62 protein-coding genes (1 of these 62 running past the window's edge) are annotated in these 54937 nt (G+C 62.6%); 44 read left to right on the top strand and 18 right to left on the bottom strand.

The features are described 5' to 3' along the window. Positions 1-433: 433 nt before the first annotated feature. The 8 genes from AC3A4H_RS17565 to AC3A4H_RS17530 all read right to left on the bottom strand — a co-directional run bounded on the left by AC3A4H_RS17565 (position 434) and on the right by AC3A4H_RS17530 (position 9182). On the bottom strand, positions 434-1183 hold the full coding sequence (locus AC3A4H_RS17565; RefSeq protein ID WP_487767841.1) for a helix-turn-helix domain-containing protein: 750 nt from the start codon (positions 1181-1183) through the stop codon (positions 434-436). Between the two features lie 135 nt (positions 1184-1318). Continuing rightward, on the bottom strand, positions 1319-2224 hold the full coding sequence (locus tag AC3A4H_RS17560; RefSeq protein WP_487767840.1) for a carbohydrate kinase family protein: 906 nt from the start codon (positions 2222-2224) through the stop codon (positions 1319-1321). Positions 2225-2230: 6 nt separating this feature from the next. Next, the gene (locus tag AC3A4H_RS17555) at positions 2231-3475 is read right to left on the bottom strand and encodes a Gfo/Idh/MocA family protein (RefSeq protein WP_487767839.1); all 1245 of its coding nucleotides are present in this window, start codon (positions 3473-3475) and stop codon (positions 2231-2233) included. A gap of 13 nt (positions 3476-3488) precedes the next feature. Continuing rightward, positions 3489-4505 (bottom strand): LacI family DNA-binding transcriptional regulator, encoded by a 1017-nt coding sequence (locus AC3A4H_RS17550; protein WP_487767838.1) that lies wholly within the window; start codon positions 4503-4505, stop codon positions 3489-3491. 1 nt (position 4506) lies between these two features. Further along, positions 4507-5499 (bottom strand): ABC transporter permease, encoded by a 993-nt coding sequence (locus tag AC3A4H_RS17545; RefSeq protein WP_487767837.1) that lies wholly within the window; start codon positions 5497-5499, stop codon positions 4507-4509. Beyond that, entirely contained in the window at positions 5496-6485 is a 990-nt protein-coding gene (locus AC3A4H_RS17540; protein WP_487767836.1) for an ABC transporter permease, read from the bottom strand. The genes AC3A4H_RS17545 and AC3A4H_RS17540 overlap by 4 nt, the downstream gene beginning before the upstream one ends. Next, entirely contained in the window at positions 6485-7987 is a 1503-nt protein-coding gene (locus AC3A4H_RS17535) for a sugar ABC transporter ATP-binding protein (protein ID WP_487767835.1), read from the bottom strand. Before AC3A4H_RS17535 ends, AC3A4H_RS17540 begins: the two co-directional genes overlap by 1 nt. Before the next feature lie 169 nt (positions 7988-8156). Further along, on the bottom strand, positions 8157-9182 hold the full coding sequence (locus AC3A4H_RS17530) for a substrate-binding domain-containing protein (RefSeq protein ID WP_487767834.1): 1026 nt from the start codon (positions 9180-9182) through the stop codon (positions 8157-8159). A 510-nt stretch (positions 9183-9692) separates the two neighbouring features. Here AC3A4H_RS17530 and AC3A4H_RS17525 point away from each other — a divergent pair. Both AC3A4H_RS17525 and AC3A4H_RS17520 read left to right on the top strand, forming a co-directional pair. Continuing rightward, on the top strand, positions 9693-10403 hold the full coding sequence (locus AC3A4H_RS17525) for a helix-turn-helix transcriptional regulator (RefSeq protein ID WP_487767833.1): 711 nt from the start codon (positions 9693-9695) through the stop codon (positions 10401-10403). After that, positions 10400-11170, top strand: coding sequence for a LuxR C-terminal-related transcriptional regulator (locus AC3A4H_RS17520; protein WP_487767832.1), 771 nt, complete (start codon positions 10400-10402; stop codon positions 11168-11170). The genes AC3A4H_RS17525 and AC3A4H_RS17520 overlap by 4 nt, the downstream gene beginning before the upstream one ends. A gap of 21 nt (positions 11171-11191) precedes the next feature. Here the strand turns inward: AC3A4H_RS17520 and AC3A4H_RS17515 are convergent, their stop codons facing one another. From AC3A4H_RS17515 to motA, 6 genes are read right to left on the bottom strand one after another with little or no spacing between them, the layout of a single operon-like run. Then, positions 11192-11629: a hypothetical protein gene (locus AC3A4H_RS17515; protein ID WP_487767831.1), complete on the bottom strand. Its 438-nt coding sequence runs from the start codon at positions 11627-11629 to the stop codon at positions 11192-11194. Beyond that, complete coding sequence (gene flhB / locus AC3A4H_RS17510) at positions 11626-12708, bottom strand: flagellar biosynthesis protein FlhB (protein ID WP_487767830.1); 1083 nt, start codon at positions 12706-12708, stop codon at positions 11626-11628. Before flhB ends, AC3A4H_RS17515 begins: the two co-directional genes overlap by 4 nt. Positions 12709-12730: 22 nt before the next feature. Beyond that, a complete protein-coding gene (locus tag AC3A4H_RS17505) occupies positions 12731-13738 on the bottom strand; it encodes a FliG C-terminal domain-containing protein (RefSeq protein ID WP_487767829.1) in 1008 nt (335 codons plus the stop codon). Between the two features lie 43 nt (positions 13739-13781). Continuing rightward, complete coding sequence (fliN, locus tag AC3A4H_RS17500; RefSeq protein ID WP_348780962.1) at positions 13782-14171, bottom strand: flagellar motor switch protein FliN; 390 nt, start codon at positions 14169-14171, stop codon at positions 13782-13784. A 40-nt stretch (positions 14172-14211) separates the two neighbouring features. Beyond that, the gene (locus AC3A4H_RS17495; RefSeq protein WP_487767828.1) at positions 14212-15144 is read right to left on the bottom strand and encodes a FliM/FliN family flagellar motor switch protein; all 933 of its coding nucleotides are present in this window, start codon (positions 15142-15144) and stop codon (positions 14212-14214) included. Positions 15145-15172: 28 nt separating this feature from the next. Continuing rightward, the gene (motA, locus tag AC3A4H_RS17490; protein ID WP_348780960.1) at positions 15173-16051 is read right to left on the bottom strand and encodes a flagellar motor stator protein MotA; all 879 of its coding nucleotides are present in this window, start codon (positions 16049-16051) and stop codon (positions 15173-15175) included. Between the two features lie 192 nt (positions 16052-16243). Here motA and AC3A4H_RS17485 point away from each other — a divergent pair, with 192 nt between their 5' ends. The 36 genes from AC3A4H_RS17485 to AC3A4H_RS17310 all read left to right on the top strand — a co-directional run bounded on the left by AC3A4H_RS17485 (position 16244) and on the right by AC3A4H_RS17310 (position 45666). After that, entirely contained in the window at positions 16244-17365 is a 1122-nt protein-coding gene (locus AC3A4H_RS17485; RefSeq protein ID WP_487767827.1) for a DUF1217 domain-containing protein, read from the top strand. A gap of 10 nt (positions 17366-17375) precedes the next feature. Beyond that, positions 17376-18098: a flagellar basal-body rod protein FlgF gene (flgF, locus tag AC3A4H_RS17480; protein ID WP_487767826.1), complete on the top strand. Its 723-nt coding sequence runs from the start codon at positions 17376-17378 to the stop codon at positions 18096-18098. Between the two features lie 12 nt (positions 18099-18110). Beyond that, positions 18111-19517, top strand: a complete 1407-nt coding sequence (gene fliI / locus AC3A4H_RS17475; protein ID WP_487767825.1) for a flagellar protein export ATPase FliI — start codon at positions 18111-18113, stop codon at positions 19515-19517. Then, positions 19504-20133, top strand: a complete 630-nt coding sequence (locus tag AC3A4H_RS17470) for a hypothetical protein (protein WP_487767824.1) — start codon at positions 19504-19506, stop codon at positions 20131-20133. Before fliI ends, AC3A4H_RS17470 begins: the two co-directional genes overlap by 14 nt. Before the next feature lie 59 nt (positions 20134-20192). Further along, positions 20193-20573, top strand: coding sequence for a flagellar basal body rod protein FlgB (gene flgB / locus AC3A4H_RS17465; RefSeq protein WP_348780955.1), 381 nt, complete (start codon positions 20193-20195; stop codon positions 20571-20573). Positions 20574-20577: 4 nt separating this feature from the next. Continuing rightward, entirely contained in the window at positions 20578-20991 is a 414-nt protein-coding gene (flgC, locus tag AC3A4H_RS17460) for a flagellar basal body rod protein FlgC (RefSeq protein ID WP_348780954.1), read from the top strand. Positions 20992-20993: 2 nt separating this feature from the next. Then, positions 20994-21311 carry a flagellar hook-basal body complex protein FliE gene (gene fliE / locus AC3A4H_RS17455; RefSeq protein WP_487767823.1) on the top strand — a complete coding sequence of 106 codons (318 nt, stop codon included), beginning with the start codon at positions 20994-20996 and terminating at the stop codon, positions 21309-21311. 14 nt (positions 21312-21325) lie between these two features. Then, entirely contained in the window at positions 21326-22114 is a 789-nt protein-coding gene (gene flgG / locus AC3A4H_RS17450; protein WP_348780953.1) for a flagellar basal-body rod protein FlgG, read from the top strand. 6 nt (positions 22115-22120) lie between these two features. Next, positions 22121-22594 (top strand): flagellar basal body P-ring formation chaperone FlgA, encoded by a 474-nt coding sequence (gene flgA / locus AC3A4H_RS17445; protein WP_487767822.1) that lies wholly within the window; start codon positions 22121-22123, stop codon positions 22592-22594. 20 nt (positions 22595-22614) lie between these two features. Further along, positions 22615-23784: a flagellar basal body P-ring protein FlgI gene (locus AC3A4H_RS17440; protein ID WP_487767878.1), complete on the top strand. Its 1170-nt coding sequence runs from the start codon at positions 22615-22617 to the stop codon at positions 23782-23784. Positions 23785-23793: 9 nt separating this feature from the next. Further along, positions 23794-24333 (top strand): MotE family protein, encoded by a 540-nt coding sequence (locus tag AC3A4H_RS17435; protein ID WP_487767821.1) that lies wholly within the window; start codon positions 23794-23796, stop codon positions 24331-24333. After that, positions 24330-25031: a flagellar basal body L-ring protein FlgH gene (flgH, locus tag AC3A4H_RS17430; protein WP_487767820.1), complete on the top strand. Its 702-nt coding sequence runs from the start codon at positions 24330-24332 to the stop codon at positions 25029-25031. The genes AC3A4H_RS17435 and flgH overlap by 4 nt, the downstream gene beginning before the upstream one ends. A gap of 17 nt (positions 25032-25048) precedes the next feature. Further along, positions 25049-25525: a flagellar basal body-associated FliL family protein gene (locus tag AC3A4H_RS17425; RefSeq protein ID WP_487767819.1), complete on the top strand. Its 477-nt coding sequence runs from the start codon at positions 25049-25051 to the stop codon at positions 25523-25525. Further along, positions 25522-26253: a flagellar type III secretion system pore protein FliP gene (gene fliP, locus AC3A4H_RS17420; protein ID WP_348780947.1), complete on the top strand. Its 732-nt coding sequence runs from the start codon at positions 25522-25524 to the stop codon at positions 26251-26253. The genes AC3A4H_RS17425 and fliP overlap by 4 nt, the downstream gene beginning before the upstream one ends. Positions 26254-26419: 166 nt before the next feature. Continuing rightward, positions 26420-27196, top strand: coding sequence for a flagellin N-terminal helical domain-containing protein (locus AC3A4H_RS17415; protein WP_487767818.1), 777 nt, complete (start codon positions 26420-26422; stop codon positions 27194-27196). A 130-nt stretch (positions 27197-27326) separates the two neighbouring features. Then, positions 27327-28964 carry a flagellar basal-body MS-ring/collar protein FliF gene (fliF, locus tag AC3A4H_RS17410; protein WP_487767817.1) on the top strand — a complete coding sequence of 546 codons (1638 nt, stop codon included), beginning with the start codon at positions 27327-27329 and terminating at the stop codon, positions 28962-28964. Further along, positions 28964-29596 carry a hypothetical protein gene (locus AC3A4H_RS17405; protein ID WP_487767816.1) on the top strand — a complete coding sequence of 211 codons (633 nt, stop codon included), beginning with the start codon at positions 28964-28966 and terminating at the stop codon, positions 29594-29596. Before fliF ends, AC3A4H_RS17405 begins: the two co-directional genes overlap by 1 nt. Continuing rightward, positions 29593-30831, top strand: coding sequence for a MotB family protein (locus AC3A4H_RS17400; RefSeq protein ID WP_487767815.1), 1239 nt, complete (start codon positions 29593-29595; stop codon positions 30829-30831). Before AC3A4H_RS17405 ends, AC3A4H_RS17400 begins: the two co-directional genes overlap by 4 nt. After that, on the top strand, positions 30828-32129 hold the full coding sequence (locus AC3A4H_RS17395) for a chemotaxis protein MotC (RefSeq protein WP_487767814.1): 1302 nt from the start codon (positions 30828-30830) through the stop codon (positions 32127-32129). Before AC3A4H_RS17400 ends, AC3A4H_RS17395 begins: the two co-directional genes overlap by 4 nt. After that, positions 32126-33481, top strand: a complete 1356-nt coding sequence (locus tag AC3A4H_RS17390; RefSeq protein ID WP_487767813.1) for a flagellar hook-length control protein FliK — start codon at positions 32126-32128, stop codon at positions 33479-33481. The genes AC3A4H_RS17395 and AC3A4H_RS17390 overlap by 4 nt, the downstream gene beginning before the upstream one ends. After that, on the top strand, positions 33444-34007 hold the full coding sequence (locus AC3A4H_RS17385; protein WP_487767812.1) for a lytic transglycosylase domain-containing protein: 564 nt from the start codon (positions 33444-33446) through the stop codon (positions 34005-34007). The genes AC3A4H_RS17390 and AC3A4H_RS17385 overlap by 38 nt, the downstream gene beginning before the upstream one ends. Before the next feature lie 217 nt (positions 34008-34224). Continuing rightward, positions 34225-34893, top strand: coding sequence for a response regulator transcription factor (locus tag AC3A4H_RS17380; protein ID WP_348780939.1), 669 nt, complete (start codon positions 34225-34227; stop codon positions 34891-34893). Positions 34894-34995: 102 nt separating this feature from the next. Continuing rightward, positions 34996-36255, top strand: a complete 1260-nt coding sequence (locus tag AC3A4H_RS17375) for a flagellar hook protein FlgE (RefSeq protein ID WP_487767811.1) — start codon at positions 34996-34998, stop codon at positions 36253-36255. Positions 36256-36285: 30 nt separating this feature from the next. Then, positions 36286-37737 (top strand): flagellar hook-associated protein FlgK, encoded by a 1452-nt coding sequence (gene flgK / locus AC3A4H_RS17370; RefSeq protein ID WP_487767810.1) that lies wholly within the window; start codon positions 36286-36288, stop codon positions 37735-37737. Between the two features lie 4 nt (positions 37738-37741). Then, positions 37742-38788, top strand: coding sequence for a flagellar hook-associated family protein (locus AC3A4H_RS17365; protein WP_348780936.1), 1047 nt, complete (start codon positions 37742-37744; stop codon positions 38786-38788). Between the two features lie 11 nt (positions 38789-38799). Further along, entirely contained in the window at positions 38800-39147 is a 348-nt protein-coding gene (flaF, locus tag AC3A4H_RS17360; RefSeq protein ID WP_348780935.1) for a flagellar biosynthesis regulator FlaF, read from the top strand. Further along, positions 39144-39587, top strand: a complete 444-nt coding sequence (flbT, locus tag AC3A4H_RS17355) for a flagellar biosynthesis repressor FlbT (RefSeq protein ID WP_487767809.1) — start codon at positions 39144-39146, stop codon at positions 39585-39587. Before flaF ends, flbT begins: the two co-directional genes overlap by 4 nt. A 5-nt stretch (positions 39588-39592) precedes the next feature. Continuing rightward, positions 39593-39994, top strand: coding sequence for a flagellar hook assembly protein FlgD (flgD, locus tag AC3A4H_RS17350; protein WP_487767877.1), 402 nt, complete (start codon positions 39593-39595; stop codon positions 39992-39994). Beyond that, entirely contained in the window at positions 39991-40257 is a 267-nt protein-coding gene (fliQ, locus tag AC3A4H_RS17345) for a flagellar biosynthesis protein FliQ (protein WP_348780932.1), read from the top strand. The genes flgD and fliQ overlap by 4 nt, the downstream gene beginning before the upstream one ends. A gap of 200 nt (positions 40258-40457) precedes the next feature. Beyond that, a complete protein-coding gene (gene flhA / locus AC3A4H_RS17340) occupies positions 40458-42551 on the top strand; it encodes a flagellar biosynthesis protein FlhA (RefSeq protein ID WP_487767876.1) in 2094 nt (697 codons plus the stop codon). Beyond that, positions 42548-43300 (top strand): flagellar biosynthetic protein FliR, encoded by a 753-nt coding sequence (gene fliR / locus AC3A4H_RS17335; RefSeq protein WP_487767808.1) that lies wholly within the window; start codon positions 42548-42550, stop codon positions 43298-43300. The genes flhA and fliR overlap by 4 nt, the downstream gene beginning before the upstream one ends. Before the next feature lie 4 nt (positions 43301-43304). Next, positions 43305-43691, top strand: coding sequence for a hypothetical protein (locus AC3A4H_RS17330; RefSeq protein WP_487767807.1), 387 nt, complete (start codon positions 43305-43307; stop codon positions 43689-43691). Positions 43692-43779: 88 nt separating this feature from the next. Next, entirely contained in the window at positions 43780-44310 is a 531-nt protein-coding gene (locus tag AC3A4H_RS17325) for a rod-binding protein (RefSeq protein WP_348780929.1), read from the top strand. A gap of 20 nt (positions 44311-44330) precedes the next feature. Continuing rightward, a complete protein-coding gene (locus AC3A4H_RS17320; protein ID WP_487767806.1) occupies positions 44331-44750 on the top strand; it encodes a hypothetical protein in 420 nt (139 codons plus the stop codon). Further along, positions 44738-45250 carry a hypothetical protein gene (locus tag AC3A4H_RS17315; protein ID WP_487767805.1) on the top strand — a complete coding sequence of 171 codons (513 nt, stop codon included), beginning with the start codon at positions 44738-44740 and terminating at the stop codon, positions 45248-45250. Before AC3A4H_RS17320 ends, AC3A4H_RS17315 begins: the two co-directional genes overlap by 13 nt. A 134-nt stretch (positions 45251-45384) precedes the next feature. Continuing rightward, on the top strand, positions 45385-45666 hold the full coding sequence (locus tag AC3A4H_RS17310; RefSeq protein ID WP_487767804.1) for an SCP2 sterol-binding domain-containing protein: 282 nt from the start codon (positions 45385-45387) through the stop codon (positions 45664-45666). Between the two features lie 82 nt (positions 45667-45748). Here the strand turns inward: AC3A4H_RS17310 and AC3A4H_RS17305 are convergent, their stop codons facing one another. Together AC3A4H_RS17305 and odc2 are read right to left on the bottom strand one after the other, a co-directional pair. Next, entirely contained in the window at positions 45749-46330 is a 582-nt protein-coding gene (locus AC3A4H_RS17305) for a GNAT family N-acetyltransferase (protein WP_487767875.1), read from the bottom strand. Positions 46331-46534: 204 nt separating this feature from the next. Beyond that, on the bottom strand, positions 46535-47668 hold the full coding sequence (gene odc2 / locus AC3A4H_RS17300) for an ornithine/lysine decarboxylase (protein ID WP_487767803.1): 1134 nt from the start codon (positions 47666-47668) through the stop codon (positions 46535-46537). A gap of 542 nt (positions 47669-48210) precedes the next feature. Between odc2 and AC3A4H_RS17295 the strand changes: the two genes are divergently transcribed. From AC3A4H_RS17295 to AC3A4H_RS17280, 4 genes are all read left to right on the top strand, one after another. Then, complete coding sequence (locus AC3A4H_RS17295) at positions 48211-49407, top strand: amidase (RefSeq protein ID WP_487767802.1); 1197 nt, start codon at positions 48211-48213, stop codon at positions 49405-49407. Positions 49408-49411: 4 nt separating this feature from the next. After that, on the top strand, positions 49412-50311 hold the full coding sequence (locus AC3A4H_RS17290; RefSeq protein WP_487767801.1) for a LysR family transcriptional regulator: 900 nt from the start codon (positions 49412-49414) through the stop codon (positions 50309-50311). 70 nt (positions 50312-50381) lie between these two features. Further along, positions 50382-51047 carry a DUF1007 family protein gene (locus tag AC3A4H_RS17285; protein ID WP_487767874.1) on the top strand — a complete coding sequence of 222 codons (666 nt, stop codon included), beginning with the start codon at positions 50382-50384 and terminating at the stop codon, positions 51045-51047. Positions 51048-51051: 4 nt separating this feature from the next. Next, positions 51052-52101, top strand: coding sequence for a nickel/cobalt transporter (locus tag AC3A4H_RS17280; protein ID WP_487767800.1), 1050 nt, complete (start codon positions 51052-51054; stop codon positions 52099-52101). 144 nt (positions 52102-52245) lie between these two features. Here the strand turns inward: AC3A4H_RS17280 and AC3A4H_RS17275 are convergent, their stop codons facing one another. Next, a complete protein-coding gene (locus AC3A4H_RS17275; RefSeq protein ID WP_348780922.1) occupies positions 52246-52473 on the bottom strand; it encodes a hypothetical protein in 228 nt (75 codons plus the stop codon). Positions 52474-52517: 44 nt separating this feature from the next. Continuing rightward, on the bottom strand, positions 52518-52811 hold the full coding sequence (locus AC3A4H_RS17270; RefSeq protein WP_487767799.1) for a hypothetical protein: 294 nt from the start codon (positions 52809-52811) through the stop codon (positions 52518-52520). Positions 52812-53006: 195 nt separating this feature from the next. Here AC3A4H_RS17270 and AC3A4H_RS17265 point away from each other — a divergent pair, with 195 nt between their 5' ends. Both AC3A4H_RS17265 and AC3A4H_RS17260 read left to right on the top strand, forming a co-directional pair. Further along, complete coding sequence (locus AC3A4H_RS17265) at positions 53007-53723, top strand: response regulator (RefSeq protein ID WP_487767798.1); 717 nt, start codon at positions 53007-53009, stop codon at positions 53721-53723. Beyond that, a protein-coding gene (locus AC3A4H_RS17260) for an ATP-binding protein (RefSeq protein ID WP_487767797.1) crosses the window boundary here: on the top strand, positions 53720-54937 show its 5' portion. Its footprint extends 219 nt past the window's final position; the window shows 1218 of its 1437 coding nt (coding positions 1-1218); the start codon lies at positions 53720-53722; the stop codon falls past the right edge of the window. Before AC3A4H_RS17265 ends, AC3A4H_RS17260 begins: the two co-directional genes overlap by 4 nt.

The following is a 54937-nucleotide window of genomic DNA, read 5'->3' as shown; positions in this document are numbered from 1 at the left end:
CAGAAAACTAATTCACAGTGCGGAACCGCCGCGCCGCAGCTGACGCTGCCCCTCTCCTCCTCCGAGCCGGACATGCAAACATTCCCTGATTGATCCCGTTTCGGCAATCGCCAATTTGCCTATAAATAATATTTTTTGCACCGGAGTGTTGGTCCAGAGACCCCCCTGCCAAAACCTGCACGAGCGGGCTTGTCCGCATGCATGCTGAAAGAAGGCCAATGACCGGCGTGTCCAGCCAAGAGATGCATGGCCAGACCGGTCGGATGCTTCGATCCGCCGACGACAATGTGCAAAGGAAAAGGGCCTGCTGCCGAGTTCAAGGCAGCAGGCCCCCAAAATGGACGCTTACAGTGCTCGCCCCGGCGCCGGGCGGCGCGGCTTCATCAACATCGCCCGCTCATTAGCGGGACGCTGACAAGGCCAGAGCCGTAACTCAGTCGCTGCCGCTGCCTTGCGGGTAGGAAATGATCGACAGGTAGCGTATCGGCCGCTTGGTCAACTGTTCTGGCCCATGCGGCGCATCGGCATCGAAGAACAGGCTGTCGCCCGGCAACATGGTGTAGAGGTGGCTTCCGTGGCGGTACACGACTTCGCCTTCCAGCATGTAGAGGAACTCCATGCCGTCGTGCTGGAAGGTCGGAAACACGTCCGAATCCTCGCTCAGCGTAATGAGATAGGGCTCGACCACCACGCCGCTGGTGTTTGAGCCGACATGGCCCAGCAGCGTGTACTGGTGGCCGGCGCGCGTGCCGCGCCGCTCCACGTCGACACCCTCGCCCGCCTTGACGAAGACCGCGTTGCGCTCTTCCTCGAACCGGCGCAGGAAAGCCGTCAGCGGCACGCCGAGCGCGCGCGACAGCGATTGCAGCGTCGTCAGCGACGGCGACGTGTTCCCGTTCTCGATCTTCGACAGCATGCCCAACGAAATGTTGGTGGCGGCCGCCAGGTCTGCGACGGTAATGCCGAGCTTCTTGCGGAAGGCGCGAACCTCGCGCCCGATTGCCACTTCCAGCACGTTCTCGCGCGTGTCGCGCACGGCATGCGGATTCTGCTTCAAGACACGGGCTGCGGCCGGATCCTTGGCCGGACCCCTGCTATCAGGTTGCACCTTGCTTGCATTTGATTTGCGCGGCTCAGCCGCTTGTGTCGATGTCTTCGTCAACTCGCTCACCCCGCCGGCCATTTCACTGATGGTAAATATTTTTTTATTTTGGGTACGCGTTTACAAGGCGGATATCAACCCTTATCGGACCGAAAAGGTCCAGTTTCCGGGGAATTCACCCGGAAATGAACGCTGCCGAGGTCATGCGAGGTGAACTCAGGCGCTGTATCTGCGGGGGAACGTCGAGATCGCGAGCGAAGCCGCACGCACACCCCGCTCGAGAGCAGCCTGCAATCCATCGCCGCTGCTCAGGCCGTCCAGGAAGGCCGCATTGAATGTATCGCCGGCACCCACGGTGTCGATGACAGTGACCGGCGGGGCCTTTGCCGCCACGGTTACGCCGTCGCGCACGGCCGAAGCTCCTTCCGGGCCGTTCTTGATGACCAGCGTCTGGCCGGCAGCAAACCGCGCCGAAAGCGTGGCGATGGCTGCGTCGAGGTCCTCGCTCTCGCCCAGGCCCTTCACTTCCTCGGCGTTGAGAAGAGCATAGTCGACCAGGGCCAGCCATTCGAACGAGCGCTTCTTGTTGGCTTCAGTCCAGCCCTCCGGCGGCCAGCCCGGATCGATCGCCGTCTGCCAGCCCTGCTGCCTGAGAAGCCGCAGCAACTCGCTCGTCCCCTCCATCAGCGATGGCATGAGGAAGCCGCCGGAAATGCAGGCGAAGCTCGCTGCCGTCGGTGCTGGCGGAATATGGGGGAGCAAGTCTTCGAGCCGGGCATGGTGCAAATGGCCCGGCGCGGTGAAAAACACGCGATCGCCGCCCTTGTGGACGATGCCGACGCTGATGGTCGTGTCGGAATCGTCGATGACCCAGGTCGAGCAGGCCTCGTCAAAGCCGCCGGCAAGCCAGCTACCCATCGCGTCGTTGCCGACGCTGGCGAGCAGGCGATGGGCAATGCCCATGCCGCTCAGCGCCAGCGCGGTATTTCCAGCCGAACCGCCCGGCCGCATCTCGCTGCGTGGCACCACGATCTCGGTGCCGACTGCAGGCCAACCGTCGATCTCGCCCATGACGAGGTCAACATTGACATTTCCGAGAATAAGGAGCGGCGGTACGGACATGACTTCTTAGCTGATATGGCGTGCGACGACCGGCACGTAGTCTTCGAGTTCCGGTGCGGGGAAGTGCACCGTCTCGCCTATTTCGGCCGAGCGGTAAAGCCCCATCAGGATTTCCACAACGGCAAGCCCGTCGTCGAAAGTCTCAAGCGGCGTCTCGCCCTTGCGGAAGCACTCGGTCATGTGGCGGTTCTCGTCGGTGTAGCCGTAGACGCCCGCCTCGTCCTCCAGAACCGGCATCAGCCCCTGCTCGGCATTCTGCTTTTCGACGAGGTCCTCGCCCTCGGAGCCGGTAACCGCGCGCGACATGAAGATCTTCAGGCCGGTGTTGAGCGAGTTGAACTCCATCGCATATTCCGGCCCGAGCAGTTCGAGCTGGATGCGCAGGCCGGCCCCCACATAGGCCCACGAGGTCGTCGCCTCGATCATCAGCTCGTTGCCCTGCTCGTCTTCGAGCGACACGGTAGCGCGGGCAAAATCCTCGGACGGATGATTGCGGTAATCGACGCCGCTGCCATAGCGCTGCTTGAGCTGGTCGGCATAATGCGGTCGCGTCCATTTCAGATTGGCGACGGTGCCGTTGACCGATTTCACAGTCAGCGACTTGCGCGGCGCCCCCGGCTCGGTCAGCAGGTGGCGCGCCACTTCGACCGAGTGGCACATCATGTCGGACAGCACGCCGCCGCCCTGCTTGTCGCCCTGCCAGAACCAGGCTTCGTGCGGGCCGGAATGCTCTTCCGCCGCGCGCGCCAGATAAGGCCTTCCGGTGGTGGAAGCAGCGCGGCGCCAGACGATCTCCTTGCCGCGCAGCACCGGCGTGCAGAAGACCTGGTTTTCGAGATAGCCGTGGTTGAGCTTGGCATCGGTGGCCAGCCGCAGCATCTCGCGCGCCTCGGCCACGGTGCGGGCCAGCGGCTTCTCGCAGGCGACGGCAAAGACCTTGCTGCGGCCGGCGGTTACCTCGGCGTGCAGCGTGCGCATCACGTCGAGGCGCGTGTAGTTGGGCGAAAGTATCCAGACGGCGTCGACGCTCTCGTCGCGCAGCATGCTTTCCAGGCTGTCATGGCTCTTGCAGGAACCGAGGCCAAGTTCCGAGACCAGCTCGCAGAAGCGGGCGCGATTCTCGGCCTTGCGGCTATAGACGCCGACCACGTCGATGTTGCGCACGCCGACCATGGACTTCAGGTGGAACTGGGCGATGAACCCGGTGCCCACGAAGCCTACGCGCAGCCTGTCTTTCGGCAGATTGGTCATGGATGCCTTCCTTTCAATTGTCGGGTGTCTTGGCCGGGCCGGTCGACCCGCGGATCTTCAGCGTCGTCGGCATCTCGACGAGCGCTTCGACGCTGTCGTCGCCGTTCATAACCCTGAGCAGTTGCTTCATTGCCTGCTTGCCGATGTCGGCGCGCGGCTGGCTGACCGTGGTAAGCGGAGGGTAGAAGCATTCGCTGAGGAAAAGATCGTCAAACCCGACGACGGAGACATCCCCCGGCACCTCGAGCCCCAGCCGCCTGAGCTCGTTGATGGCGCCGAATGCCATCTCGTCATTGCCGACGAACAACGCCGTCGGCTTGTCGGGCCGCGAAAACAGCTGCCGGCAAAGCGTGGCGCCCGAGGCGATAGTGTAGTCACCGACCGGCTCGTAGCCTTCCGGCACGACAAGCCCGACCTCGGCCATGGCCTTGCGATAGCCTTCGCGGCGCAGCACGCTCATCACCTCGGGGATGGGTCCACAGATATGAGCGATCCTCTTGTGGCCGAGCGAGAGCAGGTGCCGCACAGCCTGGTGGGCTGCCGCCACGTTGTCGATTTGCACATGCGGCAGCGCGCAACCCTCGATGATTTCCAGCGCCACCACGATGGGCAGCCGCCCCGCATCGCGGGCGTGGCTCGACGGCAGTTTGCCGTTCATCAGGATCATGCCGTCGGCATGGCCGTCGCGCAGCATGTCGAAATATTCGAGCTCACGGTCGGGATGATTTTCCGTGTTGCCCATCAGCACGGAGTAACCCGCCTCGCGCGCGGTCGCCTCCACGCCCTTGAAGATTTCAAGATAGAACGGGTTGCTCACGTCGCGCACGACCAGCAGCACCGCCATGGATTTTTGGGTGCGCAGGTTGCGGGCACGGACATTGGGCCGATAATCCAGCGACTGCGCCGCCTCGCGGATGCGGCTCAGAGTCGGCTCGGCCACGAGACCGGAATCCGACAGCGCACGCGACACCGTTGCCGGGGAGACGCCGGCGCGCTGCGCAATGTCCTTGATCTTCGCCCGGCTGTTCACATCAGCCTCGCATGGCCCGGCCGCGGCCGTAGAACAGCATCAGCACCAGCAGCGTCGCGCCAAACACCATCTGCCGGCCGGATTCGTCGATGTGGATGGTGGTGAGGATGCTTTGCAGGATGACCAGCAGCACCGCGCCGGCCATGGTGCCAGTGTAGCCGCCCTTGCCGCCGGCAAGCGGCGTGCCGCCCAGCACCACGGCAATGATGGAAGGCAGCATGTATTGCTCGCCGACATTGGAGAAGGACGAGCCGGAATAGCCGAGCAGGCAGACGCCTGCGAGCGCGGCGAAAGCGCCCGAAAGCACGAACAGGCCGACGCGTATGGTCTTCACCGGCACACCGGCCATGAAGGCCGCCTGCTCGTTGGAGCCGACGGCATAGATGCGATAGCCGAACACGGTGCGCTTCAACAGGAATGCCATGAAGAGGCCGATGGCGATCCACAGCCAGATGATGCCGGGCAGGCCGAAGAGGAAAGGCTGCGTGACGAATTGCGACAGGCCAGGTGCGGCGCGACCTGACGGAATGCCGTTGCGGATGACGACCAGCAGCCCTTGCAGCACGCCCAGCATGCCGAGCGTCATCACCAGCGGCGGAATGCGCAGCAACGTCACGCCAAGCCCGTTGAACAGGCCGAAAAGCGCGCCGACGCCGACCGCGACCAGGATCGCCGGCAGGATGCCAGCGTCGGCCCCGTTCATCACATTGCCAGCGAGGATGGCAGCGAGCGAGACGATGCCGCCGACCGACAGGTCGATGCCTTCGCGCCCGCCGAGGATGACGAGGTTCTGGCCGGCCGCGACGATACCCATGACCGACGCGACGATCAGCAGGCGCAGGATCTGCTCGGCCGAGGCAAAACCCGGCGACAGTGCCTCGCCCAGCGCCAGCAGCGCCACGATAAGGATCAGCGCTACCACCAGCGGCCGCTTCAGGAATTCCATTGTTTTGGAAGGGGTGACGGTGGTGGAAACTGCGGCTTCGGTGCTCATGCGCGTGCCCCCCGGCTGACCAGGATGCCGGCCATCAGCGCGATCAGGATGGCGAGACCCTGCACGAGGTTCTGCCATTCGGACGGCGTGCCGACGAAGAAGACCAGCGAGTTGATGAGGCCGATGATCAGTGCTCCGATCAGCGAGCCGGTCACCGTTCCCGCCCCGCCCGAAAGCGCCGAGCCGCCAAGCACGACAGCGGCCACGCTGTAGAGGGTCATCTTGCCGCCGACCAGCGGATCGCCGCTTGCGGTGTCGCCGGTGATGCAGAGGGCTGCGAGGGCTGAGAACAATCCGCACAGCACGTAGCCCTTGATGCGGATCAGCGTCACTGGGAGGCCGCTCTGGAACGCCGCCATGGCGTCGTCGCCGACCGCCAGCATCTGCGTGGTCAGCCGCATGCGCGCAAGAACGCCGAGCACGATGGCGACAGCCGCCACCACGTAGAACACGAACGGAATGCCGAAATAGGTGCCGCCATAGGTCAGCCAATAGACCTCCGGCGCCGGCGTGCCCGCCACCGGCAGCACATAGAGCGCCAGCCCGGTGAAGAAGATGCTGGTGGCAAAGGTGGCGACGATCGCCTGCAGCCGCAGCCCCGCAATCATGATGCCGTTGACGATGCCGCAGGCGAGCCCGGTCAGGACGCCGAACAGGCAGGCGGCGATAACCGTCAGTCCGCCCCCTCCCCACTTCTCCATCAGCACGATGATGACGACGTTGACCAGCGAGACGATGCTGCCGACCGAAAGGTCGATGTCGCCGGCAAAGACGACATAGGTCTGCGCCACCGCGAGCAGCATCAGCGCCAGATAGGTGCTGATCAGTCCGGTGATGGAGCCGAAGCTGAGGCTCCGCGGCTCAAACAGCCCGTTGAGCAGGACCAGCGCGACGAGGATTGCCAGCGCCGGAACGAAGGGGAAGCGCTGCAGCACGTTCTTGAGCGGGCTGCCCTTCACCGCGGGAGAAATGAGAGACTGTTGCATCAGGCGGCCTCGTAGGCGGCGTGATAGAGATTGTAGCGCGTACGCTCCGCGCCGGTGAGTTCGCGCGTCACGGAACCGCTGTTGAAGACGAGGATACGGTCGGCATTGTTGAGCAGTTCGGCGTCCTCGGACGAATAAAGCACAATGCCCATGCCCTCTTCGGCCAGCCCGCGGATCAGCGCGAAGAGATCGGTCTTGGCCGCGAGGTCGATGCCCTTGGTCGGGTCGTCGAGCAGCAGCACATCCGGCCTGTCGATCAGCCAGCGCGCGATGACGACCTTTTGCTGGTTGCCGCCGGAGAGCGAGTTGATCGGCTGTTCGAGCCCGTGGAATTTTGTCTTGAGCGCCTGCAGCGGCTGCAACGCTCGCTCGCGCAGCGAACCCGGCCGCGCCAGCGCTAGCCGGTTGCGCAGGAAATGGATCGGGGTGACGTTCTCCAGGATCGGCCGGCCTTGGAGGATGCCGTCGCGGCTGCGGTCGCCCGAGACATAGGCGCAGCCATGGGCGATGGCTTCGCGCGGCGACCTCATCGCCTGTTGCTTTCCGTTGAGCGTGATTGTGCCGGCATGATGCGCCATAGCGCCGAAGATCGAGCGCATGACCGCCGACTGGCCCTGACCGTGCAACCCACCGAATCCTAGGATTTCGCCTTTCGCGACCTCGAAGCTGACATTGCGGAAGCCGGGCCCGCTCAATCCCGCGACCGAAAGCACGGACGAGCGCTGCGTTGCATGCGCCGGCGGCGCCACCGCTGGCGCGGCGAGATCGTCGCGCTCGCCCACCATCTGGCGGATGACCGAGGCTTGGTCGGTCTCGGAGATCTTCGACGTAGCGACCGTCTCACCGTCGCGGATCACCGTCACGCGGTCGCCAATGGCGAAAATCTCGTCCATGCGGTGCGAGATGAAGACGATGGCCCGGCCCTCCGCCTTCAGCCTGCGCAATATCTCGAAAAAGCGGTCCACCTGCGCCCGGTCCAGCGCCGAGGTCGGCTCGTCGAAGATGAGGATGGATGCTTCGGTCGCCAGCGCCTTCATGATCTCGACCAGCTGCCGCTGGTCCGCGCGCAGGGTTTGCACCGGCGCATCGGCCGCAAAGCCATCGCCGGCAACATCGGCGAAATCGGCGATGATATGTGCTGCCTTCTCTTCCAAAGCGGCACGATCGACGAACACGCCGCCCCGCACCGGCAGCGCCGGCAGGCAGATATTCTCGGCCACGGTGCGCCGGGCTGCGAGCGAAAGCTCCTGGTAGAAAATGCCGATGCCCAGCGCGCGGGCAGCCTGCGGCCCGGCAATGGCGACCGGCTTGCCGTCCAGCAGCACCTCGCCGGCATCCGGCTTCACGCTGCCGGCAACGATCTTGCACAGCGTGCTCTTGCCCGACCCGTTCGAGCCGATCAGCACATGGACTTCGCCCGGCAAAAGATGAAGATCGCCACGGCGCAGGGCGAGCGTCGCGCCATATGCCTTGCGCGCGCCACGTATCAGCAGCTCGGACATGTCGTCGGCTCCCATAGAGCGAGGTCAGCCGATGCAGCAGGACCTCGTCTCCGTGAATTGGCCATAGCGATCTGGATACGCCGGGCCGTCCTATCTTTCGCAGGCATTTGCGGCTTGCGGTGGCAAGAGCGCATTCCGGGTCTGCGGAACGCGCCCTTGCAGAAAGGTTTTACTTGAACAGGCTCTCGGCGTCTTCGATGGAAAGCTGGCTGGTGTAGGAGTAGTAACCCGGCTTGCCGTCGACAGCCTTGACCGCCTCATCGAGGTTCTTGTTGTCGATGAAGGGGATCGGCAGATACATGGCATTGCCGTACTGGCCAGCCGTTGCCGGCTCCTTCAGCTCCTTGCCCTGCAGCATCAGCACGGCGACGTTGAGGGCGCTGGCCATCACGCCGGGCGGGTTCACCGAAGCGCCGGAGTTCAGGCTGTCAGCCTTCCAGATGTCGATGAAGTCCTTGCGGATCTCGCCGGTGGCGGCGATCGACGACTGCTTGCCGGCGTCGATGATCGACTTCCAGGCGCCGGCAGCCATGCCGTCCTGCACCCAGACGCCACTGATGTCGGGATAGGTGGCAAGCAGGTTCTGCATCGCCTGCTGGCCCTGCGCCTGATCCCAGTTGGCGTTCACTTCGTTGACCAGCTTGATGTCAGGATAGTTGGCGAACACTTCCTTGTAGCCCGCCACGCGCATCTCGTTGGCCGGGTGGCCAGCCACGCCGTTGATGGCAACCACATTGCCCTTGCCGCCGAGCGTCTCGGCCAGCCACTTGGCGCCGGCCGCGCCCCAGGCCTTCTGGTCGATGCCGACATAGGTCGCGTCCTTCGACGACACCTCGGCGTCGGTGGAGATGACCAGAATGCCCTGCTGCTTGGCCTGCTTGAAGATCGGGTCGAAAGCCGTCGGGCTGTTCGGGTTGATGATGATGGCATTGACGCCCTGGCTCATGAAGTTGCGCACATGGGCGATCTGGCCGGGCACGTCGACATTGGCGCTCTGCACCACCACCTCGACATTGACGCCCTTCGCCTTCCAGGCCTCGGCAGCGGCCTTGGCCTCGTCGATCATCTGGGTGCGCCATTCGCTGCCGACCCAGCCATTGCTCAGGCCGATCTTGAAATCTTCCGCATGCGTGGAAAACACCGACACAGCCATGGCGGCAACGGTGGTCAAGGCGAGCGTAGTTAGCTTTTTCATGAGTTCCTCCCGGACTACTGATCCAAGGCGATATTATCTCGAATGAAATCGATTTCAATAGCCAATCATAAGCGAAAAAGGGCGCTTTGAGGGAGACGGCAGTGGCGCATCGTGGCAAGGGACCGAGCCGCCGCCCCTCCTCCCGCGGACACCTTCATCCACAGCCGCGATCGCGCCTGAGGCCGCCAAAATGCTGGCGCGGCGCGCCCCCGGTCACGAAAGTTAACACCAGGTTAATTTTCGGTTTGATGTTTGATTCCCGTGGGTTACAGTTGGTTCGAATCAGCTGATCCGCGAGATTCAGCGAGCCAATCGACCACCCCACCGCCGCCATTCTGCAGCGGAAAGGATGGGCGGAACGGGGCGCAACTCAAAGCGGTCGGCCGATTGCAAAGCACCCTTTCGGTGCGTGTTTTCGTATCAAGTGAAAGCGTTCTCAAGCTCGGTCGCGGCACAGCCAAGTCCGGGCATTTGGATTGATTCTGGCAAATTTCGAGCCGCCTTTTTGTAATGACAAGTATCGCCGCCAACCTTTCCGACATCGAGATCCCCGGCAACAGACCGGCGTCTCGCGGCGATCTGACTGCCTTTCTCATGGAAACCACGGAGGCGGTTGGCGCGGACAATTACATGCTGCTCGCCATCCAGCATGACCAGGACAAGAGCGACGCACAGATCATAGCGTCAAACTGGATCTACGATGCCGTTCAGCTCACCGGACAGAAGGTCATCGCCTGCCTGGCCCAGAGCGCGCTGATCACCGCCCCTGGCGGCAGGCCGCGCAGCATCGTCACCGCGGCCGCGCCGGATCTCGAAGGACTGAGCGGAGAAAAGGCCAGGCTGCTCGACGTGCTCGGCCACGGCGAAATCTACTCCCTCAAGCTGAATGTCGGGCGCCGGTGCCTGTTTGTTCTCTTTTCAGCAGCCTGCGTCGGCCGCATCGATCCGGATGCGCTGATGACGGCGCAGTTCCACTGCTGCTACGCCCTGTCCCGGATGCCGCAACTGCTGGCCTCCGTAGCCACGCAGGACCCGCTGTCCGAACGCGAGCGCGAGTGCCTGTTCTGGGTATCGGAAGGCAAGACTACCGATGAGGTGGCGGTGATCCTTGGCGTGTCGTCCAACACGGTCAACAGCTACATCACCCAGGCGATCCGGAAGTTTTCCGCAAGCAACCGCGCCATGGCGGTGGCAACGGCGATCAGGAGCGGCATCATTTGACACAGGCAGCAGTGGCAAGCTTCTCCACCTCCAGGGCCGCAGAGCGGCAGCGGCCGTTCGGCTCATCCACGTCCGGCCTCGAACAGGTGCCGGCCGTCACCATACCGGATGCCGTGCGGCGGTGCCGCTGGATTGCAGCCGACCTCAACGCCAGCGCCTTCGGGCTGTTTTTTGTGAGCCCCTCGGTAGAGCGGGCCCGGCTGACGCCTTGCTTCGACTCCGACCATCCCTGCAACTCTCCGATGGCGAAGTTCATCTCGGACATGAGCAGCGAGGAACTGACCCGGCACAGTCGCATGTCCACCACCCCCTGCTGGTGGAGCAGCGGCGGCAAGTCAGCCGCAGCAAGGCGCTTCGAGAAGCTCGACTGGACGACACGAATCGCGCCGCTCCTGCCTGAAGCCGACGGCATCGCGTTTCCGGCCTTTGCCGAGCGCAATCAATGCGGTTTCGTCATGTTCTTCGGCAACGACATGGCGCTTGAATCCGGCCAGCTGCCGGAGATCCATGCCCGCTGCTTCACGGTGTTCACCGCCGTGGCGCGCATCCGCGCGGACGATTGCGATGCGACCCCTTCGGTCTCCAAGCGCGAACTGGAATGCCTGAAGCTCACCGCCAATGGCTTGACCAGCGAAGAGATTGCCACGCGGCTGAAGTTGTCCGTGCACACGGCCAACCAATATCTCACCAACACCACCCAGAAGCTCAATGCCGTCAACCGCATGCACGCGGTGGCAAAGGCGCTCCGGCTGGGCCTGATCGAATAGAAGGAAGATGCCGAAGCCTGGTCAACCGCTCGCGAGCGGAGCCGTGCGGCGGATTCTCGCTCGCTCGACGGTATCTGCCAGAAACGCGGTATTCAGTTCCGGGTCCTCATGCGGCTCGTCGAACGAGACATAGTTCACCTCGACGATTGCGTTCAGCGCCGTCAGGGACAGGGTGAAGTAGACAGTTGCTCCGATTGGCCGCAGCTCGAGATCGAGCACGATCCGCGGCGTTTCAGTCCACCCTACATGGGCCTCGCCGCCATGGCCGAGCTTCAGCGACCCAGGCACGAAATAGAGTTCGGCCGCAGAATCGACAAGGTCGGACACGCAGCCAAACTGCTCCAGCCGGATGAAGGCGATGTAATCGGCAACATCGACAAGGCGTAGCTCGCTCACCACTTCCTTGATGGCGTTGGCAACGATTATCTCGCGTCTTGATGCGTGCTGCTGTTTGATCATGAGATGACTTTACGCTGCGCCTGGTTGCTATAGACGATGCGCACGAGTTCTGCGACCGCCTGATAGAATTTAGTCGGGATAACACTATCGACCGAAACTTGCTTGTACATGGAGCGGGCGAGCGCAACATCTTCAAAGACTGGAATATTGTTCGCCTCGGCGATCTCGCGAATCTTGAGCGCCACGAGATCCTGCCCCTTGGCGAGCACGAGCGGCGCCGTATCCTCGTCCCTGACGTATTTCAACGCTATGGAGAAGTGCGTCGGGTTGGCGATGACGAGGGTAGCGCGCGGCACCGCCTGCATCATGCGCTGGCGCGCCCTGTCGCGGCCGAGCGAACGCAGGCGCGACTTCACGATCGGATCCCCTTCCGACTGCTTCATCTCGTCCTTGACCTCCTGGCGCGTCATCCTCAGTTCCTGGCGCCAATGGAACCGCGACCAGACAAGATCGGCAGTTGCGATCAGCGCCATCACGAAGACGATCGACACGACCACATCGATGGCAAGTTCGCGGATGGTCAGCACGAATGCGGTAGGATGGGTGAACATGCCCGCCAGGAGCCGCCGATAGTCCCCGCTCAAAACAAAGACCAGAACCAGTGACACCAGCCCCAATTTGCCCAGCGACTTCAGGAACTCGACGAAGCCCTGGATGCCGAACAGACGCTTCCAGCCCTTGCTGAGTGAAATGCGTGAGGCTTGAGGCCGTACGCGTTCCGCCACGAACTGCGGCATGTTCTGCAGCACAGACGCGCCGATGCCTGCAGTCACCAGCAACAGCATCAGCACGCCGAGCAATTTGGCGATCTCGAAGAACACGACGCGAAACAGGTCGGTGACATCGCGCGCCGTCGCCAGCGGCCAGGCCTCGGGCTTCTCCATGAATATGGAAAGAAATGCACCTAGCTGGCCGATGCTGCCCTGGGCAAAGAATACGGCAAAAACCAGAATGGCCAGAAAGGAGGCGAAGATCGAAGTTTCCTTCGAGACGGGCAGCTTGCCCTTCTCGATCGTGTCGCGAATCTTCTTCTCTGTCGCCTCTTCTGTTTTACTGTCCTTGTCGGCATCCTCCGACATGATGACTTCCGATCAGCCGGCGTCAGGCGGCGTTCTGGGCAGACGGAAGCTCCAGAACCCCTTCCAGCGACATGCGGATGGCGGTGGAGGCCACGGTTCTGCGCGCGGCTACCACGTCGGCCATCGAAACTCCATCGAACTCCTGGCCCAGCTCGGATTCGACCATACGCCGCGACCGCACGCTGATGGAGGACAACACCGCTTCGACCATGTCGGGCGCTGCCCCGCGCAGGCACATTGTAACGAGTTCCGTCGACAGACCGTCGAACAGCGCCACCCGTGCCTTCTGGCTGAGAAGCACCACGTCGTCGAAGGAGAACAGCCGTGCACGGATGCCGTCGAGATCGGCCGTGCCCTGCGCCTCCAGGTCGGCCATGACCTCCTCGGCCTGTTCTTTGTCCATCTCGTTGAGCAGGCTGGCAACGCGGCTCTGGCCGGCCGAGATATCCCTGGTTGCCCTGTCGGAAAGAACGCGGCTGCGCAGCTGGTTCTCCGCGATACGCGTGGCGGCCTCCGGCACTGTGCCAAGTGCCATCATGCGCCGGATGATGTCGCCGCGCACCGGCTTTTCGATCGTCAGGAGCACCTTGGCAGCCGCCGTCGGCGCAAGCTTCGACAGGATGACCGCCGATATCTGCGGGTGTTCGGTGGTCATGAACGCGCCGATGCGGCCCGGATCGACCTTCTCGAGTTCAGGCCACACGGGCACCAGCCCATCGGGGCCCTTCCGGCCGCGGCCCATGATCGCGTTCACCTCTTCGGGCGTCAGCGATTCATTCAGGATGGCGTTCATGTCCTCGGCCGAGTCGAGCAGGCCGGCGCCCTCCGCAAATTCAGCCTCGAACTCTTCGACGATCTGTTCCAGATCGGCTTGCGGGATGGTGCGCAGCAGCCGGGCAGCCTCGATCAGCGCTTTCAGCTCTTCCTGCTTGAAGAACTTGAGAAGACGGCTCGCGGATGGCTTGCCCATGGCCACCAGAATGGCCGCGGCTTTCTGTGCACGAGTCAGGTTGGCTAACGGCGTCGTCATGCCGCAAACCTTTTGGAGCGAGCTATGAAGGCGCAGTCAAACATCAGGCAGGCTTCGCCGCAGTGATGATTTCGGTGAGCTTGATGCCGAACCGCGACGGATCGTTCTCGAGGACGGTGATCTCTCCATGTGCGATCTTGCGGCCGTTGACCACCACATCGACCGGCTCGCCGATACGCCGGTCGAGCGCAACGGTAGAGCCCTTCTGCAAGGACATCAGCTCGGAGACCTGCATTTCCGCGCTGCCCAGAACGATCTGGACATCAACCGGAATGTTCATGATCACGCTGGCATTGGGCGACTGACGCTCCGGGCGGGCCTTTTCCGGCTCCCGCGCCTCCTCGTCATGCAGAGCTCCACGCAGTTCCTCGATAGCCCGGTTCAGCTGTTCTTCCGGGATGTCTGTTTCCGGGGCCGGGTTGGTCTGCATCATCAGCCGTCTCCAATTCAGGGCATACGCGAAACGACGTTCGTCATTCCGGCAACAAGGTGTCCATCAAGTCCTGGCCGGCATCGAACGGATGCCTGATTCGCACCGTGTAATGTTGCCCCAGTTTACCGAATTCACACATAAACAACGTGCTGTTACGCGCAGAAAGACGCGCTTCCGATTGCGCCGCCTCACCAAGCTCTATGATCTGGCCGGCTTGCAGACACGCAATTTCTTCCAGTGTCATGCGCGCAAGCGGCAAGGTGGCCTGCAAATTCACGGTCGAGCGCATCACCTCTTCGCTGAAGCGCTCCTGCCAATCCGCCTCCGGCTGAGGGCCCGCCGCCTGCTTGCCAGCTTCGCCGCGATGCTTGAGCAGAACGCGTTGCGGCATGGTGAGGCGGATGTTTCCACTCCTGGACGCAGCCGACACCGAGAACACCACCTGCACCGCGGGGCCGTCGCGCAGGATGTGCCTTTTCAGTTCGGCGCCCGTAATCGCGGCAGGCAAGGGCAGCCTGAATTCGAACGCGCGAGGACCGGTTCCGTTAAACGACTTGGCAACGACGTCGAACACCATCGAAGCCGTTTCGGTCTCCGCCGGGGAAAGGTCCCGGCTCTGTTGCGGCACGGATTCTTCCAGATCGCCGCCGAACAAGGCGTCCACGAACAATGCGACTGCCGAGGGATCCATGGTCAGGATCAGGGCGTCCGGCGACGATGCCGAGGATGCCACCGTCATGGCGTGGCGACTGTCTGCCGGCCGGGCCTGCACAAAGCGCACCAGCTCCACCGCGTCGACTTCGATGTCGACCGGCGTCGCCAGGGTCTCATCCAGTTTCTGGATGACTGACGGAAGGGACCTCTCCGCCAGTGCCCTGGCGGCTGCGATAACGCGGTCGGGCTCACCGGTGTCACCAACCAGTCGCTCAACGATGAAGGCGCGTGTTTCCGCGGGACTTGCCGGACTTACCATGTCTTGTCCTTGCACCGGTCAGTCACGATCAGGCAGCTTTCTTGCTGTCAGCGACGGCAGCGTTCATCGTGCTCTCCTCCACGGCATCGATAGACGGTCGGTCGTACGAAGAGATGGTCTTGCGCCCGAACTCGATCGCGACCTGCGGCAGCGATCCGTTCATGTAGGCGAGCAGCGCCTGCTTCACGATGATGTAGAGGCGATTGTTCTTTTCGCGGACGATCTTGATCTTCGTGGCAATCGGACCGACCACGGCATAGGACAGGAAGATGCCGAGGAAGGTACCCACCAGAGCCGCTCCGATAAGCGCCCCCAGGATCTCGGGCGACTGGTCGAGCGCGCCCATGGCCTTCACCACGCCCAGCACCGCAGCAACAATGCCGAGCGCCGGCAGACCGTCAGCCATGGCCGAAAGTGCATGATAGGGCTTCAGCTTGTCTGCGCGGATCGTGTGGATTTCTTCATCCATCAGCGCCTCAATCTCGTGCGGCCGGGCATTGCCGATGATGATGAGGCGACAATAGTCGCAAATGAAATGCGTAAGGTCCTGCTTCTTGAGCACGGTCGGGAAAGCCTGGAAAATGGCGGATTCGTCGGGGCTGTCGATGTGGGCTTCGACCTCGCTGCGCGACTTGGTGCGCAGTTCCCGCATCAGGCTGTGCAATACGCCGAGCGTCTCGAGATAGTCGCGTTCCTTCGGAACCGCCTGCTTGAATGCCTCTATGCAGGCCTTGCCGGTATCCTTCACCGTCGACATCGGGTTGGCAACCAGAAACGTGCCAAAGGCAGCGCCGCCGATGATGACGAACTCCCACGGCTGCATGAGCACGTTCACATGGCCGCCCATGGCCATGAAGCCACCTAGCACGCAGCCCATGGTAACAACGATACCGATAAGTATGCCCACTGTAAGCCCTTCCGAAACTCGTCTTCGGCAAGGAACTACCGCGCTTGCCTTGTGTGAGGCTTGAAACTGCTCCTTTTCCGTCCGGGGCATGAAACCTCCCGGCAGGTCGGTCGAATGCCCGCGATCGGATTCAGTTTCGCGCAAGGAAGCCCTGCTAGCGTCGCTCGTTATCATCCGGGCGGAGATTGCGACGTGCTCAATACCTATACAAACTACCAGATGATCGCTTCGAACCTGAAGACCTCGCTCGCCCGGGTCGAGAAGCAGCCTTTGGTCGACAGAGACACCAAGTACTATCTGGAAAACATTACCAAAGTGAAATCCATCGACGAGTTCGTGAAAAACGACCGTCTCTTCAAATACGCCATGAAGGCATTCGGCCTCGAGCAGATGAACTATGCCAAGGCGTTCATGGTCAAGGCGCTCAAGGAAGGCGTGTCCGATCCGAACAGCTTCGCCAACAAGCTCAACGACAAGCGCTATGCCGAATTCGTCGCAGCGTTCAATTTCGCCGAGCATGGCGAGCAGGCCACGGTCTACAACAAGGCGCAGCACTTCACCGCTGCGAACTTTGCGACCCAGGCCAAGATCGGAGGCATCGACCCCAACTCCGAGGCAGTCAAGAGCGAAACCGCCTACTACCTTGCCAACATCGTCAAGGTGAAGTCGATCGACGAGTTCCTGGCCAATGACAGGCTTTACAGCTATGCCATGACCGCCTTCGGCATGAATTCCGAGACGGACACCAAGGCCATGATCCGCGAGATGCTTGAAGGCGGCGTGCGCGATCCGAACAGCAAGGCCAACAAGGCGAGCGAGCCTCGCTATGCGGCCTTCGTTTCGGCCTTCAATTTCGAGGCCCATGGAGAAGCGGCAACGACCTATAACGCGGCGCAGCGCCCGGCAGTCGACAAGTTTCTTCGACAGACGCTTGAGGAAGATGCGGGCGCGCAAAACGAAGGCGTGCGGCTTGCTCTCTACTTCCAGCGGAAGGCGCCAACCATCAAGTCGTGGTACCAGGTGCTGGGCGACCCCGCGCTCGCCAAGGTGATACGCACGGTTCTTTCCCTGCCCCCCAGCTCCGCCCAGACCGACATCGACAAGCAGGTGCAATACTTCGAAAAGCGCCTGAAGATTTCGGATCTGTCCGACCCGAAGGCGCTCGAAAAGCTCATGACCCGCTTCACCACGATGTGGGAGATCGAAAATCCCTCATCGCCTGCACAGAGTTCGCTCAGTGTGCTGTTCAGTCAACCGCCCGAGTATGGCGTCTCCACCAATCTCATGCTCGCCATCCAGAAAATGAAACGCTGAGGACAACCACGTGCAGGACGGTCTTTATGTTGCCCTTTCCTCGCAGATCGCGTTGGAACGTCGTCTGAACACGATCGCCGATAACGTCGCGAATGCTTCCACGGTGGGCTTTCGCGCCACCGGTGTGAAATTCGAAGACGTGGTTTCGGGCCTTGGGCAAAAGTCGGTTGCCTTCGTGTCCTCCGGAGACACCTATCTTTCGACGGCTTCCGGCGGCCTTCGCCAGACCGGCAATCCGCTCGACTTTGCCATCAAGGGGGATGCCTGGTTCGGTATCGACACCCCGGCCGGCATCGTCATGACCCGGGACGGTCGTTTCACCATGCAGGAAGACGGGCAGCTCGTTACGGTCGAGGGCTACTCTGTGCTGGACGCAGGCGGCGCGCCGATACAGCTCGACCCGCGCAACGGCACGCCGGAAGCAGGCGCGGACGGCATGTTGCGCCAGGCTGGCCAGCCAGTTGGCGCCATTGGCCTTTTCACCTTCGATCCCGGCGTGAATTTCACCCGCTTCGCCAATTCCGGCATCATACCCAATGGCGCGCCGCAGCCCGTGGTCGACCGCATCGACGTGAGCGTCGTCCAGGGTTACGTGGAGGAATCCAACGTCAATCCCATCCTGGAAATGACGAGGTTGATCAGCGTGCAGCGCGCGTTCGAAAACACTGCGGCTCTCATGCGGAGTTCGGAACAGACCTTCTCCGAGGCGGTCAAGACGCTCGGATCGAAGTAAGCGCAGACGCTTATGTCGAGCATCACGCCGGTTGCGGTCAACTCCGAACAGCCCGTTTGCCATCACGGCGACAACAGGCTGACGATGCTGGAGCGCGCGTTTCGCCGCTTCGCCGACGAACGCACGATCGTGAAGCGCGGCGGACGGGTCACTGAGGTTTCGCCGACGCACTACCGCGTGTGCGGTCTTTCCGCCACGGCAAGGCTCGGCGACATCGTGGAGCACCGAGGCAACACCGGAACGAGACATGGCGAGATCGTGCAGATCGGGTCCGACGAGGTTCTGATCGCGCCCTTCGAACGCACCGCCGACGCCGGCGTCGGTGACCTGGTCTTCAACCGAGGCCCCTTCACAGTTGCACCTCACGTCTCCTGGCGTGGACGCGTGATAGACGCCCTCGGCCGCCCGATCGACGCTGGACCAGCGCTGCTGCACGGCGACTTTCGCGCGGCAGGCGATGCGGCCCCGCCAGCCGCCCTTGCGCGCCAGCGCGTAGGAACTGCCTTCCTGACGGGCGTTCGCGTCATCGACATCTTTACGCCGATCTGCTTTGGCCAGCGGCTCGGCATCTTTGCGGGATCGGGCGTGGGTAAGTCCACACTGCTCGCCATGCTTGCGAAAGCCGCTACCTTCGACACGGTCGTCGTGGCTCTGGTGGGCGAGCGCGGCCGAGAGGTTCGCGAATTCCTGGAAGACACGCTTGGCGAGAGCGGCATGGCCAAGACGGTCGCCGTGGTGGCGACCAGCGACGAAAGCGCCATGATGCGCCGGCGCGCACCGGACACCGCCATGCGGATCGCCGAGCATTTTTCTGAGATGGGCGACCGTGTTCTGCTCGTGCTGGATTCCATCACCCGCTTTGCCCATGCGCTTCGCGAAGTGGCGATCGGAACTGGCGAGCCGCCCATCGCCCGCGGTTACCCTGCATCCGTGTTCACCGATCTGCCCAAGCTGCTTGAGCGCGCCGGCCCCGGGGTCGAAGGCTCGGGCTCGGTTACGGCGATCATCTCCGTGCTTGTGGACGGCGACGACCACAACGACCCGGTGGCGGACTCAGTGCGCGGCATTCTTGACGGCCACATCGTTCTGGATCGCGCGATCGTCGAGCAAGGACGCTACCCGGCGGTCAATCCGCTGTCCTCGATATCGCGCCTGGCCGGCAAGGTCTGGAGCGACGACGAACGGGCATTGGTGTCGCGCCTGAAGTCGATGATCTCCCGCTTCGAGGACACGCGCGACATTCGCCTGCTGGGCGCCTACCAACCTGGCGCTGACCCCGAACTGGACATGGCCGTTCGCCAGGTGCCCCTCGTCTACGAGGTTCTGACGCAGTCGCCAGCCGACCCGCCATCGATAGATCCGCTCGCCGATCTGGCCAGCCATCTCCGAGCAAAGGACAAGCCCCATGCAGCCCAGTGAAATTGAGCAGACCCTTGAGGTGATGCTTGAGGCGGAAAAGGCTGCGAAGAAGCAGCGGCGCCTGCAGCGGTGGGTGCAGCTTCGCAAGCGCACCGCCGACGCACTCAAAGGTTCGATGCGGTCGTCCAGTCGCCGCAGCGACATGGTTGTCGCGGGCCTCGGAATAGCGCTCGGCCTCGTTTGCGCGATGTTTCCCTGGTATATTTTCTTCAATCCGGAGAAGTTCGGCGTTGAAGCACTGAGGTTTGACCACGAAGGTCAGTCAAGCTTCTCGCGCCCGCTGGCGCTCACCTCGCGCTTTTTGCTGCCCAGCGAGCAAATTGCCGAAGAAGACGGCGCTGAAGGAAAGCTGGACCCGTTCACCACCAGTACGCTTGCAGACGAGCAAGACAAGAAGGCGCCGGTTCGCGAACAGCCCTTCCCGGCTGTAGACACTCCTTACCGTCTGCTGCACGTCGCCAATGGCCGCGGGCTGATTGAAGACGATTCAGGCCTTTGGGTGGTGCAGACCGGCTCCCTGTTGCCCGACAGCAGCCGCGTGGCCGCCATAGAGCAGCGCGGCGGGACATGGGTTTTGCTGACCGACCGGGAGAGAGCCATCACGCTTACCCAGTAGGGCGCAAGGCCCGCGCAAGACTGGCTGCCTAGAGTCTGGAAATCTGCCCGGAGACTCCAATGCAGCCTGTCAATCTGTTCAAACTTGCCTCGCAGCAATCCCAGTGGCTGGCCGTTCGCCAGTCGGCCATCGCCGGCAACATCGCGAATGTGAACACGCCCGGCTACGGCACCGCCGAGATCGAGCCCTTCGAAAAGGTTCTCGACAACAAGCGCGTCACGCTGCGTGCAACCCAGCAAGGCCATTTCGGCGCTGGCGTCACCAACGCCGGCTTCGACGTACGCAACGAAAATGGCAAGAACTCGGTATTGCCGTCCGAAAACACGGTCGTGCTCGAGAACGAGCTGATGAAGGCTGGCGAGGTCCGCCGCAGCTACGAACTCAACACTGCAATCGTCAAGGCGTTCCATCGCATGACGATGCTCAGCGTGAAGAGCTGACGCCATGGATGCACTTTCGGCCACTCTCAAGGTTGCGGCTTCCGGCCTGACCGCCCAGTCGGAACGCCTGCGGATCGTTTCGGAAAACCTCGCCAACGCCCAGTCCACCGGCGAAACCCCTGGCTCCGATCCCTATCAGAGAAAAACCATCGTCTTCTCGGCCGAGCTCGATCGTTCTGTCGGTGCCTCGACCGTCAATGTGGCCTCCATCGACCGCGACCGGTCGGCATATCCGCTGGAATTCTCGCCGGGCCACGAGGCGGCGAACGAGAACGGCTACGTCAAGATGCCGAACGTCAATGTGCTCGTTGAAATGGCGGACATGACCGAGGCGAACCGCTCCTATGAGGCCAATCTTCAAGTCGTCAAGCAGGCGCGTGACCTCATCTCCATGACCATCGATCTTATGAGAGGCTAACCATGATCAGCGGCATCGCGCCGATCAATTCCCTGTCGAAGGGTTCTGACGGTTTCGCAACCATGTCCTCGACCGGCGCGGCGTCGGCTGGCGTCACCCCCGGTCAATCCTTTGCGGCGATGGTCTCCGAAACCGCCAATCGAACCATCGACACGCTGCAGGCCGCCGAGCAGGTTTCCATCAAGGCTCTCCAGGGCGACGCCGATGCCCGCCAGGTGGCGGATGCCGTGATGAACGCGGAGCAGTCGCTGCAGGCGGCTGTCGCCATCCGCGACAAGATCGTCACCGCCTATCTTGAAATCAGCCGCATGGCGATCTGAGAGGGAACACGACAATGAAAGCCCTGGCCATCGCCGCAACAGGCATGAACGCGCAGCAGACCAATCTTGAGGTCATCGCCAACAACATCGCCAACATCAACACCACCGGCTACAAGCGCGCGCGTGCCGAATTCACGGACCTTCTGTACCAGGTCGACCGCCTGCAGGGCGTGCCGAACCGCGCCAATGCCAATGTCATACCGGAAGGCGTTTCGATCGGCCTGGGCGTGAAGACGGCCGCCGTGCGCAACGTGCACATCCAGGGCTCGCTGACCAGCACCGGCAACTCGCTCGACCTCGCGCTGACCGGCAAGGGCTGGTTCCAGATCGAAGGTGCGGACGGCCAGACGCTCTACACCCGTGCTGGCGCGTTCAACACCAACGGCACCGGTCAACTCGTCACCGTCGACGGGTTCTCGGTGATACCGGCAATAACGGTTCCGCAGGACGCGGTGGAAGTGATCGTCAACAAGAGCGGCCAGGTCTTCGCACGCCGCGAAGACCAGATGGAGCTTGAACTTCTGGGCCAGTTGACGCTCGCCACATTCGCCAACGAGGCAGGCCTCGCGCCGCTCGGCGACAATCTATTCCAGGAAACCCTTGCCTCGGGCCCCGCGACTGAAGGCGTGCCCGGCGATCCCGGCTTTGCCGCGATCCAGCAAGGCTATCTGGAAAGCTCGAACGTCGACCCGGTCAAGGAAATCACCGAGCTGATCTCGGCGCAGCGCGCCTATGAAATGAACTCGAAGGTCATCCAGGCCGCCGATGAAATGGCCGCCGTCGTCTCCAAGAACATCAGGTAAGCAGCGATGGCGCCGCGCATCTCTTGTAGCCTCGTTGTCGCAGTCGCCGCTGGTGCGGCGCTGTTTGCGGGAGCCGCGGCGGCATTTGGCCAGGAAACCGTGGCGACCACCAACCGCGTCATCTATCCGGGCGAGACAATCCCGCTTGACGCGCTGAAGGAAGTGACCCTGCGCCAGGGCAAGGTGCCCCCTGCCTCGGTTGCCCTGTCGACATCGGACCTGGAAGGCAAGGTCGCGCGGCGCACCCTGCTGCCCGGCCGATATGTGGCCTTGAGCGCAGTGCGCGACGCATGGCTCGTGGAACGGGGCGCGGCGGTTCAGCTCACTTTCGTTTCCGGGCCGCTGACAATTTCAACCGCTGCGGTGACCCTTGAGCCCGGTGGCTCGGGCGACCTGATCAAGGTTCGCAACGTAGACAGCGGCAAGGTTCTGACCGGCACCGTCATGGGCGACGGATCGGTTCGGGTGGGCGATCTATGATTCGAATTCTGGCATTGGCAATGGCGATGCTGACCGGGCTTCAACCCGCGCTCGCCGACGGTCCCGACGGACGCTTCCTGGGCTCGAATGGGGCGCTGGCTTCCGAAGGCCGCTACGCCGACAGTCGCATTCCAGGCGCCGGCGGCCCCATTTCGCGCATCAAGGACATTGCCCAGCTTCAAAGTTCGCGCGACAACCAGCTGATCGGCTATGGCCTGGTCATCGGCCTGCAGGGCTCGGGCGACAGCCTGCGCAATGCGCCTTTCACCGAGCAGTCCATGGCAGCCATGCTCGAAAATCTCGGCATCGCCAGCGAAGGCGGCAGAACACGCACGAAAAACGTCGCCGCCGTCATTGTGACAGCCAACATGCCGCCATTCGTGCAGTCGGGGGCGCGCATCGACGTGACCGTCTCGTCAATGGGCGATGCCACTTCGCTTGCCGGCGGCACGCTCGTCATGACGCCGCTGAAGGCTGCCGACGGCGAAATCTATGCCGTCGCGCAGGGCCAGGTCTTCGTTGCCGGCTTCGATGCGCAGGGGCAGGCCGAACGGGTCACGCAAGGCACGCCCACCGCCGGCCGCATTCCCAATGGCGCCATCATAGAACGCCAGGTGCAGGCGGCGCTGGGCGAGCAGGCGGTGCTCACCCTCCAGCTTCATAATGCCGACTATTCGACCGCGGTGCGCGTGGCCGATGTCATCAACGAATATTCGCGCGCCCGCTTCGGCAGCCGCGTGGCCACCGAACAGGACGCCCGATCGATCGTCATCCGTCGACCGAAGGGAATATCGACCGCCCGCTTTTATGCCGAGCTGGAAAATCTCGTGGTCGAAACGGACATGCCGGCCCGGGTTGTCGTGGACGAGCGCACCGGCACCATCGTGATCGGTCAGGACGTCCGGATCTCGCGCGTTGCAGTCAGCCACGGCACGCTGACGGTGCGGATCACCGAAACACCTCGGGTCGTCCAGCCGGATCCCTTCTCGCGCGGTGTCACGGCGGTCGAGCCTTCCACGAATATCGAAGTCGATCAGCCCAACGCCAAGGTCGCGATCCTTGACGGTCCCAGCCTCGACCAGCTGGTCGCCGGCCTGAACCGACTGGGCGTGAAGCCGGCCGGCATCATCGCGATCCTTCAGGGCATCAAGTCTACGGGCGCCCTGCAGGCCGACCTCGTGCTGCAATAGGGACTGACTATGAGCGTCCTGCCCGCATTTCCGATTTCCGCGAGGAGGCGCCGGCTGCTGGCCGCCGGCGCGCTTGCCGCACTGCTGTCGGTTCCGGCCATCGCCATTGCCGAGACGACCGCCGAAACAGCGACCGCTCCTGACGAACCGCAGCCCACCGAGATCGAGCGCTTCTGCTCCAATATCACCGACGCCGCCCGCGACCGCCGCTATGCGCTGCAGACCCAGGAACTGGAAGCCCTGCGCAAGGACATCGACGAGCGGATGAAGCTGCTTGAGGATAAGCGCGCGGAATACGAGGAGTGGCTGAAGCGCCGCGACGATTTCCTGTCCAAGACCGAGGACAACGTCGCCAAGATCTACTCCACGATGAAGCCGGACGCCGCAGCGGAGCGACTTGCCGCTGTGGATGCGCTGGTCGCCGCAGGCATCCTCATGAAGCTCGATTCGCGCAAGGCGGGCGTCATCCTCAACGAGATGGAGCGCGACGCCGCTGCCGAACTGACGCGCATAATGGCACTCGCCTCACGCAAGGAAGACCCGACATGAAACGCTATTGCCTCCTAGCGCTGGCTGCCTTGGCGGTTTCCGGATGCACTACCCCCAAGGAAGAGATCGGCCGGGAGCCGGCGCTTTCGCCGGTTGGCGCGGGCCTGGCCCAGTCGCCGGCCGTCTACAACTATCCCGACCAGCCGGCCCAACCGGTGAAGAAGTTCTCGCTGTGGGACGACCGCCAGCGCCGCCTGTTCACCGATGCGCGCGCGATAATGCCGGGCGACATTCTGACCGTGAGGATCGAGATCAACGATCGCGCGCGATTCAAGAACGAGTCCGACCGCGACCGCAAGGTGGCGCGCGGCCTGGGCCTGGGCATGGATTTCGGCTGGAACGGCACCAAGCAGGGCGGCTCGTTCAATGCCGATGTCGGCTCGAACACGTCGACGAAGGGATCGGGGAAAACCGAGCGCTCGGAAAACATCCAGCTTTCGGTGGCGGCGGTGGTGAGCGACGTGCTGCCCAACGGCAACCTGATCATCAACGGCTCGCAGGAAGTGCGGGTCAATGCCGAGCTGCGCATCCTGACGATCGCCGGCATCGTTCGCCCGGAGGATATCGGGCCGAACAACACGATTTCCTATGAACGCATCGCCGAGGCGCGCATTTCCTATGGCGGCCGCGGACGACTGACCGAGGTGCAGCAGCCGCCATATGGCCAGCAGATCCTCGACAACGTCCTTCCGTTCTAGGCGGGAAGCGGACCAGAATGTCGATCATCGAGCAATTCTCGCCTCAGCCGAAAACCCCGTCGCTGCCGCTCCAGGCAGGTGTTCTGGCCGCCGTGACCGTGGCCGCGATCGCGTTGGGGTGGTTTGCGGGACAGTATCTGAACCGTAGCAGCGCCGAAGCCGCAGCTGCGGTGGAAACCCAGGATGCGCCTGCCGAGCAGGACCAGCTCCGCGGAACCGAAATCCAGCTGGAAGCCATCACCACCAACCTGGCGGTGCCGAACACCATGTGGGTGCGCCTGGAGGCCTCCATCGTGCTCGACCAGCCGCCCTCCCCGACCCTTGCCGACGAGATTCACCAGGACCTCCTCGCCTATATGCGAACCGTGAAGGTCTATCAGATCGAAGGCGCCAGCGGCTTCCGCAACCTGAAGGCCGATCTTGAGGAGCGGGCCAGGATTCGCAGCAGCGGCCACGTCAAACAGGTACTTATCCGGACGCTGCTCTTCGAATGAAAAAACTTCTCATCTCCGGCACCGCCCTGATCGCAACGGTCACGGCCGCCAGCGCGCAGCAGTTCGACCTCGGGGCGATCAGCCAGGCCGACGGCGCCACGGTCGGCTACATCATACAGATGTTCGGCCTCCTGACCGTGCTGTCGGTCGCGCCGGGCCTGCTCATCATGGTGACCAGCTTCACCCGCTTCGTCATCGCCTTCTCCATCCTGCGCGCCGGCATGGGCCTGCAATCCACCCCGGCCAACCTGATCCTGATCAGCCTTTCCCTGTTCATGACCTTCTATGTCATGGCGCCGACTTTCGACCAGGCGTGGAACAATGGCGTCAGGCCGCTGATGAACAACGAGATCAGCCAGCAGCAGGCGCTGGAGCGCATTTCCGACCCGTTCCGGGATTTCATGGCCAAGCATGTGCGCGACAAGGATTTTGACCTGTTCGCCGACCTTGCGCGTGAACAGGGTCAGACCATCTCGCGCGAAAATGTCGATCTGCGCGTGCTGGTTCCGGCCTTCATGATCTCGGAAATCCGCCGCGGCTTCGAAATCGGATTCCTGATCGTGCTGCCCTTCCTGGTCATCGACCTGATCGTGGCCACCATCACCATGGCCATGGGCATGATGATGCTGCCGCCGACCGTGGTGTCGCTGCCTTTCAAGCTCTTGTTCTTCGTGCTCATCGATGGCTGGAATCTGCTGGTCGGCAGCCTTGTGCGATCATTCAGCTAATTTGCTGGCGCCCGTTAGCAGTTTGGTAGGAACTGCCCGGCCATAAACACACTCATACAGGGAGGGTGGTTTCAACCGAGACCACAGGCATGACGCCGCTCCGTCCTGGCCGGTAGAAGACCGGCATGTCCCTTTCAGAAAATCCTTACATAACGGGGCAATACACATGACCAGCCTTCTCACCAATGCGTCCGCAATGACCGCTCTGCAGACGCTGTCGAGCACCAACAAGAACCTCGCCGTCACCCAGAACCGCATTTCCACCGGCCAGCGCGTTTCGACCGCTTCGGACAACGCCGCTTACTGGTCGATCGCGACCGGCATGAAGTCGCAGAACGCCGTCAACCAGTCGGTCAAGGAATCGCTCGGCTTCGGCTCGGCGGTTGTCGACGTGGCCTATACCGGCCTCGAAGAAGCCATCAAGCTCGGCGAGAAGATTGTGGCCAAGCTCGCTTCCATGGAGCAGGACGGCATCGACGACACTACTGTCCAGAAGGAAATCACCGCGCTCACGGACCAGATCGGACAGATCGCCAAGTCGGCCGACTTCGAGGGCCAGAACCTGCTGAAGACCGGTGGTGCCGACCTGGTTGTCGTCGCCGGCTACGTCAAGGATTCGGGTGCCGTCGACCAGATCGACGTAGTCGCCTACGACCTCGAAGCAGCTGATTTCGCCGATCTCGCGACTGCCGAGGCGACGCTCAAGGAGATGCGCGAAGCTGCCGCCGACATGGGCGCTGCCAAGATCCGCATCGACTCGCAGCTCGACTTCACCTCGAAGCTGATGGACGCTGTCGATCGCGGCGTTGGCGCACTGGTCGACGCCGACATGAACGCCGAATCGGCTCGCCTCTCGGCTCTGCAGGTTCAGCAGCAGCTCGGCATCCAGGCACTGTCGATCGCCAACCAGAGCGCGCAGTCGATCCTGTCGCTGTTCCGCTAAGACCGGTTTCCGTCATTACCTGACGGACAGCCAAGGGCCGCGCTTCCTCGGAAGCGCGGCCCGATTTCATTTTCGCACAAGCTTCGACCTCTACTGTTCCGGCGGACAGTCATGCAGGAGCCGTCGAACCGTGCCGCAACAGCTTCAGACCATCATTGAGAACCTGCAGAGTTTCGGCCCGCGCCGGCTGGGCATCATGGCAGGCGTGGCGGCACTGGTGCTCGCCGTCATCGGCATCGGCGCCTTCTATCTGAACCGCCCGGCATACGAGACGCTCTATGTCGGCCTCGAGCGCTCCGACGTCACGCAGATGGGCCTGGCGCTCAGCGAAGCGGGCATTGGCTTCGACGTCGGCTCGGACGGCACCTCGGTTCTGGTACCGGTGGGCAAGACTGCGGACGCCCGCATGCTGCTGGCTGAAAAAGGCCTGCCGACCTCCACCAATGCCGGCTACGAACTGTTCGACAATGTCGGCTCGCTGGGCCTCACCTCCTTCATGCAGCAGATCACCCGCGTGCGGGCGCTGGAAGGCGAGATCGCGCGCACCATCCAGTCGATCAACGGCATTCGCGCCGCACGCGTCCACATCGTGATGCCCGAGCGCGCCAATTTCCGCCGCGAGGAGCAGCCGCCTTCCGCCTCGGTGGTTATCCGCGCATCCGGCGGCATAGACGCGGTCAAGAGCGCCATGTCGATCCGCCACCTCGTCTCCGCCGCCGTGCCCGGCCTCAGCGCCGAGAAGGTGACCGTGCTCGATTCCGCCGGCACGCTGCTTGCCGCCGGCGACGACCCGATCAACTCCAGCGCCAGCCGTTCGCTCGGCGTCGAGCGCACTGTCGAGATGCAGATCGAGGAGAACATCCGCCGCGCGCTGACGCCTTATCTCGGGCCCGACAATTTCCGGGCCAGCGTCAAAGCCGATGTGAACACCGATTCCAAGCAGACCGAAGAGACGATCTTCGACCCCGAATCCCGCGTCGAGCGCTCGGTGCAGGTCGTTCGCTCCAACGAGAACGCCAACCGTCGCGACGCGGCTGCGCCGGCCACGGTGGAGCAGAACCTGCCGGAAGCGAACCTCGGCACCGTGGAAGGTCCGCAATCGTCTGAACAGAGCGAGCGCAAGGAAGAGACCACCAACTACGAGATCAACTCCAAGCGCATCGCAACCGTCAGCAATGGCTACACGGTGACGAAAATGTCGATCGCCGTCGTGGTCAACCAGCAGCGGCTGGCCGAGATCCTCGGTGAGGGTGCCACGCCCGAAATGATCACCGCCCGCGTCGCCGAGATCGAGAAGGTCGTCGCTTCCGCCACCGGCCTCGACCAGGCCCGCGGCGACATCATCAACGTCTCTTCCGTCGAGTTCATCGACGGCCTCGACGGCGTGCAGATCGCCCAGCCCGGCATGCTGGACACGCTCAGCCAGCATCTGGGCACGATCATCAACGCGGCCGCCTTCGTCATCGTCGCATTCCTCGTCGCTTATTTCGGCCTGCGTCCGATGATGGCGAGCCTCAACCAGTCCGAGGAACTGCCGGCTCCGAGCTTCGAGGACATCCAGCGCACGCTGCCGACACCCGACTTCGCCTTCGACGAAACCGGCGACAGCGGCGCACTGCCGCTGCCCCCGCGCAACAGCCCGCTGGATGAACTTCGCCGCAAGCTCAAGCCCGCGCCGCAGGAACGCCTCGCCCGTATGGTCGACCTGAATGAGGAACGCACCGCGCTCATCCTGCGCAAGTGGGCGCATCAGGAAGCCGCCGGCTGATGTCTGCAATCGCCCTTTTCGATATCCTCCAGGACTTCGGCAAACGCCCGCCCCGCGCGGGCGATGCCGCGCCCATGCGCTCATTCTTCGAAACGCCGGAAGACGAAATCGCCCAGGCGCAAGGCGCGCCCGACATGTCCGAGCTGATAGCTGAGGAGGTAGCGCGCGCCGAAGCCGAGTTGAGCGAACGGCTGGGTGAGGAGCACGCCTCCGCGCTGGCAGCAGAACGCGAACAGCACGCCGCCGAGATGGAAGCTTTGACGCGACGGCTTGGCGAAGAGGCGGCAATCGCCATCGCTGCCCGGATGGCAGAACTGGAAGAACGTGTCGCAGAGCTCGCCACCACCGCAACGGCCCGCATCCTCGGAAACATGCTGAACGAGGATATGCAAAGGCGATCCATCGAGAGCCTGGCTCGTTCGATCCGGGCCGCCACGGCGGGAGCCAGCCGAATACAGGTAAAGGGGCCGCAGGCGCTGTTCGAGGCGCTCAGCGCCGCCGTGCCTGAACTGGCCGCCAGCCTCGATCACGTCGAGGAGCCCGGTTTCGACCTTACAGTGGCAATTGACGAGGACATCTTCGAAACGCGCATTTCGGAATGGTCCACCGCGATGTCGGAGATTCTGTCGTGAACACAGTGGATATCGGCGACGTCAAGCATCAGATCATCATCGTCCGCCGCAACTACGGCGAAGACGAAGAGGGCCATCACGGCGGCGTCTGGAAAATCGCCTTCGCCGACTTCATGACGGCGATGATGTGCTTTTTCCTCGTCATGTGGCTGATCAATGCGGCCGACGAGCATACCAAGGCGGCGGTTGCCAACTATTTCAACCCGGTCAAGCTGATCGACAGGACCTCGGGCGGCAAAGGTATCGAGGAAGAAGGGGACGGCCTCAATGCTGTCGGCCGAACAGCCGAATCCCCGCAGCCGACAGAAGGTCAGGGCGGCATCGATGGCGTCGGCAATTCCGGCCCGTCGACGCAGGAGAATTCTGCAGCCTCGCTGGATGCGACGCAGCACTCCGACGAGCACTTGTTTGCGGACCCCTATGCCGTGCTGGCCGAGATTGCGGCAAACTCCGGCGTCCGCCAGAACGTCAGCGACAAGGGCGACGGCGGCGCGCAAGAGGCAGGCCCGGCTACCGGCGCTTCGGGTGGCGAATCCTATCGCGACCCATTCGCCCCGGACTTCTGGTCGCAGCAGGTTGCTACGCCGCTTGCCGAGGCGAGTGCTGAGCGGGCAGCCGGCGAAACCAGCCAACAGGCCGCCGAATTCAAGCCGGCCGAAGACGTTTCGCCGCTTCAGGAACTGACAAAGGCCGAGAACGAACCCCAGCTCGAGGTCAAGGCCGAGGCGACCGAAGCCGAGCCGGCGAAGAAGGATGAGGGCCCGTCGGCAGCCGCGATGCAGGCCGCCCAGGCGCTCTCGCGCGAACTCAATGCCGCCTTCCAGCCGGGAGACAAGCTGCTCGACGGTATCTCTGTTATGGCTACCGAAGGCGGCGTGACCATCTCCATCACCGACCAGTTCGATTTCGGCATGTTCGAGATCGGCTCGGCCGTTCCGCGCCGCGAACTGGTGATGGCGATGGAGAAGATCGGCAAGGCCCTGAGCGAGCAGAAGGGCAAGATCATCATCAGCGGCCACACCGACGCGCGGCCGTTCAAGGGCGAGAAATACGACAACTGGCGTCTCTCCACCGCCCGTGCGCATTCGGCCTATTACATGCTGGTACGCGGCGGACTGGATGAAAGCCGCGTCAGGGAGGTGGCGGGCTTCGCCGACCGCAAGCTGAAGGACGAGAGCACGCCGCTTGCGGCAGTCAACCGCCGGATCGAAATCTTGCTGGAGACCGGTGAATGAGACTGGCGGCGCGGCTAGGCGGTCTTGTCGGCCTTGCGCTGCTGACAGCCACTCTGCCCGGCCGGGCAGAGGATGGCACAAGCAGGCTGCAGCCGTTCCAGATGGTCCGTTCCCTGCAGATCGTGCAGGACCGCATCGCCGCGGGCGAGCACGCCATCATGCCCATGCAGCGCAAGCTGCTGGAGATCATCGACCGCAGGCTGAATTCGGGCAGCAAGGAGGATTTTTCCGATCCGCGCAACCTGCGCGCCCTGCTGGTTTATGCGATGAGCGGCGGAAACCCGGCGACGATAAGAACCGTTCTGTCGCGGCTTGAACTGGATACGAGCACCGGAGATATCGGCAAGGGGGTGTCCAGCTATCTGAACGGCGAAGCCCTGGAGGCACGCGCCGCCCTTGCGCAGGTCGATCCAATCGCCCTGCCGCCCGACCTCGGCGCCTTCGTGGCGCTGGTGAAGGGATCTGTAATTGCCGTAGACGAGCCGCAGGAAGCGCTGACCCTGTTCGATCAGGCACGCCTGCTTGCTCCAGGCAGCCTTATCGAAGAAGGCGCTCTGCGCCGCTCTGTCGACCTGACTGCCACGCTTGGGGATGCCCACCGCTTCACCCTCTCCTCGATCCAGTATGTGGAGCGCTATTTGCGCTCGCCTTATGCCAGCCAGTTTGCCGATTCCTTCGTGTCCGGGGTCATTGCGTTGCACGACTCGCTGGACACTGCGACGGTCGAGGCCATCACATCCATGATGGAGGCCGAGCAGGAGCGTGTGATCTATCTTCGGATCGCCCGGCGTGCCGGCATCGACGGCCTCAAGGAACTTTCTGCCTTCGCTTCGGCCAAGGTCGAGCAGGAAGGCAAGCTGGTGGGCAAGAGCGATGATCCGCGCGCCCTGCTCTATTCCAGCCTGGCCTCGATCTCCGCCGGCACCTCCGAAGAGATCAACGCAAAGCTGAGCCGCATCGATCGCAGCAAGTTGTCGCAAAGCGATCGGGAGCTCTACGACGCTGTCGCCTCCGTCGCCACCAAGCTCACCGCCCGCCCCCCGACGCTGAATGAGGGGGCGCCTGCCGATCAGCCCGGCGCTGAGGCTCAGGCAGACGAGGCTGATGAACTGATCATAATCGAGGCTGAAGAGACAACCGGGGAACAACCGCAAACCGCCCAGCCCGAAAGCGTTGAACCTCAGGTGCCAGAGCAACAAGCAGACAACGCGGTTCCGTCAGAACCGACTGACGAGGTCGTCGCTTCGACGCGCAAGAAACTTGACGAGATCGATAAAATGTTGGGAGGCGTTCAATGACCATAGGCGTCAACCCTGGTGGAGTTGCGGCGACCGCTTCGGTCAAACCGGACGGGATGGGCACGAGAACCCACGACGACAAAGCCGATTTCGGGGCGGAACTCGATGCCCCGAAACACGGCAAGGAGCGACAAAAGGAAACCGCCAGCGTCTCCCGGCAAGAGGGGGAACGGTGGTCGCGTGGCTCACGAATAGGCGCGAAAGCACCTCACCGGGAAGGTCACGCCAATGGCCCCGAAGAAAAGGCGGACATCGAGGCGACCATTGATGGTGCGAATGTCATAAAGGACGCGGGAGCCTCCCTGTCCGCAATGATGGCCGCGCGCGATCTGGCAGAGCGCTCCGGCGGGCGGGAGGCTGGCGCGAAGGCTGCGGCCTCCCACGGATCCGCAGCCACGATGGCCGAGCACCGTGCAGCCAGAGCAGCCATTGAAATGCCCGAAGGGAGGGAGCATTCCTCCCGCGCCGCTGAAGCCCAGCTCAAGATGCCAGGTAGCGCAGCGGCCGCGCTGTCACGAGAACTCTTTGTCCTCGACAAGCCGACGATCCCGGCCGGGCAGCGTTCCGAGGCTTCCCTTGGCAAGATGCCGGGCGGGACGGCTCCCGTTGCCTTGTCTTTGGCGCCCGGCAATCAGCCGGCTGACACCGCCACCGACCCCGCGCTCGGTTCGTCCAATCGCGACTTCCTCAAGACGCTGGCGGCGAGCAGTGGCCAAGGGCGGACTGGGGCCGAGGGCTTCGGCCGGCGGATGGATCAGCGTAGCGAGCGCCCCACGGTGGTTGCCCAACAGAACATCCCGGCCCCGGTGGCCCAGCCGAGCACTTCCACGGCTTCAGCGCTGTCCAATCTGATTGCGACCGAACCCACATGGCGCGCCGCAGCCACGCAAGCCTTCCAGCCCCTGGCCGCGGCCTCCGGCCTTGCATCCGCGCATACGCTGAAGCTTCAGCTTCATCCTGCCGAGCTTGGCATGGTCACCGCCAATCTGCGCCTCACCGGCGAGCAGCTCACGGTCGAATTGCGGGTCGAGAACGGCGAGGCCTATCGTCGCCTGACCGCGGACAGCGAAAACATAGTCAAGTCGCTGCGCGCCATGGGGCTCGACATCGACAAGGTCACCATCCAGCAGCCCCAGGCCTCGTCGGCATCGCAAGGGCGCGCCGACGACAACAACGCGGCCGCGGGCTTTGCGGCGCGCGATCAGCAATCTTCCACCTCCGCCCAGTCAGGCGGCAATGGCGGCGGCTCTGGCAAGCAGGCTTCCGCATCCAACACCAGCGATGGGGCCACAGGGCCCAGCAATGCCGCGTCCAATGCTTCGAACCCTGCTAGCGACGGTCTTTATATCTAGCGTGGCGGCATCGTCGCCGGCGGCAGCCGCCGCCGGCAATCCCTGCGAGCCAGAGATCCTGCGCGCCGCGGATCGCTACGGCGTGCCCGTCGGCATACTTTATGCCGTCGGCCTTACGGAAACCGGCCGCAAGGGCAGCCTCCAGCCCAACGCGATGAACATCGAGGGCAAAGCCGTCTTTCCGAAGTCAAGGTCGGATGCCCTCACGGCTTTCAACGCCGCGCGCAGAGATGGCGCGAAACTGATCGATCTCGGCTGCATGCAGATCAATCACCACTATCACGGCCAGCATTTCCGAAGCGTGGACGAGATGCTCGACCCGCACCGCAACGTCGATTACGCCGCGCGCTTCCTGGCGCAATTGCGCGCACGGCACAGCACATGGTCGATGGCGGTCGCACGATATCATGCAGGGCCCGACAACGACCCGGCTCAAAAACGCTACGTGTGTCGCGTCATCGCCAACATGGTGGCCACCGGTTTCGGCAAATGGACCAGCAACGCGCGGTCCTTTTGCTCGCCATAGTAGCATTCTTGCCTGCATTTTCCGGCAGGATTGAATCGCAAACGCCCTGTTTTGCTGACCCCGGCAGCTATCGCGCGCTCCGCCGGGAAATTGCGGTGCAACCCATGCGATTCCCAACACCCAAGAAACCAGCCACAAGAATTGATGGTTTTTCAGGACTCCCGCCAGGGTCTACCACTTCCCCGTAAGGGCAATTCATATGATTCGGGGGCGGCCGATGATCGTGATCGTGGACGAGCGAGAGCTCGTCAAAAATGGATATCACTCAATGTTCAACCGGGAGGGCGTGGCTAGCGCCGGCTTCCGCTCGGGCGAATTCGGAGAGTGGGTCGAAAGCGCAGCCGAATCGGATCTCAAATCCGTACGGGCATTTCTGATCGGAGATTGCGGCGACGATATGTTTGCGCCTCGCAAGATCCGCGACCGGAGCAGTGCGCCTGTTATTGCGCTGAGCGAGCACCATTCGCTCGAAAACACCCTCAAGCTGTTTGAATCCGGCGTCGATGACGTGGTTCACAAGCCGGTTCATATTCGCGAGATTCTGGCGCGCATCAACGCGATCCGCCGCCGTGCCCAGGAAGACCCGAGTTTCACCCAGATCGGGCCGATGCGGATATTCCTGGATGGCCGGGACCCGGAAATCGACGGCGAGCCCATGCCTCTGCCGCGTCGTGAGCGCCGCATTCTCGAATATCTGGCCAGCAATAGCGGCCGGCGCGTTACCAAGACCCAGGTGTTCAACGCGATCTACGGAATCTTTGACGAAGAAGTCGAAGAGAACGTCGTGGAAAGCCACATCAGCAAGCTGCGCAAGAAACTGCGCGAGAAGCTGGGTTTCGACCCGATCGATTCCAAGCGTTTCCTCGGTTACCGGCTGATAGTCTGAACCGCGCCGCGCTACGGCGCGGCCGAGAGCAAATCGCCAGCTTCGCGCAAGACAGCGCCTATAGCCTCTCCAACCGAGGTCGGAAAATCAGGAGACGTTTCGATGAGCTTGTATGGAATGATGCGAACCGGCGTTTCCGGCATGAACGCGCAGGCTAATCGCCTTGGCGCCGTGGCCGACAACATCGCCAATTCCAGCACTACCGGCTACAAGCGCTCGAGCGCGGAGTTTTCGTCTCTCATCATCCCGACCGTGACCGGAAACTATACCTCCGGCGGCGTCACTACCACGATACGCACCGCTATCAGCCAGCAAGGCGACCTTCGATACACGACGTCGGGAAGCGACTTGGCCATCAACGGCTCCGGCTTCTTTGTGGTCCAAAGCCCCGGCGGCGCGCCGGTGCTTACGCGCGCCGGCTCATTCGTGCCGGACGCCCAGGGGCGCCTGATCAACGCCGCCGGCTTCCAGTTGATGGGCTACAGTTTCGCAAACGGCGACCCGGCCGCGGTGGCCAACGGCTTTGGCGGCCTGGTGCCGGTCACCATCGCGCAGAACGAGCTGGTGGCGGTGCCGTCCAAGAATGGTGTCTTCACCGCCAACCTTCCGGCGGGCGCAACGCCGGTTGCCGCCGGCGATCTGCCTTCGCTGAATGCGGCCACCGCAAGCTACACCGCGAAGTCGTCCCTCGTGGCCTACAATAATCTCGGTGGAGAGGTTATCCTCGACGTCTACTACACCAAGACGGGCCCCACCACCTGGGAGGTTGCGATCTATAACCAGGCTGACGCGGCGCCGGACACCTCCTTCCCATACGGGGCGGCTGCGTTGCAGGTTCAGACGCTGACCTTCGACCCAACGAACGGCAAGCTGGATCCCGCAAGCGCCACGGACATTACGCTCACCGTGCCGGGGGGGCAGTCGCTCACCATCGACCTCTCCAAGATGACGCAGCTCGACAAGAGCTACACCGTCATCGATGCAAAGAACGACGGCGCCGCACCGAGCGGCATTGATGGCGTGGAAATCTCCGAGGACGGCGTCGTCTACGCCCGCTACGAGAATGGCGCGGTGAAGGCACTGTTCCGCATCCCGGTTGCCGATGTGGCAAGCCCGGATCTGCTTCAGGTTCTGCCCGGCAACGTGTTTGCCACCACGGCAGGCTCAGGCACCGTCCAGATGGGATGGGCCAACGACAGCGGCCGGGGCAAGATAGTGGCCGGCGCGCTGGAGAATTCCAACGTCGACATAGCTCAAGAGCTGACCGACATGATCGAGTCGCAGCGCAGCTACACCGCCAATTCGAAAGTGTTCCAGACAGGCGCAGACCTTATGGACATTCTGGTCAACCTGAAAAGGTAGTCCGGCGCGAAAGCCGAACAGGAATAAAGTATGTCATTATCCTCCGCACTCAGCATCGCGCAGTCGTCGCTCCTCAATACGGGCCGTCAAACAAACGTCGTCTCGCGCAACGTCATGGAGCAGAACAACGGCGACTACGCGCGGCGCACTGCGGTGCTCTCAAGTTCGGCCCCCGGTGCGCGTGTGGTGGTGATCCAGCGCGCGACCAACGAACAGCTGTTCCGCCAAAACCTCTCTGCGGTGTCCGCCTACAGCGGGCAGGCCACACTGTATATCGGCCTCGACCACCTGAACCTGCGGGTGAACGGCGTCGAAAACGCGATGTCTCCGGCGGCCTCGATCACGGAGCTGCAGAAAGCTCTGCAGATATATTCGGCCGCGCCGTCGAACCGGACACTGGCGGACAATGCCATCAATGCCGCGCGCGAGGTCGTGCGCAGCCTCAATGACGGCGCGAGTTCAATTCAGGCATTCCGCGCCGAAACCGACCAGGAAATCGCCTACGCAGTCGACGATCTCAACAACCTGTTGGCGCAGTTCAAGGATGCCAACAATCGGATCGTCGCGGGCACGCGCGCCGGGCGCGACGTCAATGACGAACTCGACAGACGCGACGGGTTGCTGAAGCAGATCTCCGACTTTCTGCCGATCTCGACCATCACCCGCAGCGACAATGACATGGTCATCATGACCAGCGACGGTACGACGGTTTTCGAAACGATCCCGCGCAGCATCGCTTTCGAGGCTTCGCCCGCCTATCCGGCCGGTGAAGCTGGCAACAAGATCTATATCGACGGCGTACCCGTGCCGATCGGCTCGGGCGGCAGTGTTGGCGCCGGCGGAAAGCTCGCCGCTCTTGTCCAGTTGCGCGACAGCGTGGCCGTGACCATGCAAAGCCAGCTTGACGAGATTGCGCGCGGGCTGATCAATGCGTTCGCCGAGACCAACCCGTCTGCCCCGCCCCCCGGCGATCCGATGGCCGGTTTGTTCACTACCCCGCCGCCGGCACCGGGCATGCCGCTGACCGGTCTGGTCCATGGACTGGCAAGCGCGATCTCACTCAATCCCGACTTTGTGACCCATCCGGAGTATTTGCGCGACGGCGGGGCCAACGGTGCCAACTACATTCATAATCCCGGCGGCTCTTCCTACGCAGAGTTGATTATCGCCTACAGCCAACGGCTGGACGAGCCGGTCAGCTTCGATCCGGCCGCCGGAATCGGTGACAAGGCAAGTGTCGCTGCCTATTCGGCGAATTCCATCGGCTGGTTCCAGGGTCTTCGGCAGGAAGCCTCGCGCGCGGCAGAGACGAAGGAAGCTCTTGCGGTACGCAGCGCCGAAGCGCTTTCCAACATGACCGGCGTGAATGTCGACATGGAAATGTCCATGCTGCTCGATCTCGAGCACTCCTACCAAGCATCCGCGCGCCTCATAAAGGCCGTGGATGAAATGCTGGCAGCCCTGCTGGCCGCAGTGAGGTAATCCGATGAAAGCTAGCTTCGTCTCATCCTCAGCCGTTTCAGAAGCGATGCGCTATTCGCTGATGAAAACGCAGGCAGCTCTGGCGAAGGCACAGAAGGAGCAGACAACCGGCTTCTTCGCCGACAAGGGCCAGGCGCTCGGAGCTCGCAGCTCGCAGTCCGTAACCTTCAACCGCGAACTGGAACGCATCAACGGAATAGTAGATTCCAACACCCGGGCCGCTGCGCGACTGTCATCTACGCAGATCGCGCTGAGCCAGGTCTCGGATACGGCGCAGAATTTCCTTTCGCTGCTTGCCACCGTTATCTCCGGCAACGCCATGCCTCACGTGGTCACCAACGGCGCGAAGCACGTGCTGGCCAGCCTTGACGCCATGTTCAATACCAGCATGGACGGCGAATATCTGTTCGCCGGGATCAACACCGACGTGAGGCCGCTCAACGATTTGCAGGATCCTGCCACGAACGGCAAGATTGCCTTCGATGATGCCTTCTTCAACCGCTTCGGCTTTACCGCGAGCGACCCGGCCGCCAGTTCAATAACGGCAGCCGACATGGACGACTTTCTGACCAATATCGTCGAACCTCAGTTTTTGGGAGCAGGCTGGCAAAACTGGTCCAACGCTTCGGACCAGGTCATCGTCAGTCGCATTTCCCTTAACGACACCACCGAGACCTCTGTCAGCGCTAATGGGGCTGCCCCGCGCAAGCTTGCCATGGCGGCGACGCTGATGAACGAGCTAATGACGGGGAACCTCAATACTGCCGCGAGCAAAGCCCTTGTTGAGCGTTCATTTGCACTGGTCGGAGAGGCGATCAGCGACCTTGTCAAGCAGCGCAGTGAGGTCGGCATCGCCGAAAAGCGCGTCGCCGATGCGAGCGACCGACTGGAGCAGCAAAGTACCCTGATCCAGAAGCACATTCTGGCGACCGAGGGCGTGGACCCCTACGAGGCCGCGGCACGGGTTTCCGATCTGCTATCTCATATCGAGACCGCCTACGCGATTACCGCGCGTATCCAGCAGCTCAGCCTGCTGCGATACCTGAGCTGATCGGGAACACGATGTACCAATTCTCCTACGCAGACGTCCAGGCCGACTCCGCCGCAGACGCCAAGGATCGCGAGAAGCAGCTTCTCAGCCGCTCGATCGACTTGCTGACGGCTGCGCGCGAAGCTGGCGCAAATACGATGCAGGCAATCGAAGCACTGCGGTTCACCAATCGCTTGTGGACGACCTTCATCGAGGACCTCGGCAGCCCGGACAATGCGCTTCCGAAGGAACTGCGCGCGAATCTCATTTCGATTGGGCTGTGGCTGCTGCGCGAGGCTGAAGAGGTGCGCCAGGGCCGCTCCGACAATTTCGATGGTCTGATCGAGGTTTCGCAGATTATCCGCGACGGCATTCAATGAAGACTGCATTGAAAATCTCGCTCAAGCCGAACGAGAAGATCTACATCAACGGCGCGGTTATCAAGGTTGACCGCAAAGTCACGCTTGAATTGCTGAACGACGTGCAGTTCCTGCTGGAAAGCCATGTGCTTCAGCCCGAGCAGGCCACGACCCCGCTGCGACAGCTCTATTTCATGATCCAGATCATGTTGATGGAGCCCGCGGGCGCCGCACAGGCCTATGAATTGTTTCGCCAGTCCTTGCCCAGGCTCCTGGAGGGTTTCGAAGACGAGGAGGTGCGGACAACGCTTAAGCAGATCGACCGCATGGTTGGCGAGGACCGCGTCTATGATGCGCTGAAGGCGCTGCGTTCGCTTTATCGCCTTGAAGAAAAGGCGCTTGCCCCCAACCACAGCGCGACACCGCAACCACAGGCCGCGGCCGTAGGAGAACGATACTGATGAGCATGACCATCGGAGCAACCACCTCGGCAACTAGCCAAGCTGCAATCCCGACGTCCAAGACGGCGGTGGACTACCAGTCGTTCCTGCGCCTGCTGGTGGCCGAGATGAGGAACCAGGATCCGACCAACCCCATGGATTCGACCCAGTATGTCGCTCAGCTGGCGTCGTTTTCGCAGGTTGAGCAGTCGGTCCAGATCAACAACAGGCTCGACCAGCTTCTGCAATCGCAGACATTGTCCCAGGCCGATGCACTGATCGGCCGGGTCATCACCTCCGCCGACGGCAAGGTGAGCGGTGAGGTTGCCGAAGTCCGCCTGTTCTCGGACGGCATCATCGCAGTTCTCAAGGATGGCGGCGAAATCGTCGTGGGCCCTGGCGTCAGCGTCAAGTCGAGCGAAGCGTGAACGAGGCCGATGCCCTCGATATCGTCCAGTTTGCGATCTGGACCGTGCTTACGGCGGCCGGTCCGGCCGTCGCAGCAGCCATGATCGTCGGCGTTGGAATTGCACTGATCCAGGCGCTGACACAAATCCAAGAAATCACGCTTACCTTCGTTCCGAAGATCGTCGCCATCATGCTGGTGGTGGCGTTCACTGCACCCTTCATCGGTGCGCAGATCTCCTCCTTCACCAATGTGATTTTCCAGCGCATCGAGAACGGCTTCTGAAGACCCGGCCGGGGCGCGTCACAGGCCTGGTTCAGCTAAGGCAAGGGCATAGCATCGAGCCGTAGCCGCCCTCCCCTTCCCCGGTGTCCTGATCGGCGCAATTTGCGCCCGCCCTCTTCTCCCATGTTCGCGCAAGCTTGGCTCGCTAGGCTGCCGATAGCCGGTGTGCACGTCTAACGCACGCAGGATGACGTATGGAGATGCACGTGGCCCTCGCAGAAACATTGCCGACCGGAACCGCCTCCAGGAGTGGCCGCGACGTTTTCTTCGCCTTGGGCATTGTCGTCATCCTGGCGGTGCTGTTTCTTCCGATACCGGCGTTCCTGATCGACGTCGGCCTTGCCTTCTCCATCGCGCTCTCGGTGTTGATCCTGATGGTGGCGCTGTGGATCCAGCGGCCGCTGGACTTCTCCTCCTTTCCGACCATCCTGCTCATCGCCACGATGCTGCGCCTGTCGCTGAACATCGCCACGACGCGCATGATTCTGTCGGAAGGCAATGTCGGCACCCATGCCGCCGGCTATGTCATCAGCGGCTTCTCCCAGCTCGTCATGAGCGGCGATTTTGCGATCGGCTTGATCGTCTTCCTGATCCTGGTCATCGTGAACTTTATCGTCATCACCAAGGGCGCGACCCGTATCGCCGAGGTGGGGGCGCGCTTCACGCTGGACGCCATTCCCGGCAAGCAGATGTCGATCGACGCCGACCTTTCCGCCGGCGTGATCGATGACAAGACGGCGCAGCTGCGTCGCCGCGAACTGGAGGAGGAAAGCTCCTTCTTCGGCTCGATGGACGGTGCTTCGAAATTCGTGCGTGGCGACGCTATCGCCGGCCTGATCATCACGGCGATCAACATCGTCGGCGGCATCGCCATCGGCTATTTCCGCCACGGCATGGACATCGGCAAAGCCTCGGACATCTTTGTGAAACTGTCGGTGGGCGATGGTCTGGTCACCCAGATTCCGGCGCTGATCGTCTCGCTCGCGGCCGGTCTCCTCGTTTCGAAGGGCGGCACGCGCGGCTCGGCCAACCAGGCGGTGTTCGGGCAGCTCGGCGCACACCCGCGCGCGCTCTACGTCGCCGCGTTGCTTCTGGTGGTGTTGGGGCTTATGCCCGGGCTGCCAATGCTGCCCTTTGTTGCCCTGGCCGGGGCCATGGCTGCGCTTGGCTATATCGTTCCTCGCCGCCAGGAGCAGCGCGCCGCCGAGGTCAAGGCTGCTGAAAAGGAAGAGCAGGAGAAGAAGGCGGAGGAGGAGCGAAACTCGGTGAAGGCTTCGCTGAAGACCGCTGAGATCGAACTGCTCATCGGCAAGCAGCTCTCCACCAAACTGCTTCTCTCGCATCAGGAACTGGCCTTCCGCATGGGCAAGATGCGCAAGAAGTTCGCCCAGCAATATGGTTTCGTCGTGCCCGAGGTGCGCCTGACCGACGATCTCAGCATCCCAAGCAAGAGCTACCAGATCAAGATCCACGGCACCGTCGTGGCAGAGCACCAGATGCGCGTGGGCGAGGTCATGGTTCTGCTGGGCCAGCGCGAGATCCCCGACATCCCGGGCGAAGAAGTGCGCGAACCCGCCTTCGGCATGCGCGCCTTCTCGGTGCCGGACATGTTCATCGAAGACCTGAAGCGCGAGCAGTTCACCTTTGCCGACAACATGTCGGTGCTGCTCACCCACCTCAGCGAGGTGATCCGCAACAACCTGCCGCAGCTTCTCTCCTACAAGGACATGAAGGCGCTGCTGGAGCGTCAAGACCCCGAATACCGCAAGCTGGCCGACGAGATCTGCACCTCGCATATCTCCTATCCGGGCCTGCAGGCGGTGCTGAAGCTGCTGCTGGCCGAGCGCGTTTCCATCCGCAACCTGCACCTCATCATCGAGGCTATCGCCGAGATCGCGCCTCATGTACGCCGCACGGAGCAGATCGTGGAACATGTGCGCGTGCGCATGGCCCAGCAGATCTGCGGCGATCTCAGCGAGGGCGGCGTGCTCAAGGTGCTTCGCCTGGGCAACCGCTGGGACCTTGCCTTCCACCAGAGCCTCAAGCGCGACGCCAAGGGCGAGGTTCGCGAGTTCGACATCGATCCGCGCCAGCTCGAGGAATTCGGCCAGGAAGCCAGCAACGTCATTCGCAAACACATGGAAGCGGGCGAGCGCTTCGTCATCGTCACGGCGCCGGATTCCCGCCCCTATGTGCGCATGATCATCGAGCGGCTGTTCTCGACCCTGCCCGTCCTTTCGCATGTCGAGATCGCCAAGGGCGTCGAAATTCGGGTGCTCGGAACCATTTCGTGACCGTCGCACCCGAAACCGTCGTACTTGCGGCCTTCCTGGCCTTCTGTCGCATCGGCGGGTGCTTCCTGTTCATGCCCGGACTTTCGAGCGTTCGCGTACCCATCCAGATCAGGCTGTTCGTGGCGATGGCCGCCACCGGCGCCCTGCTTGTCCACCTGTGGGACCACATCGTCCCTTTCGTAGACAAGCGCCCGCAGGTGCTGGCGCCCATGATCGTTTCAGAGCTGTTGATAGGCGGCGTCATCGGTGGATTGGCGCGCCTCTATGTCATGGCGCTGCACTTCATCGGTTCGGCCATGGCGATGCTGGTCGGCTATGGCGGCATGGGGGGAACGGCCGTCGAAGAGGCCGAGCCGCAGGCGGCGCTGGCAACGATCATCTCGTTTTCAGCCCTGATGCTGCTGTTTGTCTTCGACTTTCACCACGAGATCATCAAGGCTCTGGTGACGTCCTACGACGTCGCCCCCCTCGACGCGTTCTTCAATCCGCGTGCCGCGCTGGTCGACGTGACCGACACGCTTTCAGAGAGCTTTCTTCTCGTGTTGCGACTGGGCAGCCCCTTCGTCGCATATGCAGTTCTGGTCAACCTGACCATAGGCTTCGTCAATAAGCTGGTGCCGCAGATCCCGATCTACTTCATCTCGATGCCCTTCGTCATCGCCGGCGGCCTGATCATTTTCTACTTCGGGGTCGGTACCCTGCTCACCCTCTTTGCGGATGGCTTCCTCTCAACCACGATCGGGAGATGAGCCGATGACCTCGCGCATGGAACGACTGCGAAAGCTCGTGAAGGTCCAGTCGCAATTGAAGGCGATGCATGAGACACGCCATGCCGGGTTCATCGCTGAAGCGCTGGCGGCACAGAACGAGGCGACTGAACTGACGGTGCGGTTCGACGCCGAGGATTCGCTATCCGGCATATTTCCGGAAATCTACCATCAGCGCATCGACAAGGCTCGAATGCGCCAGTTGGAACAGCAGCAACTGGCCAGGGACGAGGCCGCAAAGGTAGCAACCGCGACCGCCCGCACCAACATGGTCGAGCGGGCCTATCGCGATGCTCTCCAGTGGGAGGAACGGCTGACGGCCGACCGCGAGAGGCTGGAGATGGTGGAGCGCAAGGCTTCCGAGGACCGGTAAGGTTGCCACAAGCTTATTGGGCCATGATCCAGCCACGAAATTGAAAGGACAGCTTTTCTTGGCGATCTCTCCCCCGAGCGACATTGTCTTGGACGTTGCACGTGCAGTCGAGCCGTCGGGCATCGAGGCGGCGCGCGCCGAGCTGGCGAAGCGCGCCAACGCTGCGGGCGGCAGTGCAGTGGCGGCGTTTTCGGTGGGCGAGACAGAAGGGCATGCCAGCTTTGCACGGGCAGCCACGGAAACCACGTCGCCGGATGCCTTCAAGCGCTTCGAAGCGATGGTCTTGCAGACCTTCGTCCAGAACATGCTGCCGAAGGACGCCGAGAACGTCTACGGCAAGGGCGTAGCCGGCGACATGTGGAAGTCGATGATGGCCGAGCGGCTGGCAAACGTCATGGCCGAGCGGGGTGGTATCGGGATCGCCGATCGCGTTCTCGGCGGCCACTATATGGAAGGGGAACGGAAGGTTGCTGTCGGGCCGGTCTCCGGAGGGCCTGGAAAGGCGGAAACCGACGAACAGACCAGCCTTTCGACGGCGCTGGTTCAGGATTTGCAGCGCAAGATGGTGCGCGACTTGGTCGGCGATGAAGCCGCGGTCGCCGCCAAGACCAAGCTTTAAAAATTACGGGACAGACCATCATGATGGATGAGAATCCGATTGCCGAGAATTTGCCGGTGCCATCTTCGACGCCTACTGCCGCACCTACTGCCCTGCTCGGCAACTTGTCGGCCATAATCGGTCGCATCTCGGATGCCCTGGAAGAAGAGACTGCAGCGATCCGCGCAGGCGGCGTGTTCGATATCCGCGCCTCCAGCGCGCGCAAGAGCCGGTATCTTTACGAGTTGACCCGCGCCACCAAGGGCGTGGACGAGCCCGAGATCGTGGCCGAGCACCGGGAAGGCCTGGAGCAGCTGCGCGAAAGGCTGGCGGTAAACGAATCCGTCATCCGCGCGCATATGAGCGCCGTGAGCGAAGTGGCAAAGCTCATGCAGGATGTCATCAAGCGCGCCGAAGCCGACGGCACCTACTCGGAAGGTGAGTTCGGGTGGGCCCGCTGATAAAATTCGCCGGCGCGGCGGTCTGGATCTGCATCGCTACGCTCGGGGCGGTGTTCCTTTCGTTCCAGTTTTCCAGCGCCAATACAGCAGACCCGAATGCCCTGCCGCCGCTGCTTGGCGGCCTGGACTATATCAAGACCGACGTGATCTCCGTTCCGGTCTTCAACAAGGCCAGCATCGATGGCTATTTCCTGGCTCGGCTCGTCTACACGGCCGATCCCAAGGAGTTGAAGAAGCTCACGATCCCTGCCCAATCGCTGATCGTCGACGAGGTCTACACCTATCTCTACGCCAATCCGCAGATCGACTTCTCGAAGCGGGAAAATTTCGATCTCGATGCATTCAGGCACGGGGTGCGCGACAGCATCAATGCCCGAGTGGGCGAGAAGATGATCGACGAGGTCATCATCGAGCAGATCGATTTCCTGCCTCGGGATGAGACGCGCGACAGGAGCAACCGCCGTCGCGAACTCCTGCGGCCGGCGCCCGCCACCGAGTGAGGCGAGCCAAAGCCCCCAAGTTGACGTTTACGTCAACAGGAGGCTATACGATGTTCACCTCAGCCTCCAAACGGAGGCCGGCATCGTCGCGCAGGCTTCAAAGCCGCGCACCTCAGGGACAAGGGAGCACTGTGATGAGCGTTCAAGCTGTTGTCGAAAAGATCAGGGACCGCGTCGAGAGCTCCGGCTTCGGACGTTCGGTGAAATTCGACACGGGCGCCGACGGCGTGATCGTGATCGACGGATCCACCATCTCGACCACCGACGCGCCCACCGACTGCACGATCAAGCTCAGCCTCGACGATCTGGAGTCGATGATCAGCGGCGATCTGAGCCCGACGACAGCATTCATGACCGGGAAGCTCTCGGTGGAAGGCGACATGTCCGTTGCCATGGCGCTCAGCCAGATCATCTGATCGCAACGTATTTAGCTAGCAAAAGCCCGGCGCTTGATGTTGCGCCGGGCTTTTCGCGCTGTGGTGTCGGCGCGGGATTCCTTCACGCCACCAGCGTTGTCCGCGACGGCTTCAGCCGGCGGCCGGCGGCCTTCAGCACGCCGGCGGCGCCATCCAGCGCCCCCTCGGCAAGCTCCAGCGCCAGAAGGCGATGCCGCTCATAGGGCCCCGGCATCGCAAGCGCGCCGGTCTTGTCGGCCGAGAAGCCGAAGCGTGCATAATAAGGCGCGTCGCCCACCAGCAGGATTGCCCGGTGGCCGAGCCCGCCCGCTTCGGCAATTGCATGACGCATAAGGGCAGAGCCGATGCCGGCTCCCATAAGCGACGGTTCTACGGCAAGCGGACCGAGCAGCAGCGCGTCGCACCCGCCCTCCCCCGACGCCACATCCCAGAGCCGCACGGTGCCGACCACTGCTCCGGCCGGATCGCGCGCAACGAAGGCCAGCCCCGCCGAAGGCAGGCGGCCACGGCGCAGCTTTTCCGAAGACTTGCGGCGCCGCAGCACGCCCATGGCGCGGTCGAGCAGCGCCTCGCGCGCGCCGATGTCGGACGGGGTTTCGGCGGTTATGGTGAAGGCCGCGCAACTGCCAATCTCCCCCCTTGTGGGGGAGATCAGCAGCGGCATGGCCGCGCCAAATTTCTCAACGATCTGTTCCATTTCCGCGATCCTTCACAAGCGGAGTTTTTCCACGAGCGAACCCTCCGCCGGCACGCGCATGGCCACGAAGCCGCTTCGGCTTCGGGGCCATGCGCCAACAAAAACGACGCCGGCGGGCAGGATGATCTGGCGGCCGCCGGGCACCTGCGAACAGGTCCCCGTCACGAGCCGTCAGATCACGTAGGATCGGAGAGGCTCGAAGCCGTTGAAGGCGACGGCCGAGTAGGTCGTCGTGTAGGCACCGGTGCCCTCAATCAGCACCTCGTCGCCGATGGTCAGCGAAATCGGCAGCGGATAGGGCGCCTTCTCGTAGAGCACGTCGGCCGAGTCGCAGGTCGGGCCGGCGAGCACGCAAGGCTCCGCCACATCGCCGTCGCGCGGGGTGACGATGGGGTAGCGGATCGCCTCGTCCATCGTCTCGGCGAGACCGCCGAACTTGCCGATGTCGAGATAGACCCAGCGCACATTGTCGTTGTCGGCCTTCTTGGAAATCAGCACGACTTCCGACTTGATGACGCCGGCATTGCCCACCATGCCACGGCCCGGCTCGATGATGGTTTCCGGAATGCGGTTGCCGAAATGCTTGCTCAGCGCCTCGAAGATCGCCTCGCCGTAAGCCTGGGCGGTGGGCACGTCCTTCAGGTAGCGCGTGGGGAAGCCACCGCCCATGTTGACCATGCGCAGCGTGATCCCTTCCTGCGCCAGCGCCGAGAAGACGGCCCTGGCGTCGGCCAGTGCACGGTCCCAGGCAACCAGGTCGGTCTGCTGCGAGCCGACATGGAACGACACGCCATAGGCATCGAGACCCAACAGCCTGGCATGACGCAGAACATCAACCGCCATCGCCGGCACGCAGCCGAACTTGCGCGACAGCGGCCACTCCGCACCTTCGCCATCGGTCAGCACGCGGCAGAAGACGCGGGCGCCGGGAGCGGCGCGGGCGATCTTCTCGACCTCCTCGACGCAGTCCACGGCGAAGAGGCGGATGCCGAGCGCATGGGCGCGCGCAATGTCGCGCTCCTTCTTGATGGTGTTGCCATAGGAGATGCGATCGGCCGTGGCACCCGCGCTCAGCGCCATCTCGATCTCGGCCACCGAAGCGGTGTCGAAACACGAGCCGAGCGACGCGAGCAGGCGCAGGATCTCCGGCGCGGGGTTGGCCTTCACCGCGTAGTAGATTTTGGAATTGGGCAGAGCCTTCTCGAAGGCATGATAGTTGTCGCGCACGACTTCAAGGTCCAGAACCAGGCACGGGCCGTCGGGACGTCGGGTGGCGAGGAAATCGAGGATGCGCTGGGTGGCCATGGGTCTCTCCTTGGCGCGGGTTTTCCCCACGCGAAAACGAAGCTGCGGCGCGATCCCCTTCGGTCGCTGATGCCGCTATGGACAAAGGCATGAATGCGAGTCGACGAACCGGGCGGTGGAGACCCCGGAACGAAAAAACGCTTTCACGCGGCGATGAGCTCGTGCCTTGCGGCATCTGCTCGCTTTGTCTGCCTTGGCTTGGATTGGGAGACCCGTTCCGCACTGCCGGCAATGAAGGTGTGCCTCTTCAGTAACCCCGATCTATGGACGATCGGCAGACACCAGAAAGGCCCGCACCGTCGTTGCTTCAAGGCGTCCTCGGTTAGGCGGTTGGCCACTTAACCGACCGGGCTCGTTACTTCCCGGGTACCGTCCCGATTACCTCGCCATTCGAGGGTCGGGGGACGCCCACAGGCACGTGCGACTTTGGGCAAGCGCGCATATAGGGTCAGGGTCCGTCACAATCAACAAAAATCTTAAGGGCGCTTGTAAAAAGCCGATCACCGAACGAAGCTGCGCGAAAGTGGATGATTTGTGGAACAATGATCGACATGCGCGATCGTCTCAATGCGTTTCTGGACCTGCCGCAAGTGGCTGTTCCCAATGCAAAATCGGGCCCCTTGACCGGGCTTGGCGTCGGCGTGAAGGATATTTTCGACGTGGCCGGTTATCCAACCGGCTGCGGCAATCCCGACCGGCTGGCCGCGGCCCGGCCGGCGGAGAAAACGGCGCCCGCCATACAGATGTTTCTGGATGCCGGCGCGCATTTCCTCGGCAAGACCCAGACCGACGAATTCGCCTTCTCGCTGATGGGGCAGAATGCGCACTATCCGCGCCCGGTGAATTCGGCGGCGCCTGATCGTGTCACCGGCGGCTCGTCGTCCGGCTCGGCCGCGGCGGTGGCGGGAGGATTGGCAGATATTGCGACGGGATCCGACACCGGCGGCTCCATCCGCGCGCCGGCGAGTTTTTGCGGCCTGATCGGCCTGCGCACCACCCACGGCAGCATATCGCTGGAAGGCACTGCACCGCTGGCGCCCTCGCTCGACACGTTCGGCTGGTTCGCCAAGGACATCGAAGTCTATGAGGCGGTGGCGAAAGTGCTGTTAGGCACCGCACCCTCCCCCCTGCGCGAAGGCAAGTTGCTCCGCCTCGCGATGCTGGACGAGCTCGTCTTCGGACCTGCGGAAGGTGCCGAATACCGCCGCATGCTGGGTACCGTAGCCGACGCGCTCGGCGAGGTGGAAACGGCGCCGCCGCTTGGCCAGAGTTCCGACGACCTCTACTGGTGTTTTAGAAAAATCCAGGCGCGCGAGGGATGGGAAAGTCAGGGCCGCTGGATCGAGACGCACCCGGGCAGCCTCGACAAAAGCGTTGAGGACAGGTTCCGGTTCGGCCAGACGGTGGACGATTCCGCGCTGGCGCAGGCACGGGAATTCCGCGCGGCCTTCCGCGAGGAGCTGGGCACGCTGCTCGGTGAAGACGGTTATCTCGTTCTACCGACGGTTCCAGGTGCTGCACCGCTGCAAGCGGAGACGCCGGACAATCTGCTCGCCTATCGCGAGCGGGCATTGCGGCTTCTCTGTCTTTCCGGCCTGTCGGGCTTCCCGCAGATTTCGCTGCCGCTGGGAAAAGTGGACGGCGCACCGTTCGGGATTTCGCTGCTCGGCCCGGCGCACAGCGACCTTCAGCTGATCGCGCTCGGTCGGCGCATTCTTGAAACGGCCGGCAAGGACTGAATTTATGGACACGCTTACCCGCATGCGCGCCTTCATCGACGTGGTCGAGGCGGAGGGCTTTTCGGCCGCAGCCCGCAAGATCGGCCGCTCGAAGGCGCTGCTTTCCAAATATGTGCGCGAGCTTGAGGACGAACTGGGCGCGCTGCTGCTCAACCGTACCACGCGCCAGTTTTCGCTGACAGAGGCCGGGCACACCTATTATCGCCGCGCCACCGAGATCATCCGCGAGGTGGACAGCCTGGCCGATGACGTGCGCGAATCTTCCGGAGACGTACGCGGGCGCATAAAGCTATCCGCGCCGCGCACCTTTGCCGATGCTCCCATAGGCCAGTGCCTGATCGACTTCGCCAAGGCGCATCCCGACATCGTGCTCGACATCCAACTCGATGATCGCTTCGTGGATCTCGTGGAAGAAGGTTTCGACCTTGCAATCCGCATTTCGCGGCTCGAAAGCTCCTCGCTGATTGCGCGCCGCCTGGCGCCGTTCTCGGTCAGGGTCTGCGGCTCGCCGGAACTCATAGAGAAGCATGGCCGCCCCGGACGTCCACAGGATCTGGCCGGCATGCCCTGCATCATCGACACCAACGGCCGCTGGCTCTCGAACTGGCCATTCCTGGGCGACAATGGCGAGACCATCACCGTCTCGGTCTCCGGGCAGATGGAGGTCAACAGTCCGCTTGCGACCCGCGCGGCCGCGCTTGCAGGGCTGGGCTTTGCCATTCTGCCCGATTTCATTGCGGCCGCCGATATAGAGGGCGGGCGCCTGGTGCCTTTACTGGATGACCACATTCTGCCCGGCGGCGGCATCTTTGCGGTCTATCCGCACCGCCGCTACTTGCCGGCAAAGGTTCGGGTGCTCGTAGATTTCCTCGCGCAATGGTTCAAGGCGCGGGACCAGGGCTGAGGTCCCAATTTCGCCCCCTTTCTGATAACCCCTCCCTTAGTCTCGAATCTCGACAGGAACACCGACGGTGATGCAGCCAAAAATGAGAGCGGCAATCCTGGCCTCGGCCGCTGCGGTATTGCTGGGTTCGACGGTTCCTGCCCGGGTCCATCCGCACGTCTTTGCGGAGGCGCGGCTGGACGTGATGGTCGACCCCGACCTGAGGGTGAAGTCGCTGCGCCATGTGTGGCGTTTCGACGAACTGTTTTCCTCAACCGTGCTGATGGAGTTCGACAAGAATTCCGACCTCAAGCTGGATGACGAGGAACTCAAGGACGTCGCCGACACCGTCTTCCAGTCGCTCGCAGAATACGACTATTTCCAGTTCGTCACGGCCGACGGAAAGAACATGGAAATGAAGGCCCCTGTGCAGCTGATGGCCTATTTCGAGCAGGAGCAGCTCATAATCCTGTTCGAATCCGAACCCAAGGAACCGCTGCAACTATCGGGAAATATCAATTTCGGCGTCTACGACCCGACCTTCTACACCGCAATCGACTTCGTCGAAGACGAAAACATGGCGGTCGAGAACTTGCCGGCAAGCTGCACGCGCAGCGTTATTCGTCCCGATCCGGATGAAGCGCTCGCTCAGAACCAGGCGACACTCACAGAAGCATTCTTCAACGATCCCGCCGGCACCAACCTGAGCAAGATTTTCGCGACCCGCCTGGAACTCAACTGCAAACCCCAAGGATAGAGCCGTGAACAAGACGACCGGACGCATGCTGCTTGCCGCCCTGGCGGCGGCCTGTGTTCTCGCCCAGCTTGCCTCGCAAGCGCACGCCCAGAGCTCCCTGGGCATCGGAGCCAACGAAGCAACGATCCCTTCAACCGGCATGTTCGGCGGCCTGATGAACTGGATCAACGTCCAGCAGCAGAGCTTTTACCGCGCCTTGACAGGTGCGCTGAAGGCAATGCGCCAGGACGGCAGTCAGATCTGGGTCCTGGTCGGCCTTTCCTTCGCCTATGGCATCTTCCATGCTGCCGGACCGGGACACGGCAAGGCGGTCATTTCCTCATACATGCTGGCCAACGAAGTGGCGCTGCGGCGCGGCGTGATGCTGTCCTTCATCTCGGCATTTCTTCAGGCGGGCACCGCAATCGTCATGATGGCATTGCTGTTCCTGCTGTTGCGCGGCACGTCGATCACCATGACAAACGCCACGTGGTTCCTTGAGGTGGCGAGCTACCTGCTGATCACCCTTTTCGGCGCATGGCTGCTCTGGCAGAAGGCGTGGCCGCGTCTGCGCGGTCTGGTTGGTGCCAATCCTGTTCACAGCCTGTCGGCGGCGCATGGGCATTCCCATGCACACCACCATCACGGCCATGCTTGCGGTGACACGCATCACGATCACCATCACGGTCCAGACACGGCGTGCTCGACCTGCGGGCACTCGCACGCGCCGGACCCGACGATGATCTCGGGCGCCGACTTCAACTGGAAGACCGCCTGGTCGGCCGTGGCCGCGGTAGGCCTGCGCCCCTGCTCGGGTGCGCTGATCGTGCTGACCTTCGCCTTCCTCAATGGCCTGTGGGTCGGCGGCGTATTCTCGGTGCTTGCCATGGCCTTGGGCACGGCCATAACCGTATCGGCCCTGGCCATCATGGCAGTTATCGCCAAGAACTGGGCCGTGGCCCTTGCCGGCGACGGGCGGGCAGGAAACCGTGTCCATGCGGCAATCGAGATCGCCGGGGCCGGGTTCGTGTTCGTTCTTGGTATTCTGCTTCTGACGGCAAGCCTCGCCACCTGAGAACGGAGCGGCGCACACTGGCTGCAGCCATCGCTCGAAGGGCCGCGGGTACTTGCCGCGCTAGCCCCATGGCATTTCCTCCAGCAAAAAAATCGCCCTGGCGATGGCAACCAGGGCGAAATCACGGGAGTAACTGACAGGCGATTAGTAAGCGGGATTCTTGGTCTGGCTGCTCTGCGGGGTCTTCTTGTGGTGCTTCTTGTGCGTCGACTTCTTGTGATGTTTCTTCGCCTTCATCGGTGCCTGCGTATTGGTTTCCGTCTGGGCGCTCGTGCCGGCAGCGTTCGCGCTGGTGGCGGTGAACATCGGGGCTGAGAACGCCAGGGCAACGGTCAGGCCGAGGGCGGAGATGAGAGTCTTGCTGATGGTCATGGTCGTATCCTTTTGACGGAGGGCCAGGGTTAAAGTTCGGCCGGTCAGGGTTCGGTCGGCTGAACTCCGAGCATCTTCAATGCGGTGGCATAGGCGCGTATGCCCTGTGCCTGCCGCTTGCCGGCGCAGAATCTGGCGGCTTTCTTTTGAAGGGCTCTCGCCTCGGCGGCCCGTTTAGCCTCGGCGTGCTCGGCGATCGCGTGGGCGAATTGCTGCTGCAGCCTGTTGCACTGTTCGATCCTTGGGGTCGTCCCTTTCGCAACGGACTGGCCGGCGGCAACGCCAAGCGACAGCGCGGCGAGCAGGACGATCGTCGAACTGTTCACGCATTTGCGCATTGGCGTTCCCCGAACCAGGTGACTGAAGCAACGGGGACTTTATGACGGGCCGGCGTGTCTCGCGTTTTTCCGGTTTGCAGTGTTTTGTATCTGGATTGTAACAACGAGGCTCCCGCACCTGCCGCTGGCCAATCCTTGCGACCGGACTTATTTTTCCAGCGCGGTCATCGCGATGCTCAAGCAGGGAACAGGAATTTGAAAACCGACGCCCATATCCTGATCGTCGACGACGACAAGGAGATCCGCGACCTGCTGCAGGAATATTTCCAGAAGCACGGATTGCGGGTATCGGCAGCACGCGACGAGGACGAGATGCAGGCGGCCCTGCGGCGAAGCCCCGTCGACCTGATCATCCTCGACGTGATGCTGCCGGGCAAAGGCGGGCTGGACATCTGCCGCGAGCTACGAGTTCATTCTAAGGTGCCGATCATCATGCTGACGGCCGTCACGGAGACCATCGACCGCATCGTCGGCCTGGAGATGGGCGCCGACGACTACGTGCCCAAGCCTTTTGACCCGCGCGAGCTGCTGGCGCGCACCCGCGCGGTGCTGCGCCGGCGCAGCGAGCCTGGCGGCGCCTACCGGCCCATGGAGCAGATATTCAGGTTTGCCGGCTGGACACTGGACGCTGCCCGCCGACGGCTGCTGAACCCGGACGAGGTGCGCATAGAGTTGACCACCGCCGAGTTCAATCTGCTGTTGACGCTCGCCAAGAGTGCGCAGCGCGTGCTCAGCCGCGAGCAGCTCGTGGAGCTGTCCAACCAGAACGGCGACTACAGCTATGATCGCAGCGTCGACATCCTGGTCAGCCGCTTGCGACGCAAGATGGAGGATGATCCCCGCTCGCCCAAGCTCATCCAGACGGTGCGCGGCGGCGGCTACCAGTTCGTGCCGGAGGTCGTTGCCGAATGAGATGGCTTCTGCCGCGCTCGCTTCCCGCCTGGGTGCTGCTGATCCTCATCGCCGGCCTGCTGGCCATACAGGTCCTGACGCTTTCAATCGTGGCGCGCGAACGCGTGGCTTCCAACAACATCCAGGACCTGCTCCGGCTCAACGAACGCTCTCTGGCGCTGGTCAAGCTGATGTATGCGGCCTCGCCGGAGCAGCGAAAGAACATTGCGGCTGAACTGTCGGCGCCGCCCTACGGGCTTACCGTTTCCGATGAAGCCGCGATCACCTCCTCCATCCCGACGGACGACGAGATGGCGGAGATGGAGGACATCATCGTCGGGCGCCTGTCGAAATACGGCGTGGAGGATGCGCGTGTCCGCCGCGAATCCCCCATCAGCGAGGGAAATGCGAATGCCGGCGCCGCAGCCACCAGAGACGACGTGGGCAGCGTCGAGCGAGAACTCCTCAACCTTGCGGCGGACTACACCAAGAGCGACACGCTCATAGCCTCGATCGAGTTCAAGGACGGGCAATGGATGAACTTCATCATGCCGTCCACGCCCCTCAGCCCGATCCTGACGGCGCAAAGCCTGCCGCTCTACGCCTCGGCGGCCGCGGCCGTGGTGCTGCTTTCGATGTGGGCGCTGCGCCGGCTAACCGCGCCCTATCGTGCCCTTGAAAGCGCCGTCGGGCATATCGGCGAAGACCTGAAGAGCCCTCCCCTGCCCGAGCGCGGCAGCAGCGAATACCGGTCCGCCGCGCGAGCGGTCAACGCCATGCAAGCGCGCCTGCGCGAATATGTCGAGGACAGGGAGCTTCTGGCCGCAGCGCTCGCGCACGACCTGCGCACGCCGCTGACACGCATTCGCCTGCGCATCGAATTGCTCGGCCAATCGCCGGTGAAGAAAGCGCTGATGCAGAACCTGGCAGACATCGAGACCATCACTGCCTCCGTGCTGGATTTCGCCAGTCAGAACGGCCACTCCGGCGATCTAGAGCGGATAGATTTCTGGTCCCTGGTCGACTCCATCGCCGATGAAAACCCCAACGTGGTCATGGATGAAACGGCTGCTCGTCAACGCGGCCTGATATGTCTCGGCCGAGCGGTGCCGCTGCGGCGCTGCATAACCAACCTGATCGAGAATGCCGTGAAATATGGCGGCTCGGCACGCCTGAGCGTTTCTCAAACCGAGAGCGAGATCGTGCTTTCGATCGACGATGATGGCCCGGGCATT

Source organism: Pseudaminobacter sp. Soil_N_29 (genome assembly GCF_057656055.1).
This window is presented reverse-complemented; position numbering and strand designations above follow the sequence as displayed.

What these genes read in the sequence shown, in the direction of transcription:
- flgD (WP_487767877.1), top strand. Translation starts at nt 39,593, where the DNA reads ATGACCATCGGAGCAACCACCTCGGCAACTAGCCAAGCTGCAATCCCG.
- AC3A4H_RS17365 (WP_348780936.1), top strand. Translation starts at nt 37,742, where the DNA reads ATGAAAGCTAGCTTCGTCTCATCCTCAGCCGTTTCAGAAGCGATGCGC.
- AC3A4H_RS17320 (WP_487767806.1), top strand. Translation starts at nt 44,331, where the DNA reads ATGATGGATGAGAATCCGATTGCCGAGAATTTGCCGGTGCCATCTTCG.
- flgG (WP_348780953.1), top strand. Translation starts at nt 21,326, where the DNA reads ATGAAAGCCCTGGCCATCGCCGCAACAGGCATGAACGCGCAGCAGACC.
- AC3A4H_RS17505 (WP_487767829.1), bottom strand. Translation starts at nt 13,738, where the DNA reads ATGACGACGCCGTTAGCCAACCTGACTCGTGCACAGAAAGCCGCGGCC.
- AC3A4H_RS17495 (WP_487767828.1), bottom strand. Translation starts at nt 15,144, where the DNA reads ATGGTAAGTCCGGCAAGTCCCGCGGAAACACGCGCCTTCATCGTTGAG.
- AC3A4H_RS17525 (WP_487767833.1), top strand. Translation starts at nt 9,693, where the DNA reads ATGACAAGTATCGCCGCCAACCTTTCCGACATCGAGATCCCCGGCAAC.
- AC3A4H_RS17435 (WP_487767821.1), top strand. Translation starts at nt 23,794, where the DNA reads ATGAGCGTCCTGCCCGCATTTCCGATTTCCGCGAGGAGGCGCCGGCTG.
- AC3A4H_RS17385 (WP_487767812.1), top strand. Translation starts at nt 33,444, where the DNA reads ATGCTTCGAACCCTGCTAGCGACGGTCTTTATATCTAGCGTGGCGGCA.
- AC3A4H_RS17415 (WP_487767818.1), top strand. Translation starts at nt 26,420, where the DNA reads ATGACCAGCCTTCTCACCAATGCGTCCGCAATGACCGCTCTGCAGACG.
- fliP (WP_348780947.1), top strand. Translation starts at nt 25,522, where the DNA reads ATGAAAAAACTTCTCATCTCCGGCACCGCCCTGATCGCAACGGTCACG.
- flaF (WP_348780935.1), top strand. Translation starts at nt 38,800, where the DNA reads ATGTACCAATTCTCCTACGCAGACGTCCAGGCCGACTCCGCCGCAGAC.
- fliN (WP_348780962.1), bottom strand. Translation starts at nt 14,171, where the DNA reads ATGATGCAGACCAACCCGGCCCCGGAAACAGACATCCCGGAAGAACAG.
- AC3A4H_RS17545 (WP_487767837.1), bottom strand. Translation starts at nt 5,499, where the DNA reads ATGAGCACCGAAGCCGCAGTTTCCACCACCGTCACCCCTTCCAAAACA.
- flhB (WP_487767830.1), bottom strand. Translation starts at nt 12,708, where the DNA reads ATGTCGGAGGATGCCGACAAGGACAGTAAAACAGAAGAGGCGACAGAG.
- AC3A4H_RS17375 (WP_487767811.1), top strand. Translation starts at nt 34,996, where the DNA reads ATGAGCTTGTATGGAATGATGCGAACCGGCGTTTCCGGCATGAACGCG.
- AC3A4H_RS17555 (WP_487767839.1), bottom strand. Translation starts at nt 3,475, where the DNA reads ATGACCAATCTGCCGAAAGACAGGCTGCGCGTAGGCTTCGTGGGCACC.
- flhA (WP_487767876.1), top strand. Translation starts at nt 40,458, where the DNA reads ATGCACGTGGCCCTCGCAGAAACATTGCCGACCGGAACCGCCTCCAGG.
- odc2 (WP_487767803.1), bottom strand. Translation starts at nt 47,668, where the DNA reads ATGGCCACCCAGCGCATCCTCGATTTCCTCGCCACCCGACGTCCCGAC.
- flgK (WP_487767810.1), top strand. Translation starts at nt 36,286, where the DNA reads ATGTCATTATCCTCCGCACTCAGCATCGCGCAGTCGTCGCTCCTCAAT.
- AC3A4H_RS17405 (WP_487767816.1), top strand. Translation starts at nt 28,964, where the DNA reads ATGTCTGCAATCGCCCTTTTCGATATCCTCCAGGACTTCGGCAAACGC.
- fliI (WP_487767825.1), top strand. Translation starts at nt 18,111, where the DNA reads ATGTCGAGCATCACGCCGGTTGCGGTCAACTCCGAACAGCCCGTTTGC.
- AC3A4H_RS17310 (WP_487767804.1), top strand. Translation starts at nt 45,385, where the DNA reads ATGAGCGTTCAAGCTGTTGTCGAAAAGATCAGGGACCGCGTCGAGAGC.
- AC3A4H_RS17565 (WP_487767841.1), bottom strand. Translation starts at nt 1,183, where the DNA reads ATGGCCGGCGGGGTGAGCGAGTTGACGAAGACATCGACACAAGCGGCT.
- flgA (WP_487767822.1), top strand. Translation starts at nt 22,121, where the DNA reads ATGGCGCCGCGCATCTCTTGTAGCCTCGTTGTCGCAGTCGCCGCTGGT.
- flgH (WP_487767820.1), top strand. Translation starts at nt 24,330, where the DNA reads ATGAAACGCTATTGCCTCCTAGCGCTGGCTGCCTTGGCGGTTTCCGGA.
- flgC (WP_348780954.1), top strand. Translation starts at nt 20,578, where the DNA reads ATGGATGCACTTTCGGCCACTCTCAAGGTTGCGGCTTCCGGCCTGACC.
- AC3A4H_RS17295 (WP_487767802.1), top strand. Translation starts at nt 48,211, where the DNA reads ATGATCGACATGCGCGATCGTCTCAATGCGTTTCTGGACCTGCCGCAA.
- AC3A4H_RS17275 (WP_348780922.1), bottom strand. Translation starts at nt 52,473, where the DNA reads ATGACCATCAGCAAGACTCTCATCTCCGCCCTCGGCCTGACCGTTGCC.
- AC3A4H_RS17535 (WP_487767835.1), bottom strand. Translation starts at nt 7,987, where the DNA reads ATGTCCGAGCTGCTGATACGTGGCGCGCGCAAGGCATATGGCGCGACG.
- AC3A4H_RS17330 (WP_487767807.1), top strand. Translation starts at nt 43,305, where the DNA reads ATGACCTCGCGCATGGAACGACTGCGAAAGCTCGTGAAGGTCCAGTCG.
- fliE (WP_487767823.1), top strand. Translation starts at nt 20,994, where the DNA reads ATGATCAGCGGCATCGCGCCGATCAATTCCCTGTCGAAGGGTTCTGAC.
- AC3A4H_RS17285 (WP_487767874.1), top strand. Translation starts at nt 50,382, where the DNA reads ATGCAGCCAAAAATGAGAGCGGCAATCCTGGCCTCGGCCGCTGCGGTA.
- flbT (WP_487767809.1), top strand. Translation starts at nt 39,144, where the DNA reads ATGAAGACTGCATTGAAAATCTCGCTCAAGCCGAACGAGAAGATCTAC.
- AC3A4H_RS17540 (WP_487767836.1), bottom strand. Translation starts at nt 6,485, where the DNA reads ATGCAACAGTCTCTCATTTCTCCCGCGGTGAAGGGCAGCCCGCTCAAG.
- AC3A4H_RS17470 (WP_487767824.1), top strand. Translation starts at nt 19,504, where the DNA reads ATGCAGCCCAGTGAAATTGAGCAGACCCTTGAGGTGATGCTTGAGGCG.
- AC3A4H_RS17515 (WP_487767831.1), bottom strand. Translation starts at nt 11,629, where the DNA reads ATGATCAAACAGCAGCACGCATCAAGACGCGAGATAATCGTTGCCAAC.
- AC3A4H_RS17305 (WP_487767875.1), bottom strand. Translation starts at nt 46,330, where the DNA reads ATGCCGCTGCTGATCTCCCCCACAAGGGGGGAGATTGGCAGTTGCGCG.
- AC3A4H_RS17395 (WP_487767814.1), top strand. Translation starts at nt 30,828, where the DNA reads ATGAGACTGGCGGCGCGGCTAGGCGGTCTTGTCGGCCTTGCGCTGCTG.
- AC3A4H_RS17290 (WP_487767801.1), top strand. Translation starts at nt 49,412, where the DNA reads ATGGACACGCTTACCCGCATGCGCGCCTTCATCGACGTGGTCGAGGCG.
- AC3A4H_RS17440 (WP_487767878.1), top strand. Translation starts at nt 22,615, where the DNA reads ATGGCGATGCTGACCGGGCTTCAACCCGCGCTCGCCGACGGTCCCGAC.
- AC3A4H_RS17270 (WP_487767799.1), bottom strand. Translation starts at nt 52,811, where the DNA reads ATGCGCAAATGCGTGAACAGTTCGACGATCGTCCTGCTCGCCGCGCTG.
- AC3A4H_RS17425 (WP_487767819.1), top strand. Translation starts at nt 25,049, where the DNA reads ATGTCGATCATCGAGCAATTCTCGCCTCAGCCGAAAACCCCGTCGCTG.
- AC3A4H_RS17560 (WP_487767840.1), bottom strand. Translation starts at nt 2,224, where the DNA reads ATGTCCGTACCGCCGCTCCTTATTCTCGGAAATGTCAATGTTGACCTC.
- AC3A4H_RS17390 (WP_487767813.1), top strand. Translation starts at nt 32,126, where the DNA reads ATGACCATAGGCGTCAACCCTGGTGGAGTTGCGGCGACCGCTTCGGTC.
- AC3A4H_RS17380 (WP_348780939.1), top strand. Translation starts at nt 34,225, where the DNA reads ATGATCGTGATCGTGGACGAGCGAGAGCTCGTCAAAAATGGATATCAC.
- flgB (WP_348780955.1), top strand. Translation starts at nt 20,193, where the DNA reads ATGCAGCCTGTCAATCTGTTCAAACTTGCCTCGCAGCAATCCCAGTGG.
- AC3A4H_RS17530 (WP_487767834.1), bottom strand. Translation starts at nt 9,182, where the DNA reads ATGAAAAAGCTAACTACGCTCGCCTTGACCACCGTTGCCGCCATGGCT.